The organism is Schaalia sp. lx-100 (assembly GCF_021083625.1).
Classification (GTDB): Bacteria; Actinomycetota; Actinomycetes; order Actinomycetales; family Actinomycetaceae; genus Pauljensenia.
In genome coordinates this window covers 230,686-288,162 of sequence record NZ_JAJNRP010000001.1, presented here as the reverse complement: position 1 = coordinate 288,162, position 57,477 = coordinate 230,686, and the positions used below count along the sequence as shown (strand labels likewise).

Here is a 57,477-nt window from a genome sequence, read left to right as displayed (position 1 = left end):
GGAACGCTCCTTGCGTGTTCTTGATGGTGCTGTTGCTGTTTTTGACGGCAAGGAAGGTGTAGAACCTCAGTCTGAAACCGTGTGGCGTCAGGCTGATAAGTACGATGTTCCGCGTATCTGCTTCATCAACAAGATGGACAAGATGGGCGCGGATTTCTACTTCTCGGTTCAGACCATTAAAGACCGTCTGAATGCTACTCCGATCGTGATGCACCTTCCTATTGGTGCAGAAAACGAATTCGAGGGTACCGTTGACTTGATTACCATGGAATCGGTTCGCTATCCGGCGAAAGATGAAAATGGTCAGCCAACAATGGGTGCTCTCGTTGTGCGTGGTGAAATTCCTGCTGAGCTGCAAGAAAAAGCTGAGGAATACCGCGAAGCGTTGATGGAAGCAGCAGCTGACGCAAATGATGAACTTACCGAAGCCTACTTGGAAAATGGTGAGCTCACATCTGAGCAGATCAAAGCCGGTATCCGTGAATTGACGATCGCTGGTCGTGCTTTCCCCGTGTACTGTGGAACTGCTTTGCGTAACATGGGTGTTCAGCCTGTTCTGGACGCTGTGATCGACTTCTTGCCTTCACCTTTGGATATTCCTCCGGTGAAAGGCTTTAAGCCAGGTGCTGAGGATGAGGAGCCGACTGAAACACGTTTGCCTTCTGATTCTGAGCCTTTTGCTGCTTTGGCATTCAAGATTGCTGCTCACCCCTTCTACGGCAAACTTACCTTCATCCGCGTGTACGCAGGTAAAGTGGAGCAGGGTGCTCAGGTATCGAATTCCACGAAGGGCAAGAAGGAACGTATCGGCAAGATCTTCCAGATGCACTCCAATAAGGAAAATCCTGTCGATGTGGCACATGCTGGTCACATTTACGCGGTTATTGGTCTGAAAGACACCACTACTGGTGATACTTTGAGTGCTCTTGATAAGCAAGTAATTCTGGAATCCATGACATTCCCGAAGCCGGTTATTCACGTGGCTGTAGAGCCAAAGTCGAAGGCTGACCAGGAAAAAATGGGTATTGCTATCCAGAAGCTTGCTGAAGAAGACCCAACATTCACTGTTGAGTTGGATCCAGAAACCGGTCAGACAATTATCGGCGGTATGGGTGAGCTTCACCTTGACATCATCGTTGACCGTATGCGTCGCGAATTCAAGGTTGAGGCGAATGTTGGTAAGCCGATGGTTGCTTACCGTGAAACCATTCGTAAGGCTGTGGAGAAGCACGAATACACGCATAAGAAGCAGACCGGTGGTTCTGGTCAGTTCGCGCGTGTCATTATTGCTCTTGAGCCTATCGAAGCTGATTCAGAGAAGGATTACGAGTTCGTGGATAAGGTCACTGGTGGCCGTGTTCCACGCGAGTACATTCCATCTGTTGATGCTGGTATCCAAGATGCTATGCAGACTGGTGTTTTGGCTGGTTACCCGATGGTGGGTGTCCGCGCGACACTGCTTGATGGTGCTTACCATGACGTTGACTCGTCTGAAATGGCATTCAAGATTGCTGGTACTATGGCAATGAAGGAGGCTGCAAAGAAAGCCTCTGCTGTACTGCTAGAACCAATTATGGACGTCGAGGTGCGTACACCTGAGGAATACATGGGTGACGTGATCGGCGACCTGAATTCTCGTCGTGGTGCCATTCAGTCAATGGATGAGCAGCACGGTGTGCGTGTTGTACGCGCACATGTTCCGCTGTCAGAAATGTTCGGTTATGTCGGTGATCTGCGTTCAAAGACGCAAGGTCGCGCGGTGTATTCGATGCAGTTCGATAGCTACGCCGAGGTCCCGCGTAATGTCGCGGACGAGATCATCGGAAAGTCTCGGGGCGAATGAGTCCCACAGGTGGAATCGCCATGAGGACAACAGAATTTACATGTTGTAATTATGGCGGTTCGCCTCACACAATGATAACCCTGTAGGTCTCATGCCCTGATGGGTGTTAAAGTGACACCTAGCCATAGGCTGAGAAAAATCTACCCGAGTCCAGGAGGACACAAGTGGCGAAGGCCAAGTTCGAGCGCACCAAGCCGCACGTTAACATCGGTACCATTGGTCACGTTGACCACGGCAAGACCACACTGACCGCGGCGATTACCAAGGTCCTGCATGACAAGTACCCAGACCTGAACGAGTTCACCCCGTTCGACCAGGTTGACAACGCTCCCGAAGAACGCGATCGTGGTATCACGATCAACGTTTCTCACGTGGAGTACCAGACCGAGGCGCGTCACTATGCACACGTTGACGCTCCCGGCCACGCTGACTACGTTAAGAACATGATTACCGGTGCCGCTCAGATGGACGGCGCAATCCTCGTGGTTGCTGCTACTGACGGCCCAATGGCTCAGACCCGTGAGCACGTGCTGCTCGCCAAGCAGGTCGGCGTTCCGACAATCTTGATCGCCTTGAACAAGGCTGACATGGTTGACGACGAAGAAATGCTTGAGCTGGTTGAGGAAGAATGCCGCGACCTGCTTGAATCACAGGGCTTTGATCGTGAAGCTCCGATCGTTCAGGTTTCAGCTCTCAAGGCTCTTGAAGGCGATGCCCAGTGGGTTGGCAAGGTTGAAGAACTCATGAACGCTGTGGACACCTTCGTGCCCACCCCTGAGCGTGACATGGACAAGCCATTCCTCATGCCAATCGAAGACGTGTTCACCATTACTGGTCGTGGCACCGTCGTGACCGGTCGTGTGGAGCGCGGTACTCTGCCGATCAACTCTGAAGTTGAAATTCTCGGTATCCGTGATCCGCAAAAGACCACCGTTACCGGTATTGAAATGTTCCACAAGTCCATGGATGAAGCATGGGCTGGCGAGAACTGTGGTCTGTTGCTCCGTGGCACCAAGCGTGATGAAGTTGAGCGTGGCCAGGTTGTGGCCAAGCCTGGCACCATCACCCCGCACACCGAGTTCACCGGCCAGGTTTACATCCTCAAGAAGGAAGAAGGCGGCCGTCACAACCCGTTCTTCACCAACTACCGTCCGCAGTTCTACTTCCGTACCACTGACGTGACTGGCGTTATCACCCTTCCTGAAGGCACCGAAATGGTTATGCCTGGCGACGACACCGAGATCACTGTTCAGCTGATCCAGCCGATCGCTATGGAACCGGGCCTTGGTTTCGCTATCCGTGAGGGTGGCCGTACCGTTGGTTCAGGTCGTGTGACCGCTATCTTGAAGTGAGTAATCTGAGTACTTACTGGAGCTAGTACACCGGTAAGTATGATGTGATACTTTCTTTCGCAAGTGAGGGTCGTTACCGTAAGGTAGCGGCCTTCACTTGTTTTGCTATAAGGGAAGTTTTCTTTTATACGCAAGTTTGTGCGAAAAAGAATGGCACCGACTAATAGAACGAAAAGATAACGAATACGTATAAATATGGTGTCTATGAACTAAATCTCGCTTTGTTTTCTTTTCAAAGGAAACGAAACAATGTACCTTAATAAAGGAATTTTTTTTTTGGGGGGGGGGGGCTACCCTTCTAAACTTTATCTATAGAGAGGTTTCCTCATATGCGAAATCTTCGTCAGGCTGTTGCTGCGGGCACTGCAGCACTTATGGCGTGTAGCGGTCTGCTACTTTTTAGTGTTGCTGCAAATGCTGATGACAATAATGTGATTGCTCCGACGAATGCGGAACCTATTAACCCTGCCGGACGTAATGACATTAAAGACCATAAAGGTATTCTTGCAGGGGATCCTGAAGACAAACTTTTCCCCTCATTGGTCTGCGTGCCAGCTAAAGATACGTATGCGATTGACTATCGTGGCACATTGGATATGAAGTCAGTTATCGACGCATGGAACTCCAAAAAAGAAATAGGACGTCAAGCTTTTGTTAGGCAACTTAGCGGGAGCGGGATTGAAAATTATCTTCCACGGGTTTTTGGTACTTCAGATGTGAACCAGTCTTACAACAAAATTTTCTCTGATCTTCTGGTTCGCGGGGAATTTCATATTTCAATGAAGATTGATCCAGCGGTTGTCTCTGTAAACCAGACTGTTCTGGTGGATACGGCTGCATGGGATGCTGCTTACCGTGCAGCTAATGCAGACACGCAATATCCAAATCATATGGTGATTGATACAGCAAAACCACCAACCTATGCTGAGGATGGTACGCTGACAATTCACTTCAAACTGGCAGACGGGCTTCACGCTGAAGATTTAGATAATGACTACAAGACTTTGAAGACGCTCGCCATTGATACGCCGGCGAATCTTTTCACTGTTTCGAAAGAAAACTTCCGAAACCTTGAAGCTGGTGCGCGTAGCTTTGATCTGACTGTTCCACTGGTTCAGGGCACCTTTGAGAAGCCTACGCTAGATACGAGACGTAATGCTTACTATGCAGTGGCACAGCCTTTTGCTGATGCTGTTATGGCCCCTGAATTCCCTGTGAAGTTCAAACAGGAAAAGTACAACGCTGCGACTATCCGTAGCATCAGCAAGGTACAAGCAATTCACCATTTTGAATCCGATGTCCCAGGTCAAGCTCTGCCGGCTGAAGTGACAGCTTTGCTTCCTGCTCCCTCCGAAGCGCTCTTTTCTATGGCAGCTATGATGCCCTCCGCTGATAATGCGACGACTCCTTACAAACCTGCTGACCCTGCACAAACACGTGTAGAAACAGCTGATGGAGTCTGGAATTTTGCTTCTTGGGGCAAGCTTTCTGAATGGAATTGGAATGACGATACCGCAGTTTCACCTGAGTGTCGTGTAGCGAATGTGACTGGCTATTGGCACTTCAGCGAAAAGCCAAAGTCTGAGGTTCTTGATTTTGAACTGATGTGTCCTGCTGGTGATGAGCTTCCTGCTGATACTGACAAGGTTTCGTATAAGTGGGATGGTGAAGGCAAAGATCGTAAGCTTGTTGCGACAGCTAAGGCTGGTTTTGTTTTCGCTGGTGGCAAGACTGAAATGTCAATGTCTTGCCCCATGCCTGAGAAGGAAATGAAGGAGCCTAAGCCTGAGAAGGAAATGAAGGAGCCTAAGCCTGAGAAGGAAATGAAGGAGCCTAAGCCTGAGAAGGACATGAAGAAACCAGAACCTACCAAGGGTAAGGGTGGCAAGCAACTAGCAACGACCGGTACAACCGCTCTGTTGCTTGGTGGTTCAGCAGCTACTCTCATTACTGCTGGCGCAGGTGTTTTGATTCTTCGCCGTCGTCAAGCCTGATCTCACTCTCATTCTCTCTCGTTGAGAATTTGAGCATCACTGCTCCCCGTTGATATGAACGGGGAGCAGTTTTTATGCCTTACACATCCATGATCCCTCTCCTGCGATAAGCGTTTAAGTATTACAAGGGGAGAAGGCTACTGCTGGAATGCGTGCTGCCTGTTCTCCAAAAAGTTTCCCACCCACGCGGAGAGGTCACTAGTCAGCACACTAGCTGCTGCGTTATAAGTTCCCAGAGCAGCATGGGAAACATCTTTCAAATAGATACAAAACAAGATTTAATGAAACTCACATAAAAATACTTTTCGCTGGAAAACTAGGGTTTTTAAGCGCTTTTTCTATAAAAGCAAGCGAAAGTCTCACGAAGCGAGTGGACGACACGCCCGAGTGCGGGTACCGTAGGTGAGTGTTATAAGACGTGCGTCATGCACAATGCAAAAAGTGCTGTGCATGATGGAATGTTCTTGTCGTTGGATTCACATTCACGAAAGTCTTTTTGACTTGATCTCAGTGGGTGTTATCTGGCAGACTTGAACGGTTGCCCCGCAGCAGCGGGGCTGTCCCATGTCAATACGTGGGGCAGGGCACAATGCCCGTGATCTTTGGACAAGACAACGGTCCACCTCCCACCTGGGAGAACCGTGCGCTAGGACAGTGTCGCTCAGATAGCGACACACCCGAGTGCGGGGACCGGTGACGAATCTGTACGAGAAGAGGTAGGACGGCATGGCGGGACAGAAGATCCGCATCCGGCTGAAGTCGTATGACCATGAGGTTATCGACAGTTCCGCGCGCAAGATCGTGGACACCGTGCAGCGAGCAGGAGCCACCGTTGTAGGCCCAGTACCGCTGCCGACCGAAAAGAACGTGTTTGTCGTCATTCGGTCACCCCACAAGTACAAGGACAGCCGCGAACATTTTGAGATGCGCACACACAAGCGGCTCATTGACATCATCGACCCGACTCCGAAGGCTGTTGACTCGCTTATGCGACTCGACCTGCCCGCGGACGTCAACATTGAGATCAAGCTCTGAGGACATCTGCAATGACAATCAACAAGAAGCAGCACGCTGGCAGGCCAATTACGGCACTGCTAGGCCGTAAGCTCGGCATGACCCAAGTTTGGGATGCCAACGGCCATCTCGTGCCCCTGACTGTCGTGCAGGTCGGCACCAATGTCGTCACTCAGCTTCGCACCGAAGAAACTGACGGCTACACCGCTATTCAGCTTGGCTTTGAAGACATCGACGCGCGCAAAGTAACCAAGCCTTTGGCCGGACACTTTGCCAAAGCAGGCGTTGCTCCTAAGCGTCATCTTGTCGAGGTACGTACCTCTGAAGCTGATTCCTATGAACTCGGCCAAGAACTGAATGCTGACGTTTTTACCCCCGGTACCGCTGTGGACGTTTCCGGTAACACCAAAGGCAAAGGCTTTGCAGGTGTCATGAAGCGCCACGGCTTCGCAGGTGTTTCCGCTTCTCATGGTTCACACCGCAACCACCGTAAGCCCGGCTCCATTGGCGCATGTGCAACACCTGGTCGTATTTTCAAGGGACAGCGCATGGCCGGCCGCATGGGTGGCGTTCGTCGTACCGTCCAGAACCTGAAGATCCAAGCCGTTGACACGGAAAAAGGCTTGCTGCTCATCAGCGGCGCTATTCCTGGCCCTAAGAACGGCGTGGTCCTGGTTCGCTCCTCTGTGAAGGGCGCGTGATTATGTCTGACATCCGTACCATTGATGTTCTTGATGCCAAAGGAAAAAAGACCACAACAGTTGAACTTCCTGCAGAAGTTTTCGACGTGGATACCAACATTCCTTTGATGCACCAAGTAGTCGTCGCACAGCTTGCCGCTGCACGTCAGGGCACCCACGCGACAAAGACACGCGGACAAGTTTCTGGCGGTGGCAAGAAACCATTCCGTCAGAAAGGAACCGGTAACGCGCGTCAAGGCTCTATCCGTGCTCCTCATTTCACCGGTGGTGGTGTTGTCCACGGTCCACAGCCTCGTGACTACTCACAGCGCACCCCTAAGAAAATGAAGGTGGGCGCTCTGCGTTCAGCATTGTCTGATCGTGCACGTGCTGGCCGCATCCACGTGGTGACCGCTCTGGTTGAACTTGAAAAGCCCTCAACCAAAGCAGCAAAAGCTGCCTTGCAAAACATCGTTGAGGATCGTCAAGCTCTTGTGGTCCTCGAACGACACGAAGAAATGACAGCACTGTCCCTTCGTAACCTACCCGAGGTTCATGTCCTATGGGCAGACCAGTTGAACACATACGATGTCCTCGACTCAGATGACATTGTGTTCACAGTCGGCGCTCTGCAGACCTTCCTCGGTACCAAGGAGGAAGCCAAGTGAGCACGATTGAGGCGGGAAAGAACCCCCGCGACATCATCCTCAAACCCGTTGTGACTGAAAAAGCACTGATCCTCGTTGATCAGGGCAAGTACACATTCGAGGTTGACCCCCGCGCTAACAAGACCGAAATTAAGATCGCTATTGAGCAGATCTTCGGTGTCAAAATTGGCGCTATTGCTACCCAGAACCGCAAGGGTAAGGTGTACCGCACCCGCACAGGGACCGGACGCCGTAAGGACGTGAAGCGTGCCATCGTCACCCTGCGTGAAGGCACTATCGACATCTTCGGCGAGCAGGCCTGAGGCGTCAGAGGTAGAGGAACATCATGGGAATCCGTAAATACAAGCCCACGACTCCAGGTCGCCGTGGCGCGAGCGTTTCCGACTTTGTCGAAATCACTCGTTCCACCCCTGAGAAGTCGTTGGTACGCCCCTTGCACAAGACCGGTGGTCGTAACAACAACGGTCGCGTTACTTCTCGTCACCGTGGTGGCGGGCATAAGCGTGCTTACCGTCTGATTGACTTCCGTCGTCACGACAAAGATGGCGTACCCGCCAAGGTCGCTCACATTGAGTACGACCCGAACCGTACTGCTCGCATTGCTCTGCTGCACTATGCAGATGGCGACAAGCGTTATATCTTGTGCCCTGCAAAGCTGAACCAAGGCGATATCGTCGAAGCAGGACCGGCCGCTGACATCAAGCCCGGCAATAACTTGCCACTGCGTAACATCCCACTGGGTACCGTTATTCACGCTGTTGAACTGCAACCAGGTGGCGGCGCAAAGATTGCCCGCTCCGCAGGTTCATCAGTGCAGCTTGTTGCTAAAGAAGGTCGCTTCGCTCAACTGCGTATGCCCTCTGGCGAAATTCGCAACGTCGAAATCACCTGCCGCGCAACGGTTGGCGAAGTCGGCAACGCTGAACAATCCAACATTAACTGGGGCAAAGCTGGACGTATGCGCTGGAAGGGCAAGCGTCCTCATGTCCGCGGTGTTGTGATGAACCCGGTCGATCACCCGCATGGTGGTGGTGAAGGTCGTACTTCAGGTGGTCGTCACCCAGTATCACCATGGGGTAAGCCTGAAGGCCGTACTCGTCGCCCGAATAAAGCGAGCGATCGTCTGATTGTACGTCGTCGTAAGACCGGTAAGAAGCGCTGATAGGGAGCTGGAAACATGCCACGTAGTCTGAAGAAAGGTCCCTTCGTTGACGACCATCTGATGAAGAAGGTTGACGCAGCGATCGAGACTGGTTCAAAGAATGTCATTAAGACGTGGTCACGTCGTTCGGTCATCACCCCAGATTTCTTGGGACTGACCTTTGCCGTCCATGACGGACGCAAACACGTGCCCGTTTTCGTTACCGAGTCGATGGTGGGCCACAAGCTCGGTGAGTTCGCTCCTACGCGTACTTTCCGTAGCCACGACAAGGATGATCGTAAGGGACGTCGGCGCTGAGCCGGCCCGCAGATAAGAAGAGGCAGGAAGCTATGGAAGCCAAGGCGCAGGCGCGTTACGTTCGCGTCACGCCCCAGAAAGCACGCCGCGTCGTGAACGAGGTTCGTGGCAAGCGCGCACTGGAGGCCGCCGACATCCTGCGGTTCGCTCCGCAGGCCGTCGCCACCGATGTTCGCAAGGTACTGCTCTCAGCAGTTGCCAACTCGAAGGTTAAGGCCGAACTGGCCGGTGAAACCTTCAACGAAGCCGATCTATTGGTTCTTGAAGCGTATGTTGATGAAGGTCCGACCATGAAGCGGTTCCGTCCGCGCGCACAGGGTCGAGCAGGCCGCATCCTCAAGCGTTCGAGCCACATCACAATCGTGGTCGGCACGAAAGAAGATAAGCAGAAGGGAGACCAGTAATGGGACAGAAGGTTAACCCCACCGGGTTCCGTCTTGGCATTACTACAGATCACCGGTCCCGCTGGTTCTCTGATTCCTCAGCCAAGGGTCAGCGCTACGCCGACTACGTGGCCGAGGACGTTGCAATCCGCAAGACCTTGTCTGAAACCCTTGAACGCGCTGGTATTGCGAAGGTTGACATTGAACGTACACGTGATCGTGTCCGTGTTGATCTGCACACAGCTCGTCCGGGTATCGTCATTGGTCGCCGTGGAACTGAAGCCGATCGTTTGCGTCAGTCTTTAGAAAAGCTCACAGGCAAGCAAGTTCAGCTCAACATCCTTGAGGTAAAGAACCCTGATTTGGATGCTCAGCTTGTCGCTCAAGGCATTGCTGAACAGCTGACCGCTCGTGTGTCTTTCCGCCGCGCAATGCGTAAAGGTATCCAGTCTGCGCAGCGTGCAGGCGCTAAAGGAATCCGTGTTCAGGTTTCAGGTCGTTTAGGCGGCGCTGAAATGAGCCGTTCAGAGTTCTACCGTGAAGGCCGCGTACCTTTGCACACTCTGCGCGCAAATATTGACTACGGCTTCTACGAAGCTCGCACCACTTTTGGTCGCATCGGCGTAAAAGTGTGGATCTACAAGGGTGACATCACCGAACGCGAATTTGCTCGCCAACAGGCTGAGCAATCCAACCGCGGTGGCCGTCGTAGCGACCGTCGTAACTCGCGTCGCGGTGGACGTTCCCAGCAGGACAATAGCCAAGCACAAGCAGCCCCCGCTGCTACAGCTGCTGGCTCCGAGACCGGAACGGAGGCCTGAGCCAACATGCTCATTCCCCGCCGTACTAAGTGGCGCCGTCAGCACCGTCCGCATCGCACGGGCAACGCGACAGGCGGTACCGAACTGGCATTCGGCCAGTACGGGATCCAGGCGCTTGAAGGTGCATATGTCACCAACCGACAGATTGAAGCCGCTCGTATTGCCATGACACGTCACATCAAGCGTGGTGGCAAGGTGTGGATCAATATTTTCCCTGACCGCCCCTTGACCAAGAAACCTGCTGAAACTCGTATGGGTTCCGGTAAGGGTTCGGTTGAATGGTGGATTGCGCCTGTTAAACCAGGACGTATCATGTTCGAGTTGGGTGGTGTCTCAGAGAGCCTTGCTCGTGAGGCTATGCGACGTGCCCAGCACAAGCTTCCGATGAAGACCCGTTTCGTGGTCCGAGAGGGTGGTGATTTCTGATGGCCGATAAGGGTCTGACCACCGCCGACCTCGATGCCATGGACGATGCCCAGTTATCCAAAGAGCTCGAAAAAGCTAAAGCAGAACTGTTCAACTTACGTTTTGCTCAAGCAGTAGGTTCATTGGAAGACCACGGTCGTATGCGTACCGTGCGCCGTGACATCGCCCGCATCTACACGATCGCGCGTGAGCGGGAGCTCGGCTACCGCACCGCCCCTAGCACTCAGGAGTGAGTAGGATGTCCGAGTCCGCACCTCGTAATCAGCGCAAAGTTCGTCGCGGCTACGTGACCTCAGACAAGATGGATAAAACCGTCGTTGTCGAGATCGAAGACCGCGTCAAGCATGCTCTTTATGGCAAGGTCATGCGCAAGAGCAAGAAGGTCAAGGTTCATGATGAGCATAACGAATGCCAGATTGGGGATCTTGTCCTGATTATGGAGACCCGCCCGTTGTCAGCAACCAAACGCTGGCGCGTTGTGGAAATCCTCGAAAAGGCGAAGTGACATTCGCCCTTTTAGACCGAAATCCGTTCGGCAAGGCTCGGCGGCGAGGGTAACCTCGCCGCAGAGAACCGGCTCGACGACAGGAGTCACAGAAAATGATTCAGCAGGAGTCGCGACTGAAAGTCGCTGATAACACAGGGGCCAAGGAGATCCTGACCATCCGTGTTCTCGGTGGCTCGGGTCGGCGTTACGCGGGTATCGGCGACGTCATCGTCGCTACCGTGAAAGACGCAATCCCTGGCGGCAACGTCAAGAAGGGAGACGTCGTTAAGGCGGTTGTTGTGCGCACGCGCAAAGAAACTCGCCGTCCCGACGGTTCCTACATCCGTTTCGACGAAAATGCGGCAGTCATCCTTAAAAACGATGGCGAACCCCGCGGCACACGTATCTTCGGTCCAGTTGGACGTGAACTACGTGACAAGAAATTCATGAAGATCGTGTCACTCGCACCGGAGGTGATCTGATGGCAGCGAAAATCCGCAAGGGAGACCTCGTAGAGGTTGTACGCGGCCGCACCTCGGATGAGGCAAAGCTCGCTGAGCGCAATGCACGTCGTGAGGCAGAAGGCCTTGAACCACTCAAACCAGGCGATAAAGGTCGTCAGGGTCGAGTAATCAAGGTGTTCCCACGCGAAGAAAAAGTGCTTGTCGAAGGCATTAACCTCAAGACACGCCACGTACGTCAAGGCGCTCAAGGACAAGCTGGCGGCATCGAAACTATCGAAGCCCCCATTTCGCTGTCCAAAATTGCGCTTGTTGACCCAGACACCAAGAAGCGTGTGCGTGTAGGTTTCCGCGAGGACACCATTGAACGCGATGGCCGTGTTCGTACCGTCCGAGTTCGTGTAACTCGTGGTGGTGCTAAGCGTGGCATCGAACAGGGCAAGGAGATCTGAGATGGCACCTCGTCTGAAGGAAAAGTACAACTCGGAAATCCGCGAGGCTTTACGTTCTGAGTTCGGCCATGCGAACGTCATGGAAGTCGGCGGTCTGGTCAAGATCGTCGTCAACATGGGCGTTGGTGAGGCAGCTCGTGATTCAAAAGCTCTTGAGGGAGCCATTCGTGACCTGACCGCGATTACAGGCCAAAAGCCAGTTGTCACCAAGGCGCGTAAGTCAATTGCTCAGTTCAAGCTCCGCGAAGGCCAAGCTATCGGTGCACACGTCACCATGCGTGGCGATCGTATGTGGGAATTCTTGGACCGTCTCCTTTCCACAGCTCTGCCACGTATCCGCGACTTCCGCGGCCTGTCGGCAAAGCAATTCGATGGGAATGGCAATTACACCTTCGGTCTGACCGAACAGTCAATGTTCCATGAGATCGATCAGGATTCCATTGACCGAGTTCGTGGCATGGACATCACCGTTGTCACCTCGGCCAAGACCGATGATGAGGGACGTTCGCTTCTTCGTCACCTCGGCTTCCCTTTCAAGGAGAACTGACCTATGGCTAAGACCTCTCTCAAAGTCAAAGCCGCTCGCACCCCGAAATTCGCGGTGCGCGGCTACACACGGTGCAATCGTTGCGGTCGTCCCCGCTCCGTGTACCGTAAGTTCGGACTGTGCCGCGTGTGCTTGCGTGAACTCGCCCTTCGTGGTGAGCTCCCTGGCGTCACCAAGAGCAGCTGGTAACACTGACGTCGTAGGTCTCTGCTTGAAGTGGAGAAACCGCGACGAGGAAGGGGAATACCCCCATGACAATGACTGATCCAATCGCAGATATGCTGACGCGCCTGCGTAACGCGAATCGGGCTCATCATGATTCCGTTTCAATGCCTTACTCAAAACTGAAGGCAGCTATTGCGAACATCCTCGTGGATGAAGGCTACATTGCCTCCATCGAGGTTGAGGATGCTCGTGTTGGTCAGACCCTGACTCTGAACCTCAAATACAGCTCACGCCGTGAAGCTGCTATTAAAGGTTTACAGCGTGTGTCTAAGCCAGGTTTGCGCGTGTACGTTAAGTCCACCAACCTGCCGAAGGTCCGCGGCGGCCTTGGCGTGGCAATTCTGTCCACGTCATCTGGTCTGCTCACTGACCGTCAAGCAGCTGACAAAGGCGTGGGCGGCGAAGTCCTCGCTTACGTATGGTGATAGGGGAGGCTGAACAATGTCACGTATCGGTAAAAACCCTATCGTCATTCCCGCTGGTGTTGACGTTACTATTAACGGACAGACCGTAACGGTGAAAGGTCCTAAAGGGGAATTGACTCATGTAGTCGCTCACCCCATCACTGTCGTGATGGAAGACGGACACATCCTTGTCACCCGTCCTAACGATGAGCGCCTCTCACGTTCTCTGCACGGCCTGAGCCGCACACTCATTAACAATATGGTCATTGGCGTGACTGAGGGCTACGCAAAGCAGCTCGAAATCACGGGTACCGGTTACCGTGTCGTCGCCAAAGGAAAAGATCTTGAATTTTCCTTGGGTTTCTCACACACTGTCCCGGTCGTGGCCCCCGAAGGTATCGAGTTTATTGTTGACTCTGCCACCAAATTCACGGTGAAAGGCATCGACAAGCAACTCGTTGGTGAAACTGCAGCCCGTATTCGTAAGTTGAAGAAGCCTGAACCCTACAAGGGTAAGGGTATCCACTACGTGGGTGAAGTTATTCGTCGCAAGGTCGGAAAGGCAGGTAAGTAATGTCCTACTCTGTCAAGGGCAAGGGCAAATTTGTTGCCCGCAAGCGCCGCCACCTGCGCCTACGCAAGAAGATCACTGGCACTGCCGAGCGTCCCCGTTTGGTAGTGACTCGTTCCAACCGTCACATGGTGGCTCAAGTTGTCGACGACACCGTCGGACATACTTTAGTTTCCGCTTCGACGATGGAAGCCGACCTCCAAGGTACCGAAGGTACCAAGAAGGACAAGGCCGCCAAGGTTGGCGCACTGATTGCAGAGCGCGCCAAGGCTGCCGGCATTTCCGCTGTCATTTTTGACCGCGGTGGTAATAAGTATCATGGCCGTGTGGCCGCCGTAGCCGAAGCCGCCCGTGAGGGCGGACTCGTGCTGTGACCGAACTCGGAGAAAGAGAGATCATCTGATGGCTGCACAGCAGCGAAGCAGGAACGGTCAGGAAGGCTCTGAACGTTCGGGCGACGGCGAGCGTCGCGAGCGTCGTAACGGCCGCGGTGAAAACCGCGAAGGCCGTCGCGGCGAAAACAAAGACCAGTACATTGAACGCGTTGTCACCATTAACCGAGTCTCCAAAGTTGTGAAGGGCGGTCGTCGCTTCTCATTCACAGCTCTGGTCGTCGTTGGTGATGGTGAAGGAACCGTCGGCGTGGGTTACGGAAAAGCCAAGGAAGTTCCTCAGGCTATTTCCAAAGGCGTTGAGGAAGCAAAGAAGAATTTCTTCCGAGTTCCTATGATTCGCCGTACCATTACCCACCTGGTACAAGGCCGCGATGCGGCCGGTGAAGTTCTCCTGCGCCCAGCAGCTCCCGGTACAGGCGTTATCGCCGGTGGTCCGGTGCGCGCAGTCCTTGAGGCTGCAGGTGTGCATGACGTACTTACCAAGTCACTGGGTTCTGACAATGCAATCAACATTGTTCACGCAACAGTTGCGGCACTCAAGCAGCTTGAACAGCCTGAGGCTGTAGCAGCGCGTCGTGGCTTACCGCTGGAACGTATCGCACCAGAGTCAATGCTCCGTGCGCGCGCTGAAGGCGAAGCCGAAAAACGCGCTCAAGCTGAAAAAGCCGAAGCTGATAAAGCGGCTGCAGGGGTGAGTGAGTGATGGCAAACCTGAAAATTACGCAGGTCAAGTCCACGATCGGCACGAAGCAGAACATGAAAGACACATTGCGTACCCTCGGGCTGCGCAAGATAGGCCAATCGGTCGTACGTGAAGACACAAACGCTGTGCGTGGTGCTGTCCGTACCGTACGCCACTTGGTAACCGTCGAGGAGGTCGACTGACAATGGCTGACTCCACAAAGAAAACCGCGGAAGAAACAGTGAGCATCGTTAAGCTGCATCACTTGCGTCCTGCCCCCGGTGCGAAAACTGCAAAGACCCGTGTCGGTCGCGGTGAAGGCTCCAAGGGTAAAACCGCTGGACGCGGCACAAAGGGTACAAAGGCTCGTTACCAAGTATCAGCCGCATTTGAAGGTGGTCAAACACCTATGCATATGCGTCTGCCGAAGTTACGTGGCTTTAAGAACCCATTCCGTGTGGAATACCAGGTCGTCAACGTTGCTCGTCTGCAGGAATTGTTCCCTGAAGGCGGAACAGTGACTGTTGAAGATCTTGTTGCAAAGCGCGCGGTTCGTGACGGATTACCTGTCAAGGTTCTTGGCACAGGTGAAATCTCCGTGAAACTCGACGTGATCGTGGACTCATGGTCCGCATCCGCCGAAACGAAGATTACAGCTGCCGGTGGTACCTTACAGGCCCGCTGACATGTGTTAGGGGGGTGCTCCGACAAAATAGGTCGGATCACCCCTCTAATTTCTTTTCCACTTACTTAAAAACATATATTTTGCCTATTACGTGTGGGAACAGTATCAATATTGGCTATCAGATTCCATAACTGTTTCTTATCCGGTAATCTGGCTGAGTTGTTTACATAATCCGTAAGGATCCCCAAACCATCAGGAGGAAGCTGTGCTTGGAGCTTTTGCGCAGGCGTTCCGTACTCCCGACCTACGTCGGAAGCTGCTTTTTACCATTTTCATCATGGCAGCTTTTCGTATGGGTTCGTTCATCCCTGCGCCTGGCGTAGACTCAGTTGCTGTTCAAAAATGTTTGGCAGCACAAACAGAGGCATCACTTCTTGACCTGGTGAATCTCTTTTCAGGTGGAGCCCTTCTGCAATTGTCAATCTTTGCTTTGGGTATCATGCCCTACATCACAGCATCGATTATCATTCAATTGCTGCGTGTCGTCGTCCCGCGCTTTGATGACCTCCACAAAGAAGGCCAGACAGGACAAGCGACACTCACTCAGTACACCCGCTACCTGACAATTGGTTTGGGCCTTATCCAATCAGCAACCACAATTTCACTGGCCCGTTCAGGACGCTTATTTTCCACATGTAGTGAAAGCGTGATCGGCGATAACACAGTATGGGGCTTCCTTGTCATGCTGATTACGATGACTGCCGGAACAGGTGTCATCATGTGGTTGGGTGAACTTATCACAGAACGCGGCATCGGCAACGGTATGTCACTGCTGATCTTCACCTCAATCTCAGCTTCCATGCCCTCTCAACTCCTTGCCATCGGACAAGCAGGCAAATGGGGAGCAGTTGGCGTTATCGTCCTTTTGATCCTATTAGTGACAATCGTTGTCGTGTACTTAGAGCAGGCTCAACGTCGTATCCCTGTTCAATACGCGAAACGCATGATCGGTCGCCGCCAATACGGTGGTACCACGACCTACATTCCTTTGAAAATCAACATGTCCGGTGTTATTCCGGTAATTTTCGCCACCTCAATCCTGGCCTTGCCACCCATGTTTGCTCAGTTCGGCGATCAGACAGCTAAATGGGTTCAATGGATTGGAGCAAACTTCACCAGTGGCGCATGGCCCTATTTAACTGCGTATGCTGTGCTGGTTGTTTTCTTTACTTTCTTCTACACGGCGATTACTTTCAACCCTGAAGAAGTTGCCGATAACATGAAACGCTACGGAGGCTTTGTGCCGGGCTATCGTGCAGGCCGTCCTACCGCTGAATTCTTGCGCTACGTTGTTAACCGTTTAACAACTGCCGGCGCCTTATACTTGGTAGTTATCGCACTGCTACCCGCCTTGTTGATTATTCCGCTGAAACTAAGCCAAGGACAAATGCCTTTCGGTGGAACGACGCTCCTTATTGTTGTGGGTGTCGGTTTGCAAACAGTGAAAGAAATCAACACTCAGCTTCAACAGCATCACTATGAAGGTTTCTTACGATGACAGCGATTATTCTCTTAGGTCCTCCTGGAGCAGGTAAAGGAACTCAAGCTCAACGTATTGCTGAAAAACTCGGTATCCCAGCGATCTCAACCGGGGAAATTTTCCGTGCAAATATGGCGAGTGGAACAGAGCTAGGCAAACGCGCTCAAGAGTTCATGGATCGCGGGGAATTCGTACCAGACAGCGTTACCAACCCAATGGTTAAAGCTCGTCTGGCTGCGCCTGACACAGAAAAAGGTTTCCTACTGGACGGATACCCTCGCACAGTGGCTCAAGCCCATGTTTTACGTGACGTGTTAGCAGATCTTGGGCGGAGCCTTGACCTTGTCCTCGCCATTGAAGTTGATGAAGACGAAGTCGTAGCACGTATGCTCAAACGCGCAGAAGAACAACATCGTTCAGACGACACTGAACCAGTGATGCGTCATCGTCTTGAGGTCTACCGCGAGCAAACAGAACCGATTGCCACATACTATGCTGACCAAGATCTGTTAGAAACGATTGACGGATCCGGTTCAATAGATGAAGTATGGGAACGCATCCTTACTGTGCTAGAGGCTGTGGATACTTCCAATCGATAAACGGCCGAGTCAGCACAGGGAGCGTACGTGTCGAAAATTGAAATAAAAACGCGTGAGCAGATTCTCCACATGCGCCGCGCCGGATTAGTAGTAGCTGATATTCACCGTGCCCTACGTGAAGCGACGCGTGAAGGTGTTCGTGCGCGTGAACTCGATGCCGTATGCGCTGATGTGATCGCGCGTGCTGGAGCACACTCGAACTTCCTCAACTATTACGGATATCCAGCAACAGTATGCATTTCAATTAACGATGTGGTTGTTCACGGTATTCCAGGTAACCAAATACTCCATGACGGCGACATCGTGACATTTGACTGCGGCGCATGGATAAGCGCACAAGGCAAACAATGGCATGGTGATGCCGCTTTCAGCATGATAGTAGGGGACCCATGGGTGAGCGACGAAGAATTTGCTGCAAACCGTGGTGCAGGTGCCCTAGGTCCGATCGTTACTGCCAGTACGCATGAAGGAAACGCGCTTCTTCAACGTCGCCGGCAACTTGATGCTCTTACACGAGAATCCCTGTGGGCGGCACTTGCCTCGCTTGCAACCTCACGACGCTTATCCTGCGTAGGAGCAGCTGTAGAAAACGTTGTTGCTGACCGCGCAGAAGAATTCGGATGGGAAGCTGGCATTATTGAAGAATTTACCGGCCATGGCATCGGGACTGCAATGCATCAAGCACCTGAAGTCCTGAATTATCGTGCCCGAGGGATCTCACCAAAACTGCAACCAGGTATGGTGCTTGCCGTTGAACCCATGCTCACAACAGGTTCCATCGACACAATTACAGAATCTGATGAATGGACAGTGCGCAGCATTGACGGTTCTGATGCCGCCCAATGGGAACACACTGTAGCAATTCTTGATGATGGAATTTCAATACTTACTGCCACAGATTCAGGCGTTGCAGGTCTAGCTCCCTACGGTATTGAACCTGTGATACTTGACGCCTGATAGCGTAAATACTGAAAATAACAGCAGAAGGTGAGCGACCTGACAGTGTTGTTAGTGGCGTAAACCCAAAGAAATCGCGTAGTATGGCAAATTGGGTGTGTCGCATGTGTACGTCCGTACCCTGCATACGCCTACTGAGTCGCTCATGCGGCTGAGTACTCCTAGAAGCGTAGAGGTGAATCCGAGTCATATGGCAAATAATGACGGCGTGATTGAGGTTGAAGGCACAGTTGTCGAAGCTCTGCCTAACGCGATGTTTCGCGTCGAACTCACAAATGGTCATATTGTTCTCAGCCACATTTCTGGCAAGATGCGGAAAAACTACATCCGCATTCTCCCTGAGGACCGGGTTGTTGTTCAGTTGAGCCCGTACGACCTTACGCGAGGTCGTATCACCTACCGCTACAAGTAATAACACCGACACTAACCGTCTTTTGACGGTGGAGGTACACACCATGAAGGTCAAGCCGAGTGTCAAGAAGATCTGTGACAAATGCAAGGTGATTCGTCGCCACGGCAACGTCATGGTCATCTGTGACAATCCTCGACACAAGCAGCGTCAAGGCTGAATCTTTGACTGCTTGAACAACTGGGCGATATGCCCGACAGCGTTCCTCTGTACGCTCAAGAGCGACCCTCGGTTCGGAGGCTGAGGCCGGACACTACATCCGGAAAGGGGAACGACGACCTCCGAAGAACAACTGGAGCAAAAGATGGCACGTATTGCCGGCGTAGACCTGCCCCGTGAAAAGCGGATGGAGATTGCGCTTACGTACATTTATGGCGTTGGACGTACCCGCGCCAAGGAAACCCTTGAAGCAACCGGCGTGAGCCCTGATCTGCGCGTGAAAGACGCCTCAGAGGACGAGCTGGTTAAACTTCGTGAATACATTGAGAACAATTTCAAGGTTGAAGGTGACCTGCGTCGTGAGGTTCAGGCCGATATTCGCCGTAAGATTGAAATTGGCTCTTATCAGGGCCTTCGTCACCGTCGTGGCCTGCCGGTCCACGGTCAGCGTACCAAGACCAATGCTCGTACCCGTAAGGGTCCGAAGCGCACCGTTGCAGGTAAGAAGAAAGCCAAGTAATAGGCACTGCTCATCCCTCATCTAGGAATGAGATGAGCGCTAGAGACACGACTTCGAAGGAAATCACAGATGGCTGGAAAGACCACCCGTACAGGTGCAGGCCGTAAGCCTCGCCGTAAACTCTCCAAGAACGTGACACATGGACACGCGTACATCAAGTCCACGTTCAACAACACAATCGTTTCGATCACCGACCCTACAGGCGCCGTTATTTCTTGGGCCTCCTCAGGTCAAGTGGGTTTCAAAGGCTCACGTAAGTCCACTCCATTCGCTGCTCAGCTCGCTGCTGAAGCCGCTGCGCGTCGTGCTCAAGAACACGGCATGAAGAAAGTGGATGTATTCGTTAAAGGCCCCGGCTCTGGCCGTGAAACCGCGATACGTTCGCTTCAAGCAGCAGGCCTAGAAGTTGGTTCTATTCAGGACGTGACACCTCAGGCTCATAACGGCGCTCGTCCTCCCAAGCGCCGCCGCGTGTGATACTCAGAGGGACTTTCAGCAAATCAGTTGTCACCGACAATTGAGGAGATGAATGCCCCCACGTCTGGATTCTTCCGCGAAAGAAAATCCATACTCCCTTGACCGCAATTGCGGACCCCAATCTGATGTCATATGGCGGGCATCGGTTAGAAAGGACAAGACGTGCTCATTGCAGAGCGACCCATCCTCACAGAGGAAAAGGTCAGCGATTTCCGCTCACGCTTCACTTTGGAACCCCTTGAACCGGGTTTCGGCTACACACTGGGTAATTCCCTGCGTCGCACACTTTTATCATCCATCCCCGGCGCTGCTGTGACCTCCATCCGTATCGATGGTGTGCCACACGAATTTCGCACCGTTGAAGGCGTAAAAGAAGACGTTGCTGAAATTATCCTGAACATCAAGCAGATCGTTCTGTCATCAGAAAACGACGAACCTGTTGTGATGTATCTACGCAAAGCAGGGCCAGGCGAGGTCGTAGCTGGAGATATTACTCCGCCCGCTGGCGTGGAGATTCATAATCCTGAGCTGCACTTAGCAACCCTCAACGATAAAGGTAAGCTGGAAATTGAACTGACAGTGGAACGTGGCCGCGGCTATGTTTCTGCTGCTCAGAACAAAGACCCGCAGGCCGAGATTTCGCGTATTCCGATTGATTCAATCTACTCACCGGTTGTGAAAGTAACCTACAAGGTTGAAGCAACTCGTGTGGAACAGCGTACCGACTTTGATCGCCTCATCATTGATGTTGAAACAAAGCCGGCTATTGCCCCTCGCGATGCACTTGCCTCTGCCGGTAAAACACTGGTTGAGCTTTTCGGCCTCATGCGCGAACTGAACGAAGAAGCAGAAGGCATTGAAGTCGGTCCTTCGATGACAGACACGACACTTGCTGCTGATCTCGCATTACCTATCGAAAACCTCAACTTGCAGTCACGCTCGTACAACGCTTTACGTCGTCGTGGAATCCTCACCGTCGGTGAATTGGTTGCGCACTCTGAGGCCGACCTCCTCGACATTCGTAACTTCGGTACGAAATCTATTGAAGAAATCAAGGAAGCCCTCGCCACCTTGGGCATGACCTTGAAAGATTCGATCATGCCGCAAATTGGCGACGTGGAATCGGGTTCAATCTTCAGTGACGACCAGTCCATCTGACAAATGTGCGTCCGATGGGCGCCTGAAACCGTAGGAGATACCTATGCCTACCCCTAAAAAGGGTGCGCGTCTGGGCGGCAGCCCAGCGCATCAAAAGCTCATTCTGTCTAACCTAGCGATTCAGCTCATCGAGCACCGTCAGCTAGTGACGACAGAGGCAAAAGCCAAGCTGCTGCGTCCGTACGTGGAAAAGCTCGTGACAAAGGCAAAGCGTGGCGATATGCATGCTCGCCGTACAGTTGCCAGCAAAATCCCAAATAAGGATGCTGTGTACACCTTATTTGACGTGATTGTTCCAGCAATTGATGCAGAACGTACAGGTGGTTACACTCGCTTAACACGCGTGGGCAACCGCAAGGGCGACAACGCTCCCATGATGCAGATTGCTTTCGTCATGGAACGACTCGAAAAGAAGGCTGTTGTATCCAGCGCTGAAAAGGCTGCTGCAGCCGCCGCAAAGGAAACTCCCGCCGAAGTAACCGAGGTGGAAGAAACCGAAGCAACCGAGGCGACTGAAACTGTCGAAACAGTGGAAGAAAAAGACGCTGAGTGAAATCACATGTGGTGAGCATATGAGCTGACCACCGTGAACCTGGATCCCCGAAGCCACTGGGCTTCGGGGACTTCCTTTTCCCACATGCGAGAATACAGGCCAAGGTACAGCAATACCGTATTTCAATGAGACAATCGTGTAAAAGCGGGAAAGACGTAGGCTTAACCCATGACAGCAAACGAAAGCATCACATTAGCGATTGATTGTGGCGGCGGTGGAATCAAAGCATCAGTTGTTAACGAACGCGGAACCATGCTGGCCGCTCCTCGACGAACTCCGACACCGTACCCTTTACCTCCAGAATTACTGGTAGATATCGTTGTCGAGCACGCGCAGAACCTACCAGCAGCAACCCGAATCACCATGGGGATGCCGGGAATGATTCGACATGGCGTTGTTGTCGCAACCCCTCATTACATTACAAAAGACGGGCCGCGCTCACGTGTCATACCAGAACTCGTTACGCGCTGGAAACACTTTGATATGCGCCACGCAATCACACAAGCTACACACCTGCCAACCCGAGTCCTCAATGACGCAGAAGTCGCTGGAGCAGGTGTTATTACAGGCACGGGCCTAGAAATGATTCTGACCTTAGGCACAGGACTTGGAAACGCAGTTTTTGACAGCGGTTCTTTAGCGCCGCACGTGGAAATCTCTCAAGGCTTTGTGCGTTGGGGCCTGACATATGATGATTATGTCGGTGAACATGAGCGTTTACGTTTAGGGGACGCGCACTGGTCACGCAGAATCCGCCGCATAGTCGATGGATTACGAGCCATGTATATGTGGGATCGTTTATATATCGGCGGCGGTAACTCGAAACGCATAAGCTCAGCTCAACTGAGCCGCATGGGAAATGACATCATTATCGTCCCCAACGATGCCGGAATTATCGGCGGAGTACGCGCATGGGATTTATAAATTTCTGTAAGACAATGGTAGGTACAAAAAGTATGTACGCCAAGGAAATCCCTCAGATAAGAATGATGCGACGAAGAAAAGCTGATGACGCGACTGCGCCTCAATAATCACCGACACGCTGAGCATACAGGGGAGAAACAATGAACAGCATGATGGCGCAGGGCAACGCTGAGCCGCACTCTGCAACCCAGACCCTCAGAATACGTATGGATTTATCCTATGACGGTACCTACTTTCATGGTTGGGCAGCCCAACCAGAATTACGCACCGTTCAAGGTGAAATTGAAAAAGCGCTGTCAACTATTGTGAGAGCCGTTGTGAATGTGACTGTTGCCGGTCGTACGGATGCCGGAGTTCACGCCGCACACCAAGTCATACATGCAGATATTCCCTACCAAGCATGGGAAAAGCTAAGCCGAAAGAAAAAAATACGTGAGGAAAATGAATCTGACACGGAAAATAGGTGCCACTCATTCAAACGACGGATGAATGCGTTACTTGCTCAGGCCTATAGTGAGTGGGCGCGCCAACACGGACTGGTCGTACCAAAAAATCTGTCAGATGTGGTGATCTTTGCTGTTGCTGCTGTTCATGAGGACTTTGATGCGCGATTTGCAGCATCAGGTCGCGTATATGCGTATCGTGTGGCACCCGGCACTGAAAAGAATCCTTTGAAACGATGGAATGTTTTATGGCACTCGGAAGAACTTGACGTGACTGCCATGCATCAGGCAGCCCAGCAACTACTGGGCGAGCACGATTTCCTGTCATATTGTCGGCCACGTGAAGGAGCCACAACAATTCGTACACTGCGTCGTTTAGACGTGGAACAGTCACCGGATCGCAGCGTGATTTTCCATGTCGAAGCTGATGCTTTTTGCCATTCAATGGTGCGCTCCTTAGTGGGGGCGCTATTGGAAGTAGGTGCAGGTCGGCGCTCGCCGACGTGGCCTCGTGAATTATTGGATGCACGTTCACGTCAGACGGCAGCCCCGATTGCACCGGCCCACGGTCTGACATTGGAACGTGTCGACTATCCACCTCAGGAAAAATGGGCAGCTCGTGTCTACGCTGCTCGTCATAGGCGTGATGGAGTATCAGCAGGGGAATGTGGATGTCTGTGATCCCGACAGTATGTAAAAACAAAAGCAATGACAGGATGAATACGTGCTCGCATGTGCGAAAGCGATAAAGTTACGCGGCAGAAAATGAGGAAAATAACTTATTCGGCATGAGCTTTCCCCTTCTTTTCCTTTTGAAAGCGCAGATATTTTGCCTGTGATGAAAGCGTAAAAGAACTGAGGAATTCAACACAATAGACATATTGCTTTGACCCTGAAGGGTAAAAGCGAATAGGATGGATGGCGCTGTGCGTTAGATACATTCGGGTGTATTCCCACTCGCTTGAATGTGAAGAACTAACGCCTCGCGCGAATCGTTTCGTGAGGGAAACTTTTACAGACACGTGAAAGTGAACCTCCATCGAGTAAAGAATTGAAGGTTAACGCCCGTGCGCACCTATTCACCCAAGCCGGGAGACGCAGATAAGAAGTGGTACGTCATTGACGCCACTGATGTCGTCCTCGGTCGTCTGGCGGCTCAAGTTGCCGCGATTCTTCGTGGGAAGCATAAGCCGACGTTCGCCCCTCATATGGATATGGGCGATTACGTCATCATCATTAATGCGGACAAGGTTGCCCTTACCGGCAAGAAACTTGAACAGAAGATGGCCTACCATCATTCGGGTCGTCCCGGTGGCTTACGCGCCACCCCATACCGTGAACTCATGGCAGAACGTCCTGAGCGCGCGGTAGAAAAAGCTGTTCGCGGTATGCTTCCCCACACCAGCCTCGGTCGTGAGCAGTTCAAGAAACTGCACGTGTATGCCGGAGCTGAGCATCCCCATGCCGGTCAAATGCCGGTTTCCTACGAGATCACCCAGGTCGCCCAGTGAGCGCATTGCGCAACTGAGCACACCGAACTTCACTGAGGAGAACCGTGGCAGAGACCACCGAGATTGTCGAGCTCGATGAGGAAACAGTTCCTAGCTCGTACACAACAGAAACTGAAACTGCTCCTGCGGGTGCAGGTCAATCCATCACCGCTCCCGGTGCTGGCCTTGGCCGTCGTAAAGAGGCCGTTGCTCGCGTTCGCTTGGTGCCCGGCACCGGCGAATGGAAGATTAACGGTCGCACTCTTGAGGACTACTTCCCAAACAAGCTACATCAGCAGCTTGTGAAGTCACCTTTTGTCCTGTTGGACATTGATGGCCGTTTCGATGTCATTGCACGTATCAACGGCGGTGGCATTTCCGGTCAGGCAGGTGCTTTGCGTCTAGGCATTTCTCGCGCATTGAACGAGATTGACCGTGAAGCAAATCGTCCTGCTCTTAAGAAGGCTGGCTTCCTGACACGCGATGCCCGCGCTATCGAGCGTAAGAAGGCAGGCCTCAAGAAGGCACGCAAGGCACCGCAGTACTCCAAGCGCTGATCTGCGTTACTTTACGTTTTTGCTTTCGCAAAGACACACATATTCAGGTTCGTTCTCGCAGCAGAGAGCGAACCTGAATATTTTTATCTGAGGCAACACAACTGACACACGAACTGGCTTATGCGCTCGTTCTGCGACAACAGGTTTATGTCATGCAACTGTTACGCGCGCCATTTTCATGCGCAAAACAAACGACACAAGCATGAGTTCCCCTCAGGAATCCACGAAACCGCCTAGGCTAAATCTGTACATAAAAAATAATCAAGGAGAACTCGTGTCGCGTATTTTCGGAACTGACGGTGTACGTGGTTTAGCTAACGTAGATATTACTGCTTCATTAGCACTGGAACTTGGTGAAGCTGCTGCCCGCCTCATCGGAACCGGAACACGTCCGGATGGAACTAAACCACGCGCAGTTATCGGCCGCGATACCCGCATATCGGGAGAGTTTTTAGATCACGCCCTAGCGGCGGGGCTTGCCAGCGCAGGAATGGATGTTGTACGTGTAGGTGTCGTATCAACCCCGACAGTCGCTCACTTAACTGCAAGTCATGACGACGTTGATCTGGGCGTTATGATTTCGGCATCTCATAACCCTATGCCAGATAACGGTATTAAATTCTTTGCCCACGGAGGCTACAAACTCGCTGACTCAGTTGAAGACCGCGTGCAAGAGCTCCTCGGAACTCAATGGGAACGACCAACCGGTGATGGTGTAGGCGAAGTCGAATATGAGGATGATTGGGCTGTTGATTCCTACATTGACCACCTTGTTGCGGCTGTTGGCACAAACCTACGTGGCCTGCGCATTGCGGTTGATTGCGCAAATGGTGGTGCCTCAGAGCTAGGCCCACGTGCTTTACGTGAAGCAGGAGCAGACGTTGTTGTACTCAACGCCTCTCCGGATGGTCGCAACATTAACCACAAATCAGGATCAACGCATCCCGAACAACTCCAAGCAGTCACCGTAGCCTCAGAAGCCGACTTTGGTGTTGCCTACGATGGGGACGCGGATCGTTGTCTGGCCGTTGACCGCCACGGAAACCTCATTGATGGTGACAAAATTATGGGCGCTTTGGCCCTGAACCTACGAGACAACGGGAAACTTGCCCAGGACACGCTTGTTGTCACAGTGATGTCAAATCTTGGTTTGATCCTTGCAATGCGTGAAGCAGGAATCCATACAGTTCAGACATCTGTGGGAGATCGCTACGTGTTAGAAGCCATGCTCGCAGGTGGATATAACTTAGGTGGCGAACAATCAGGGCACATTATTGCCTCAGACCATGCGACAACAGGTGATGGCATTTTGTCGTCATTACTGCTGGCACGTATGGTGAAAGAAAATGATGGTGACCTTGCTCAACTCACTTCTTTCATTCAACGTTTACCGCAGACCCTGATTAACGTTGCAGGTGTTGACCGTTCACGAGCAACAACCGATCCGGCTGTGCAACAAGCTGTTATGGAAGCAGAAAAAGTGCTGGGTGACACAGGGCGCGTACTTTTACGCCCCTCAGGAACAGAACCGCTGGTACGTGTCATGGTGGAAGCTCATACTCAAGAACAAGCAGATCGTGTAGCGGTTTCTTTAGCAGATGTTGTCAAAGAAAATCTTGCTTTATCGTGAAACTGATGCTTAGCTATCCCGTGCCTATTTTTGAGCTGGTAGCACGGGAAGCGGTGAGCTTCATGCTTTATTCTTTGCGTAGTCGTAAGTTTTCTACGCGATGATCGGATCCTTTAGTGAAGATCATGGTGGCTCGTTCGCGTGTAGGTAAAATGTTTTCCTGCAAATTTGGCAGGTTAATCGTACGCCAGATCATTTGAGCGGTTGTGCGAGATTCTTCGTCGGATAGATGAGCGTAGTTACGGAAAAAAGAATCTTCCTGCATGAAAGCAGTTTTCCTTAGTGCCAAGAAACGATCAATATACCAGTGCTCGATATGCGTTTCGTCTGCATCAACGTAAATGGAAAAATCAAAGTAGTCAGAAACTGCGACACTCTGCCTGCCTGTATGTATGCGCGGCGGTTGTAAAACATTTACTCCTTCAACAATGAGGATATCCGGTTGGTCAATAACAGCATATTGACCGGGGAGAACGTCATAGACAATGTGGGAATACATGGGGGCAAGTACGCGAGGAACTCCCGCCTTAACTGCTGACAGGAAATCAATGAGGGCCACCCGATCATAGGATTCAGGGAATCCCTTACGGGTGAGAATACCCCGTGCTTCCAGTTCTTTATTTGGCAGTAAAAAGCCATCAGTGGTGACTAAATCAACGCGCGGCGTATGTGGCCAGCGTTGAAGCAGTAACTGCAAAAGTCGTGCAACTGTTGATTTTCCTACGGCAACTGAGCCAGCAACTCCGATGACAAATGGGGTAGGGCGTGAATGTTTTTCTCCCAGAAAACGGTGGCGTTCTTTGGCGATGCGACGACGGCCATCAACATATAACTGAAGGAGGGCAGATAAAGGCCGGTAGATTTCATCTATTTCGCGCATGTCGATGGGGTCACCAAGTGAGGCAATGCGGTTGACATCTGCTTCAGTGAGGGGTAACGGAGTGCGAGCTGCTAAACGATCCCAGTCTTGTCTGGAAAAAAACGTGTACGGTGAGTTCTGATCCTCTGATACATCGCTCATAAAAGTTATCCTTATGAAGAAAAAGGCAGAAAAGCCACACACGCACATGATAGCGCGAAGAAAACATCCTACTGTGATTTTTTCTGTTTGCTGTGCGTGTAGGAGTGGTTTTATTCGGGTGTACCGAAAAATAGATATGTGAATTTTTGAATAAAATATCACCTACATGTGCGCAAAGACAAGCGAAAATGGCAAAGTAATTCGCATTGGAAAAAGTGAGCAAGGGGAGTCAAGGTGGTGCGTATCACCACCTTCATGATCGTGCTCTATGATCCAATGGACATATGTGTGGAATTGTTGGATATATTGCCCGCCAGTATTCGCAGCGCCCTCGTGAGGTCGTCATATCAGGACTTGAACGCTTAGAATATCGCGGATACGACTCCGCAGGAATAGCCCTGGCACACCTAAAGAAAATTGATGTCGTTAAAACTTTAGGCAAATTAGTTCACCTGAATGAGGCTCTTGAAGCAGCACAGCCTGAACCCTCCTGCGCAGCTATCGGCCATACACGATGGGCCACACACGGCCGCCCGACAGTAGTTAATGCTCACCCACACCTTTCCTTTGACGGGCGTTTTGCGCTCGTTCATAACGGCATAATCGAAAACGCTGAGCACCTGCGTGCAGGACTTCGTGAACACGGTATCGAATGTCAATCCGATACGGACACTGAAGTTGTCGTCCACCTGCTCCAACAGGCATATGAAGATCCACAACTTCCAGCATCGGTCGCAGAAAACCTTGATACCTCAGGTAACAACACCGAGGCGATTTCACGTCTGGTGAATGCTATGCATCATGTGACAGCTCAACTCGAAGGCACATTCACTTTACTTCTGCTCAGCGAATACGCCCCTGATGTCATCGTGGCCGCCCGCCGATCCTCACCTTTGGTTATCGGATTAGGTGAAAACGAAAACTTTCTTGGCTCTGACCCGCTTGCATTTGTGGAATATACCTCACGTGTCCTTGACGTCGGACAAGACCATATCGCTGTTGTCAGCGCAGAAAAAGTCACAGTCATTGACCCTGCTGGCACAATCGTTACCACCCCTAAAATATATGAAGCTAACTTCGCAGCTGATCGCGCCTCAAAAGACGGCTGGCCCACATTCATGGAAAAAGAAATCCATGAACAGCCTCGCGGTGTGGCAGACACACTAGCTGACCGTTTCGACGCGCACGGGCACTTAACACTTGACGAAATACGTATCCCCGAATACGTACTCCGCGGAATCGACAAAATGATTATTGTCGGATGTGGGACTGCCTCCTATGCTGGACAGGTCGCGCGTTACGCCATTGAACACTGGTGCCGTATCCCTGTGGAAGTTGAACTCGCTCACGAATTTCGATACCGCGATCCCGTTGTGACGGAAAAAACCCTAGTTGTCGCCATTTCGCAATCAGGTGAAACGATGGACACAATTATGGCGGTGCGTCACGCACGTGAACAAGGTGCCCGTGTAGTAGCCATTATCAACACGCCAGGATCAACGATTTCACGTGAATCAGATGCTGTCCTACTGACCCATGCTGGTCCTGAAATCGCGGTCGCCTCAACAAAAGCATTTACAGCGCAAGTAGCAGCCTGCTTACTTTTTGGCTTGTACCTTTCACAGGTGCGTGGCAATAAGTACGTCGATGAAATTCATGATTACATGGACAAACTTGCCCTCGTGCCACAGCAGATCCAATGGGTACTTGACCATGCGGAAACAGTACGTCAAACTGCTCGCACCATGAAAGACGTATCATCGGTCATTTACCTTGGCCGTCACGTGGGTTTCCCAGTAGCCCTTGAAGGTGCGCTGAAACTCAAAGAAATCTGCTACATGCATGCTGAAGGATTCGCGGCAGGAGAACTTAAACATGGTCCGATCGCCCTGATCGATGAGGGGCAACTGGTCATTATTATTGTGCCAACTCCTCGTCGACCTCAGCTACACAACAAAGTCGTCTCAAATATTCAAGAGGTCCGGGCACGCGGGGCGCGTACCATCGTCATTGCGGAAGAAGGTGACACATCGGTCGATGCTTTCGCAGATGTTGTATTCCACGTCCCGCAGACACCTACTCTGTATGCGCCGCTTCTGACTGTGATTCCACTGCAAATTTTCGCATGTGAACTGGCAGCAGTAAAAGGACGTGATGTTGATAAGCCACGTAACCTCGCGAAGTCTGTCACCGTTGAATAACAAGCCCTGCGAGTAGTCTCAAAAGACTTATAAGGATTTATGAGGCCAAGGCTGCCTGCATGCGCGGAAGAATTCCCTGTCATGAGAGGCAGTCTACGCCTAGATTTCACCTGCGTTTTGACATGTTATTCCAAGGTGAATTAGTCAACACCTGCGTGTAATAGCCGACATACGCTGTTCAATAGGAATCCATGCCAAGTATTCTGTGTCGGTGCTCGACATTCTTTTCGCACTCATCCCCAGCGTGATTTTCGGCAGCATGAGTTTGCTGCTCATGCTTTTTGGCGGTACAGACCGCCAAAAAATTACCGGCCTATACACCGGTGGTTTCCTTACCGCTGCAACGGTCACTCCATTCTTAGAAGTGCACTGGGACGTGAAAACATGGGTGGTTTCTTTTATTTCCGGTGCACTACTCGGATGGGGTTTATACGACCAGACAGTATGTTTGCGAGTCATTGGCGTGTCACGTACCATGCCGATTTCCACGGGACTTCAACTCGCTTTTATGTCCTTAGGTGGTGTCCTCCTTTTTGGCGAACTACAAGCACCGGGGGCTTTACCTGTGGGAATACTTGCAATCGTTTTGCTGATCGCCGGAGTATGGCTTACTTCGTTACATGAAAAAACCTCTGCGCAGTCCTCTCCAGAGCAAAATATTGATTGGCCCCGAGGAATACGCCTACTAACAACCTCAACGATCGGCTTAGTTGCTTTTCTTCTGCTCGCCCAATGGTTCGGCATTGACGGGCAAAGCATTATGCTTCCACAATCGTTCGGGTGCTTGGTGACGGGATACCTTTTATCCTCACCCATGCGAGAACGGCTGCACGGGCGGCCTCGTAAAAATGAGAATTCACGTTGGGCCCCAGCTACTTTCCGTCAAATGCTGACAGGAATCTTATGGGCTTCGGCTGTCCTCATACAGCAAATATCCACAGCTCGTAATGGTGTAGCAGTTGGTTTTACTCTTTCTCAATTAGGCGTCATTATTTCAACCCTCGGCGGTATCGTCCTGCTCGGAGAACATCGCACTCGCCGTGAAGCTATCTGGACAGGTGCCGGTGTCATACTTGTTGTCCTCGGCGCTGTATGCGCAGGACTTGCTCAAGCAATGGACACCTAGGTGATGCGCCCTCTCGCACGTGAAACAGGCCTTTAATCCGTGGCGCGTACAAAACGTCAGGCGATGAATAATAGGTGTATGACACGTGCTTACTATTACACCGCTGCTCAAATAGCTAAAACTGAAGCTATCGTTTGCGACCAAGCACGTGCCCTCAACGATCCTGACCGCTATATGCGACGTGCTGCTCGCGCAGTTGCCTCAGCAGTTCATCGTTATCATGAAGCCCATCCTGATCGGAATACGACGAAAGAAACAGGCCGCCCAACATCCACTGCGAACACTGATGAAGAACTAGGCGCCGACACGCAGGTGGATATATGCGCGCTTATCGGAGGCGGTAATAACGGGGGAGACGCCCTATACGCATGTGCATATCTTGCTGAGCAAGGCTATCGAGTGACAGCAATTGAATTTACGGGGCACTCGCATCAGCGGGCACGAAAACACGCAGAATCTGTGGGAGTTACACTTATTCCGGCAAATATGAATGAATGGCAGTTTCCTCAAAAAGAAATATCTGATAATACAACAAAAGAAACAGATGATTTTCGTAAGGAACACACGCATATAAGCCACTGCACGGTCCGCAAGGTATTTCCCGATCATATTCAGGTGGCTTTACGTGCAAGCATATGGATTGATGGAATCCTTGGAGCAGGCCTAAGAGGACCTATCCGCAAACCGTTAGCCTACGCAATATCTGCTATGCGAATATATGCCACGCAGCATCGGCCACATATAGTAGCTGTGGATACACCCTCAGGACTTTATAGCGGATACCAAATAGAGCATGATCCTATCCTGCCAGCCAATCACACGATCGCAATGATTGGTGCTCGCCAAGAAATTATCGAACCCCCAACATGCTACTATGCGGGAAGTCTTGAAATTGCTAATCTTGGTATAAAAGAACCCGAAGAAAAATGCGGAGAAATTATCGGTCCCTTCCACGCATACCACGCACTGCGTATCCCCAGATATGACGACCATAAATACACGCGCGGAGTCGTTTCACTGATCGCCGGTTCAAACTCCTACCCAGGTGCAGGAATCCTTGCGGTCAGCGGGGCCATCGCAATGGGCGCGGGTATGGTACGACTTGATTCAACAGAACGAGTACAAAACCTGACGCTTCAACGCTTCCCAGGAATTGTTGTGACACCGGGGAAAACGCACGCACTCGTTGTAGGCCCGGGGATAGAGGACCTGAAAGCTGAAACAGCGGAAAAAATACCTCAAGCCACCCTAAACGGTATCAGTATCGTCATAGACGCAGGCGCTTTAGACTATGTGCCAACCCTCAATGAACATGTGCAAAAGAAAACGCAGGAAAAACTGTGGGTGCTGACACCACACGCAGGAGAAGCAGCACGACTGCTACGTGCCTACGGGTATCAATGGACCAGTACCGATGTCACACATTCACCCGTTAAAGCAGCACAATATTTATCTGAATGTACGCAAGCAGCTGTCGTAATGAAAGGGGCCGCCACCGTTATTGTTATCCCCGGTAACAGGCCCGCAATTGTTCCTCAAGGAACAGGATGGATGGCATGTGCGGGCAGCGGTGATGTACTGGCTGGAATGATTGGCGCTGCTCTTGCCGCTGCATCAAGCCATCAGGATATGCCGCACTCTTTGCCTGTGCCGTTGCAGCATACGCCTGCTGTGCCAGGAAAAAACAGATGGACACAGGAACACGCACATGCCGTATATGGTGCAGTGTGGCTACATATGCAATCTGGCCGACGCATATCTGAAAGGCTAGGTAAATACGGTGGCCCAATACGTCCAGAACAGATTGCTGAATACGTCCCTGAACTGCTGGGAGAAATACTCGGCATGACAATTCCTTAAAAAGAAACGTCACGACTTTTCATAATAACGTGCTTCCTGTTTGCAGCTACTTCACCCATAAAGGAAAGGAAAACACGGCGGCATTTTTTGAAAAAGGCGCGAAATAGTGGCAAAACACGAGCATATACGCAGAAAGTGGAATACTAGAACAGTGATTTCCTCATTCTTTGAGCAGCAAGAATCTGACCAGCAAGAAACTGGAAGTACTCGCACAGAATTACACCCAGCCAGCGTCAGTGTCGACCTTGCAGCTATTCGTCACAATGTGCGCGCGCTACAACGCCTAGCCCCGCAGTCACAATTCATGGCTATCGTGAAAGGTAATGCCTACGGTCATGGCCTTATTCCGGTGGCCGTGGCCGCTTTAGAAGCTGGAGCGTCATGGTTTGGAGTGGCTCAAGTAAGTGAAGCACTGGAATTACGACGCGGATTGGATGAACTGGGGATTTCACGCGACAAAGCTCGGATTTTGACATGGATTGCCCCACCTGCAACAGATTGGGTACCGCTCATTACATCCGATATTGACCTCGCAGTATCGTGGACATGGGTTTTAGAAGAAATTGTTGAAGCAGCAATACGATGCGCGACTCCTGCTCGTATTCACGTCAAGATTGACACAGGAATGTCACGTGCAGGCTCCACAATTGAAGATCTTCTCCTGCTGGCTCAATCTGTACATGAATCTCTCCACAAAGGTCACGTGGAACTCATCGGAGCATGGACTCACCTTTCACGTGCAGATGATATGAGTGAGGCAGGTCGTGCCTCCACAGCGGAACATATGAAAATTTTTGCTGAAGGCCTGAGCATCCTCGAAAAAGAAGGACTCCACCCACAGATACGTCATGCAGCAGCTACTGCTGGTATTTTGTGGCATCCCGAGACTCACCTCGACATGGTACGTGCAGGAATAGGCATATACGGTTTAAGTCCTGACCCTGATGTTGCCTCCTCACACGAACTTGGTTTACACCCGGCAATGCGTATCAGCGCTCCGCTTACCTCGGTTAAAAAAGTGGCATACGACCGCCCTATTTCTTACGGTGGTACTGCGCGCACCCAAACGGATCGATGGCTCGGTTTAGTGCCGATAGGATACGCAGATGGGGTGCTTCGAGCCTCATCCCCAGGGGCTTACGTGATTGTGCGCACGGACCGCGGCCCCGTGCGAGCACCTGTCGTGGGACGTATTTGCATGGACCAGTTCATTATTGATCTTGGGCCGGTTACTGCTGATACCTTACCGCCTGCTCAGGTAGGGAATACGGCAATTGTGATTGGTGATGCAACCCGTGGAGAACCAAGCGCTGATGAATGGGCGCAGGCAGCTTCCACCATCAATTATGAGGTGGTTACTCGTGTTGGTGAACGACTGCGACGGCATTGGACCGATAGTGAACAAACCTGCGAGAACGCCCAATACGATCTTGTGTGAGAAGGAAAAATAATGGAGAAATTCGTTTGTCATACGCATAACGCCGACATGACACGCGCATTAGGCCAAGCGCTCGGTGAGTGTGTACGTGCAGGTGATTTGATTATGCTGCGAGGTGGCCTAGGCGCAGGTAAAACCACATTCACTCAAGGAATCGGCCACGGTATGAATATACGTGGACAGGTTGCTTCTCCCACTTTCATTGTTGCCCGACTGCACCCTCCTTTAGGGGAAGGGCCTGCTTTGATTCACGCAGACGCGTACCGTATTCGTGATCTTGACGATCTTGAAACTTTAGATCTTGATTCCACACTTGATGAATCTGTCACTGTTGTGGAATGGGGTGAAGGGAAAACTGAAGCTTTATCCTCTGAACGTTTAGAAATAGATGTTGAACGCGCAACAGGTGGATATGTGCAATGTGATGACCACAATGTGATTGATTTAGAAACGATGGATGATGGGCAGCGTCGCATTGTTTTTACCGCTCATGGGACTCGTTGGGATGGTATTTTTGAGGCTCTACGTGCCCGAGCAGATTTTCTTTACCAACAAGGAATGTCAGGATCCGCGAGTTAAGAACTTGTGATCTGTCATTGCCTTTACTTTCGTGCATAGTGCCGCGCTATGGTTTTTCGTTTTGAGCCTTGACGGTAGCGACACTGCCTGCACAGTGTATATTTCACTCAGACTTTGACTATTTAAGAGGAATCAATCGTGTTATATCTGTGCCTTGACACTTCTTCTGTGACATCAGTAGCTGTTGTTCGTGATGGTCAGACTGTTGCTCGTGCGCGTTCGCAGTCGGCACGTCATCACGTGGAAACAATTATCCCGATGATTCATTCTGTTGTGGAAGAAGCTGGTATTCCTTCCCTTCATGCGGGGACAGGGGACTGCGGTATTGAGGCTGTGCTTGTAGGTACAGGGCCAGCGCCTTTTACTGGTTTACGTGCCGGTTTGGTCAGTGCGCGTGTTTTAGCTTACTCACTGAAAGTGCCGGTGTACGGTGTCCCTTCGCTTGATGTGATGGCCCGTGCCGCTTTGGATCTTTTACCTCAGAACGAAACAGTGGTGGCTATTTCTGATGCTCGTCGTCGTGAATTGTACTGGGGTATGTATCGAGCTGATGGGCCAGATGACGTGTTCTGTGAAGGCAATATAGAGGTGGGATCAGCTCAGATGCTTGTATCTCAACTTCATGAACCTTCTGCTCTACTGGTATGTGAAGGGGAAGTTCCCGCTCACTCGGCAGATGCGCTCCTCGGGATTGCGCGGGGTCCTCTTGCTCCGATTGATCCGGCGGTTATGGTCCGTATTGTGCGTTCTCGTTTGGCTCAAGGTGATATGGAACGTGTGGGGACTGAGCCATTGTATTTACGTCGTCCAGATATTCATGGGCAGGCAGCTGAGCGCATGTAGATACGTGCGCAGGTACTGCAATTGCTCGGAATAAAGGAAAAATAATGCCGATAAATGGCGATCATGCGCGGCTAAATCAAATGGTAACTCCATCCTATGAGTATCACAGGTTAGGGGTAGCTGATTGTGAAACTGTTTATGCCTGTGAATGTGAGGTTTTTGCTGAGGATCCATGGACTTACTCAATGATTGAGCAGGAGTTATCTTCACCGCACCGCTATTATGTTGGGGCTTTTTTAGGGAGCGTATTAGCAGGTTGGGCGGGGATATCCATTGGTATTGATGCGGATGTGATGACGATTGGTGTGCGAGAACAATTTCGAGGGACTGGTGTGGGTCACGCCTTAATGTCTGATGTACTTGCTGTTGCACTGGATGAAGGAGCACAGCGAATCTTTTTGGAAGTACGTGAATCTAATGTGGGCGCTATCCACATGTATGAGCGTCATGGATTTTTCCCTATAGGACGTGTGAAAAATTATTTTCGTTATCCTCGGGAGGACGCCCTCACTATGCGTAAAGATGCGCTGTCGGGGAGTAAACCTGCCTCAAACGTGTGAATACTGCGCGTATGGTAGGGGAAAAGCAACATTTTTTATATGCGAGGAAAATGCGACGAAACGTGGAAAACGTGACTAAGACAAGGAAAACTTTTGTTAGGTAAAGTTGCTTGCGAAGTCTTCAGGCTAGATAAGCAAAAACAATGTTAGTTAATACCTTTCGTTAATGATGACGAAATTGAAAATGCGAAGAAAAACACTAGAAAAAGTCGTGTTACGAAAATGGCGGAATAAAGCCGAAAAAATACTATTTTTTTGACACCGTGTGCGAAACAGGTCCCGAGTCCCAGCAGGGATGAGTACGGAGCCTTTAGGGTGGATACATGGCCACACAAACTGTCGCAACGAAGAAACGTCGCGCATGGACAACCACGGTGTTTGTTAAGCAACTCATGGCTGTCTCAGGACTTGTCTTCGTCTTTTTCTTGCTTTTCCACTCGTATGGAAACCTTAAGATGTTCCTCGGTCAAGAGGCATACGATCATTATGCTGAATGGCTGAAGCACGACGCGCTGTACCCAATCTTCCCGCACGGAGGTTTTATTTGGGTATTCCGCGCAGCAATGATGCTGATGCTCGTTATTCACGTCGCTGCTGCTGCGATTACATGGAAACGTTCACGTCGAGCTCGTCGTACTCCGTACCGCGTAAAGAAAAATGCCGCTGATGCCTATGCAGCACGTACGATGCGTGTCACAGCAGTTTTGCTGCTAGGGCTCATCATTTTCCATATTCTTCACTTCACCACAGGGACAATTCGCACGGGATTCACCGCCGATTCCACACCGTATGAGCGTATGGTTGCGGCATTCCAGAATCCTTTCATGGTGATCGTGTACCTCGTTTTTGTGGCAGCGGCATGTCTGCACGTCGCTCACGGTTTCTGGTCGGCATTCCAATCCCTTGGATGGGTTCGTTCAGGAACACGTAAATTTATGGTCGTTGTCTCTGGCCTCATCGGTGTTCTCATCTTCGCGATGTTTGCTTTACCGCCGTTAGCCATCGCCGTCGGCTTCATACGCTGAGAAAGGGTGATCGTATATGACTGACACCTTAATCAAGGGCTTCTACCGTGAAGGCGAGCCCGCCGTCGATCATAAAGCGCCGCTGGATGTTCCATTGTCACAGTGCTGGGAACAACGTAAATTCTCTGCGGCCCTCGTTAATCCCGCTAACCGCCGTAAGCTGCGTGTCATCATTGTTGGCTCAGGCTTAGCTGGAGGCGCTGCTGCGGCCTCCTTAGGTGAAATGGGATACAACGTTGACGTATTCTTCTATCAGGATTCTGCTCGCCGCGCACACTCAATTGCTGCGCAGGGCGGTATCAATGCAGCCAAGAATTACCGCAACGACAACGACTCCGTGTACCGCCTGTTCTACGACACCGTAAAGGGCGGTGACTACCGTGCACGTGAAACAAATGTGTACCGTTTAGCTGAAGTAAGTGCGAACATCATTGACCAATGTGTTGCTCAAGGTGTTCCATTTGCCCGTGAATACGGTGGCTTATTAGATAACCGTTCATTTGGTGGCGTTCAGGTTTCACGTACTTTTTACGCGCGCGGCCAGACAGGGCAACAACTCCTCATCGGTGCTTATCAAGCACTTGAACGTCAAGTTGCCGCTGGAACAGTGACAGAACATTCCCGTCACGAAATGGTTGAACTCATTGTTTCTGATGGGCGCGCCCGAGGAATCGTTGCTCGCAACATGACCACAGGCGAACTGGAAACCTATGTGGCTGACGCGGTTGTGCTGGCCTCAGGCGGTTACGGCAACGTGTTCTTCCTGTCCACCAACGCAATGGGATGTAACGCGACAGCAATTTGGCGTGCACACCGTAAGGGCGCATGGTTCGGTAACCCCTGCTTCACGCAGATTCACCCGACCTGTATTCCACAGCACGGCGATCAGCAGTCAAAGCTCACTTTGATGTCGGAATCCCTGCGTAACGACGGTCGTATTTGGGTGCCCAAGAAGGCTGAGGATTGCGAAAAAGATCCACGTGATATTCCAGAAGAAGATCGCGATTACTACCTTGAGCGCATCTATCCGGCTTTCGGTAACCTCGTTCCTCGTGATATCGCTTCACGTCAAGCAAAGAATATGTGCGACGAAGGCCGAGGCGTTGGTCCGAAGATTGACGGCGTTGCTCGCGGCGTGTACCTCGACTTTGCTGAAGCAATTGGTCGTATGGGACGTGACGCTGTTTCTGCGAAGTACGGCAACCTCTTTGACATGTATGAACGCATTACAGGTGATAACCCGTATGAGACGCCTATGCGTATCTACCCTGCGGTTCACTACACAATGGGTGGCTTGTGGGTTGACTACGATCTTGAATCTAACCTACCTGGCCTGTATGTGACAGGTGAAGCAAACTTCTCAGATCACGGTGCCAACCGTTTAGGTGCTTCTGCGCTGATGCAAGGTCTGTCAGATGGCTACTTCGTTTTGCCTAACACCATCAATGACTATCTGGCTCACGCATTTTCTTTGCCTCGTTTGGATAACAATTCGGAAGATGTCCTCGCAGCAAAAGCTGAGGCTCAGGCCCGTATTGACCGTTTGATGGCTGTTGATGGTAACCGTTCAGTGGACTCATTCCACAAGGAACTGGGAAACATCATGTGGGAATACTGCGGTATGGAACGTACCGAAGAAGGCCTGAAGAAAGCCATTGGCCTGATTCGTCAGCTCCGTGAAGAATTCTGGGTAAATGTTCGCGTACCGGGTAAATCGGTCGGTGAACTCAACCAATCCCTAGAAAAAGCAGGCCGTGTTGCTGACTTCATGGAATTAGGCGAATTAATGTGTATTGATGCCTTGCACCGTGAAGAATCCTGCGGTGGGCACTTCCGCGCCGAGTCGCAAACTCCTGAAGGGGAGGCCCTGCGTCACGACGACAAGTTCCTGTACGTCGCAGCATGGGAGTGGACTGGTGAAAGCCAACCTCCTGTTTTGCACAAGGAAGACCTGGTTTACAACAACATCGAGCTGAAGCAGCGGAGTTACAAGTGAACTTGACACTGAAGATTTGGCGTCAGAGCGGTCCAGAAGATCCCGGCGCTATGCACGAATATCAGATCCGCGGGATTTCTGAGGAATCATCGTTCCTTGAAATGCTTGACGTATTAAACGAAGAGCTTTTCGCTCGCGGCGAAGAACCAATCGCCTTTGATTCAGACTGCCGTGAAGGTATCTGTGGTCAATGTGGTCTGGTCATTGACGGTATCGCTCACGGTCCTGAGGTGACAACAACCTGTCAGCTACACATGCGTACATTCAACGATGGAGATGTCATCACCATCGAACCATGGCGAGCTGAAGGTTTCCCAATCATTAAGGACCTTGTGGTAAACCGCAGCGCCCTGGATCGCATCATTCAGGCTGGCGGCTACATTTCCGTCAACACAGGTGCAGCTCCAGATGCCCATGCCACACCTGTTCCAAAACAGGACGCAGACCGTGCATTCGAGGCCGCAGCGTGTATTGGCTGTGGCGCATGTGTTGCTGCATGTCCGAATGCTTCCGCCATGCTGTTCACTTCGGCAAAAGTCACACACCTGCAGCTCTTGCCGCAAGGCAAGCCAGAAAACCTCAAGCGCGTGGTTGCTATGCTGAACCAGCACGATGAGGAAGGTTTCGGTTCCTGCACGAATATTGGTGAGTGCGCGGCCGTATGTCCTAAGCAAATCCCATTGGATGTGATTGCGACATTGAACCGCCAGCTCGGTAAGGCAACATTCGCAGGCATGTGATCTGCTGATGGCAGGTGCCATACACCATTTTCATATAGTGCCCGTCCTTGTACATAGGGGCGGGCACTATGCTGTACATGCCCTGATGAATCTTTCTCTTGAGTATTATTCACAACTTTTCTGTGTGGAACTGCTGGCCCACTTCCATAGGGGTTAAAATTTCCCCTGTGAGTTCAGAGAAAGAAAAAGCACAGCCACTGGTTCTTGGAATTGAATCGACATGCGATGAAACAGGAGTGGCTCTGGTGCGGGGATGTGAACTACTGGCTGACCGCACAGCAACATCAATGGATGAATATGCACGTTATGGCGGTATCATCCCTGAAATTGCTTCACGTGCGCACTTGGAATCAATCCTGCCGACCTTAGAATCAGCATTGAAGGAATCCGAGGTATCACTGGCCGATGTGGATGCTATTGCTGTGGCAGCAGGACCAGGTTTAGTGGGCTCCTTAACAGTAGGTATTTGTGCTGCTAAAAGTCTGGCTTTTGCTCTGAATAAACCCATTTACGGTGTGAACCATGTTCTTGGGCACCTTGCTGTTGACAAATTAGTTGATGGGCCTTTACCTGAAAAATTTATTGGTCTGGTAGTTTCTGGTGGGCACTCGAATCTTCTGCTTGTTCGTGATATTGCCACTGATGTGCAAGAACTCGGCGGCACTTTAGATGATGCTGCTGGTGAAGCATTCGATAAAGTAGGGCGTTTGTTGGGCTTACCGTATCCAGGAGGTCCGCATGTGGATCGCCTTTCACGCGAAGGCAATGTTTCTGCACTACGTTTTCCACGTGGTTTAGCTGCAGGAAAAGATAAAGAACGCCATAAATATGATTTCAGTTTTTCTGGCTTAAAAACTGCTGTCGCTCGTTATGTTGAGGGTGCGACAGCGGCAGGAGAACACGTAAATACGGCTGATGTATGCGCCGCGTTTTCTGAAGCAGTAAATGATTCATTAACAGCAAAAGCTGTGCGTGCAGCTATTGACCATGAATGCTCCACAATTGTCGTGGGCGGTGGTTTTAGTGCAAATTCGCGTTTACGTGAACTTCTTTTGGAACGTGCTCAGGCCGCAGGAATTGAAGTACGTATGCCTCCGTTACGTTTTTGTACAGATAACGGCGCACAGATTGCTGCTATGGGATCGGAACTACTGCGGGCAGGAGTACGTCCTTCACCTGCTGATTTTTCACCAGATTCAGCAATGGTCCTCACACAGGCATCACAGTAAAAACCAGTGCTGTCACTGGGGGAATATTTTCAGCAAACGCGGCGACCAATGATTGCGCGATGTTGTCCTTGGATGCGCGTGGCAATGACAACAGCGGGCGTACTTCCAGTGAGTTTGAGCTGTCGACGTAAGACCTCAGGTGAAATATCGGCTCCGCGTTTCTTGATTTCAACGTAGCCAGCATCTAAATGACGCAGTGCTGCAGAAATCTGTTTAGGGCGGAGCGCGGTGACGTCGTGTACCTCGAAAGCTGAATAAAACGGGCTGGGTGTATATGTATCGCCTGTAAGGTAAGCGATACGTGAATCAATGAGGTGCAGGTTGTATTGATCTGCGATAGCGGAAATAGTGCCGCTGCGGATTATCGCATCATCGGGTTCCATGATGAACCGGCTAAGCGGTCCAACAGGTGCAGGAGTGATCGGATCGCATGGGGTATGAGCATGAGGATCTGTGACAATGTGTATGGTCTGCTCTCGGATAATTTGCGCACTGCGACCAGGGCCTTCTATTGCAAGAGGAGGTGACCATAGAGCTGCCTCAACAAGCTGACCGTCTACGCTTGTCCACTGGACATGAAAATCTGCGGGAAGTACCTCATATGCGATTCCGGGGGCTACTTTGACACCAAGAGCCGGAATGTACTGAGTCCACGAGAGCACCGTAGATAAAGGAGGGGCCCAGTGTTCAGGATCCTGAATACGAGTATTGCCTTTGTGTAGGCCGCTTCGACGTGCAGGATCAGCAAAGATAGCGTTTACGCCACGAGCGATAAGATCACTCATCTCCAGTTGTAAAACATCGCCACATAGCACTTCAGACTCAGGGAAATCTCGTAGATTTGCTGCTGCGGCTGCCGCTGAGTCCTCATCAATATCAAGGCTGAATGTGCGGATTCCAAGGCCGGCTGCCGTTAAAGATTCAGTGCCGATACCGCAGCCTAAATCGGCAAGATAAGTGACTCCGGCACGGTGAAAACGTTGCGCGTGAGTTGTAGCAACAGATAAACGTGAGGCTTGTTCGAGTCCTTCGCGGGTGAAAACCATATGACGAGCTAAAGAACCAAATTTTCTTTCTGCCGCTTCGCGTAGGTCAAGTTGCTGGAGGATAGCGGAAGCGACGTGAGGTGTTACACCTTGGGAACGTAAAGCGGTGCTTAAAGAAAGTGAGTCAAGGGTGCGTCGTTCGGGGCGTTTTTCCCATGCTTGCAGTATTTCCCAGGCAGGGGAGTCCAAGATGAGGCGAAGCGACGTATCCATGCTGTTATTGTCCCATGATCCTTTGGAAGGCGGATACTGGGAGAAATGAGGCAATTGAGTGCAAATACACCCAAATTACAGTGTTTCTGGTAAATATTGATGAAATAGCCTTGACAGGTGGGGAAAAGAAATACAAGGCGATATGAGTGAATCGGCGTATGAAGAATGTGGGCAGCATACTTTACGTAAAAAATCATCTGGAAACATGAAATGTTGATATAGACGATATATTTACCACTGAAATTGGCACTCGGCTTGCTTGAGTGCCAATGCGGTTCTAAGCTGGGACCTGAACGCGACATGATCGCGGAAGGCTCTGGGTCTGACCCCCGCGACGGCAGACAGAGAGCAGTAATGTCTTTCCGTTGTAAGAAGGAGTGACGACAATGTCGATCACCATTAAGCCCCTTGAAGACCGTATTGTTATTCGTCAGCTTGAAGCTGAACGCACCACCGCTTCAGGTTTAGTTTTGCCTGACACAGCCAAGGAAAAGCCGCAGGAAGGTGAAGTTATCGCTGTTGGTCCCGGCCGCGTTGACGATAACGGAAACCGTGTTCCTGTAGATGTCAAGATTGGTGACACTGTTATTTATAGCCGTTACGGTGGCACAGAAGTCAAGTACGAAGGGGAGGAATACCAGATCCTTTCCGCTCGTGACGTACTCGCAATCGTCGAGCGCTGAGCTTATCCATCACGGTGTACTCATACGTACACCGAAAGGACCCAGAAGGCCTACCTGTTTATTGACAGGTGGGCCTCCTATTTTCCTACTCGCAGATAACGCCGTAACGCATATATGCCCACTGCTAAGATGACGACAATACCAACAGGAAGCCACCAGGGAATGAGGGAGAAAACCTCGATCGTACGGCTTTCAAGATCTGCGAGAGCAGAAGAACTAAAGAAATGCTGAAAAGGAAGCCATAAACCGCCCCAGATCAGCGATACGCCTAAAAACAAGAAAAATAGGCCGGAGATAATATGTGTCCACGTTGTCCAACGTCCCAAAAGTTTTACAGGACGAGGATGCAGCAAAGGGCGCATCCACTTTTCACACGAGCGCCACACGATCGCAAGAAGCAGCAGCGGAAGGCACATGCCGCTCCCGTAAAGAAACATGAGCCACAGTGCTGATAGGAGCGAGCCTCCTAAGCCTGCGCCCAAAAGAACAGCTCCAAGAATAGGGCCAGCGCAGCCTACACCTGCTACACCGTAAGTAATACCCAGCAAGTACACTGCCAGAGGGTTTGCTGAATCATCTGTGGAACGGAGTCTATGGCTTCTAGAAGTAAAAACGGCAGAAGTCGGCGTAAAAAGTTTGCCTGTTCTGGCTGAAATAGACTTTTCATCCAGTTGGACTGAAGCAGGCGACACCGACAATGAATGAGCACCAGATGTAGAAAAGCGAGGTAAACCTCGATGGTATTTCATCCAAAGTGAGCGAAAAAACCTGACAGGTGAATGAAATTCAACAGAGAAAATCTGCAAAAAAGCAAGGACGATAATGAGCCCAGCAGCTGCAACCACAATTTGATGACTGTGAGCGTGAAATGCTGAGCCAACGGAACCAGAAAGAACAGCTAAAGGCAACAAAGCAGTTAAAAGACCCGCCCAGAAAATAGCGGTACGAAGCAGCAGGGTAGTACGAGAAGTAAAAGCGTAAGCAAAAAACGCAGGAAGGACCATCACAGAGCAGGGTGCGAAAAGTGTGAGGATTCCTCCGCAAAAAGCCGCCCATGCGGGAAGTGTCACCATAACGAGAGCATCCTTAGCGAGCAGCTTGCTTCGCGTACTCAGTGATCGTATTCCGAATGTAGGCTATATCGCGGTAGCCGCTGATAACAGAGTCACCAATGAAAGCGAAAGGCGTTCCTTTCACGCCGATGGAGTACGCGTGTTCACGGCTTTTTTGCACTGCCTGCACAGTAGCTTGACTGGTCATTTCAGCTGTGAATGCTTCAATATCAGGAACCCCTGCTGCGCGAGCAAAGTCGATGAGTTTACTTTCAGTATATTCAGGGTGCTCAGATGGTCCTGCAGCCGCATAAACAGCGTCATGGAATTCCCAGAAACGACCTTGTGAAGCTGCGGCGCGACCAGCCTGTGCTGCAAGAGGTGAGGTTTGTGTGACCTGCGCCAGATCACGCCATTCGACACGAAGTGTTCCATTGTCGATAAGGTCATTGAGCTGAGGCTGTATTTCTTTAGCAAAAAGCGTGCAATAGGGGCAGCCGAAATCCGAATATAAGACAAGGACAACGGGAGCATCAACAGAGCCTTTAGCCTGACCGTCTGTGGGATCACGGTGAGGTTCTGCTCGGATAATTGCCAGAGCTTCAGAATCGGTATGTGCGGGTGCGACTTCCTCATGTGATGTCTGCGCTTGTGTTTGCGTGGACTGAGGTTTTTGCGCAGTGGGGGAGCCCGCTTCACTTTGCGTCATTTCGACGGCAGATTGTGGCGGCTGGGCTAGCGAGCGGTCACGAACCAATATTACCGTTACCACGATTAAAAGAGTGGCAACAATGAGCAAAAGCAAAGCCATGATAAGGACAAGTGGGTTACGCTCAGAACGAGGTGAGGCAGTGGAAACTGTAGGGGAGTTGGGAAGTGTCATAACCTTGCTTTCGTAATGAGAAAAAGAAAATCTTCACCTATATATCAAAAAATAGTATGAAAATAGAGGGCCGACATCTTTTGTATGAAAGTATCTGTAGATATAGGGGATATCCCTCATTGATGCCTTAATCCCTATGATGAGTGCCCAAGGATAATAAAAGCGTCATCACTGCTGTGACGACGCAATTGGTGGACGGTTTTTAGGAGGCGCGACGTCGAGCAGTGCCTCGAACAGCTTCTCGACGTTCTTCTTCGGTCATGCCACCCCAAATGCCATAAGGCTCTTGTGCTGCAAGGGCATATTGGCGGCATTGTTCAAGAACAGGGCATGTGGCGCATATGGCCTTCGCTGCTTCAGCACGACGGCGGCGAGTGGAGCCTCGTTCGCCTTCAGGATGGAAAAACATTTCCGTATCTAGGTCGCGGCAGGCCCCTTGGTACTGCCACTCCCAAACCTCCATCATAGGGCCGGGTAGTCGCGAGACATCAGTCATGGGTCCTCATTTCCTACAAGTGAACAATTGATGATGAAGAATGTTCCTTCATCTTGCTATCCACCATTCTACGTAACTGTGCATATGTTGTTCAAGACCGTGTCATAAATTCTCCTGAAACTCTCAGGAAAAGAGAGAAAGCTGAGAAAACACTGAAAGAAAATATCTATGAAAGTTACAGTTCAATAAAGAAAAAGACTCCACAAAGCACTGAAACTGGGCGAAAAGAAGAAAAACACATCTTCCGGTGGCGCAAAAAGGCTGAGGGTACGACAATCGAAGAAAAGCAATGCACAAGTAATGCGCGCACGAAGAACAGAAAGTGCGTCATTTTTGCGCATATCAGCACGCAGTGAAAAGGAGCAAATATGCCTAAGGCACAGCTCGTGGCCGCAGAATTACCACAAGCGCCACTTACTGTAGCCGCTGTGTCGGTACGCCTAGGAATATCTCCCTCCACATTACGCACATGGGAACGCAGATATGGGATTGGAAACGAAGAACGCCAATCCGGAACTCGACGACGCTACCTTCCAGATGATTTTGCGCGCCTTGCTCACATGGTCGAATTAATTCACGCAGGAGTTCCTACGGCTGAAGCCGCAGCTATTGTACGAGGCGAAACCCCCGCGAAAACACGTGAAAACACGCGTGAACTTCCCGTGCCATCACATTGCGACGACATACTTGCCGCTGCACAAGGAGGGCGCGCAGAAACCCTTATACGCCTACTAGAAAATGCGATAGCAACCCACGGCCTCGTCTACACATGGACACATTTACTTGAACCGGCACTTGAATCCATCAGAGCCTCCACCGAAGGCGAAAAACCAGGATACGCACCCTCGGCCCTCTTGACACTTGCAGTTCTCCAAGTCCTCACCGAAATATCAGACCAACGCCCCACCACCTCAACAGACCAAGAAAACACAGTAGGAATCCTTATCCTCACAGATGAAGAACACTCCTTGGCAGCTCATGTCATGGGAGTAGCTTTACAATGGCGAGAACACCCCACGGCAATTATGTCCACAGGAAATCACGGCGGGACAGAAGTATGCGACCGAATAGCAACATACATGCAAAACCATGATGTGCGTATCGCTGTCGTCACAGGACGCGGGACAGCATGTGAAAAACTTGTCACAACCCTCATACATGACCACAGCACCGACGTCATCCTCGTAGGTGCGGATACACCACCAATTCTGAATCCGAAAGTTCTACGTGTACGCACTATCGCTGCAGCCGTTGAAGAAACTCTTGCACGTATCTAAAACAGGCCACGGTCATCACTTTTCCGGATACCACATCCACTGTCCGATAATCGGTCACGAAAGCACAGGAACGCACATCCTATGGTCGAAAGCCCCCATTTCCCTTTGCTTTCAATGGTAACGTGGCACCTATAATCTTGCGTCCCCGCAAAGGAACATATACCCACACATCAACATAATGGAGGAATCATGGAAAGCCCGTGGGAAGAACCAATCCTACAATCCAGCTTCACCAAAGAATTCCTTGTTCTTACACGTTTTGCCTGCGCCTCCCTGCGTCCCAGCGGATTTGGATACTTAATGGGGGACGGCACAGTGAACAAAAAACGTCCCGTTGAACTGTGGATTACAGCCCGTATGACCCATGTATTTGCCCTCGCATCCCTATGCGGTATCGCGGGTATGTCAGAATTTGCTGAACACGGGATCCGTTCCTTAACCACTGCTTTTCGCGATCATGAAAACGGTGGCTGGTTCAGCGCAGTAGAACACGGTATCGACGAAAACGGTCACGGCCACTGCGTTGGAGACGGTCGTAAAGAAGCCTATGCTCACGCATTCGTTATCCTCGCAGCTTCAAGTGCCCTCACAGCAGGTATAGAGGGCGCACGCCAACTCCTTGAGGACGCGCTCGCCGATCAAGATACCCACTGGTGGGAACCAGAACACGGGCGTGTATGCGAATCATGGGATAAGGAATATACGCAGAAAGAAGCCTACCGTGGCCTCAACTCCAACATGCACACGGTGGAAGCATATCTGGCGGCTTATCATGCGACAGGGGAACGCTTGTGGCTAGACCGTGCGCGCGCAATCACCCGCTGGGCCGCTGATCTATGTGCGCAGTGGGGCGCCCGTTTACCTGAACACTTTGATAGTAAATGGGCAGTGCAGACAGATTTCAATAAAGAAAATCCTCATGATCCTTTCCGCCCCTACGGTGTTACACCGGGACACGCATGTGAATGGGCTCGCCTGATGCTGCATGTGCGTGGTGCTTTGAGGGAAAATGGTGACGAAATTCCAGACTGGACACTAGAAGCTCCTCATGCACTTTTTAGTCGTGCTGCTGAGGAAGGATGGGATAGCAAGCATGGTGGCTTTGTGTATACCACCGACTTTGACGGTCAGCCAGTTGTCACAGAACGTATGCACTGGGTTTTATGTGAAGCATTAAGTGCAGCAATGGTATTGGGACGCGAACTTCACGTCGTGGGGCGAACGCAAGACGCTGAGGAAGTATCTGACTTTTTTGCTTCATGGCTTGCATGGGCCGATCAGTACCTACGTGAAGACATTGGCAGATGGGTACATGAAGTGAATGAAAACGGTGACGTGTCAACGACAACGTGGGACGGTAAACCTGACGTATATCATGTAGCGCAGATGCTTCTTTTACCGCTGTTACCGCCAGCAGCTAGTTTCGCAGAATCAGCGCGACGGGCACGTGAGAGCCACTCGTTTCTATAAGGAAAACTTTTTCGAGGATCCTCACCTACAGGATTGACCTGAGTGATGCGGCCAACACAGGTGCCGTCTTTTATTTGTTTGATAAAAGCCCATTATTTCACCTGCAGGGCATAGGCCTGATATGAAGACTCATATATACAATACAGAGGTCCTACGTCATATTTTTCACAGGGTTCAACGATAAAATATGTAGGCTTGGCCTCTACACTTGTTCTATGGGTGGACTTACGACACATGCACAGGATCCTTTTGCTTTAACAGGTCTGACTTACGACGACGTTCTTTTGCTACCGGAATTAACGGATGTTGTTCCCTCAACTGTGGATACAACCTCATATCTCACAAAAAATATTCAACTACGTATTCCGTTGCTGTCAGCGGCAATGGATACGGTTACCGAAGCGCGTATGGCAATTGCTATGGCACGTCAAGGTGGCATTGGAATTTTGCACCGAAACCTTTCCATCGATGAGCAAGCACAGCAAGTGCGCCAAGTGAAACGCTCAGAATCAGGCATGGTGGAAGATCCTGTGACCGTCAGGCCCGATGCCACAATCGAGGAACTTGATCGTTTATGTGGACAGTACAGGGTTTCTGGTCTGCCGGTTGTTGGCGAAAATGGTGAACTCTTAGGTATTATCACCAATCGTGATCTGCGTTTTGTCCCCCCACAGGATTGGTCGCATTTACATGTATCTGATTGCATGACACCGCGTGAACGTTTAGTGACAGGACATGTAGGTATTTCACGCGAGGACGCGAAAGCTCTTTTGGCACAGCACCGAGTCGAAAAACTACCGATCATTGATGACAACGGTTGTTTAACGGGCCTGATTACAGTTAAAGACTTCGTAAAGACAGAGCAGTATCCTAATGCCACCAAAGATGCTCGCGGTCGTTTAGTTGTTGGCGCCGCAGTGGGCTACTGGGGAGACACGTGGGAACGCGCCAGCGCACTTGCTGAGGCAGGTGTTGACGTCCTTGTGGTTGATACTGCAAACGGTGGCGCTGCTTTGGCTCTTGACATGATTCGCCGCATTAAAGCAGATTCTGCTTTTGAAGGGGTGCAAATCATTGGTGGAAATGTGGCAACTACCGAGGGTGCTCAAGCTCTGATTGATGCCGGTGTGGATGCTGTGAAAGTGGGGGTTGGTCCTGGATCTATTTGCACGACTCGTGTTGTTGCAGGTGTGGGTGTTCCTCAAATCACTGCTATTCATTTAGCTGCGAAGGCTTGTGGGCCAGCGGGCGTGCCATTAATTGCTGATGGCGGACTGCAATATTCAGGCGATATTGGTAAGGCATTGGTTGCTGGCGCGGATACAGTGATGCTGGGCTCCTTGCTTGCTGGTTGTGAGGAATCACCCGGTGAACTGGTATTTACCAATGGTAAGCAATTTAAGCGTTACCGTGGAATGGGTTCGCTGGGGGCAATGAGTTCACGTGGACGTAAATCGTATTCAAAGGACCGTTATTTCCAAGCAGATGTATCAAGTGATGACAAAATCATTCCTGAAGGCATTGAAGGACAGGTTCCTTATACAGGTGCTTTAGCTTCAGTGGTTTACCAACTGGTAGGCGGTTTGCATCAGACAATGTTCTATTTGGGCGCTTCAACTATTGCCGACCTGAAAAAGAATGGTCGTTTTGTCAGGATCACATCAGCAGGTCTGCGTGAATCACACCCGCATGATGTTCAAATGACAACGGAAGCACCAAATTATCACAGCCTGAAGTGACAGTGCTTGACGTGGCAATTCTGTAAGCGGCGGAGGGAAAATATTATTCCCTTCGCCGCTTGATATTTGCTACCTGTTTTGAAACAGGGGAGGGGATTTGTCGTGACACCTGTGGAACTCATACAGTAGGAGAAAGCCAGAGACTGAAATGGAGGCTCCTGATGTTGATTTTGATTGACGACGCTGACCCAAAGGCTATTGAAGATACATTGTCATTTTTACCAGTTGACGGTGTGACAACAAATCCAGCGATTTTGGCACGTTATGGGGCGGATCCTCTGGCCACATTGAAACGAATTAAGGAAATCCTGCCTTTTGGCTCACAAATGCATGCGCAATTAGTATCGACAACAACTGAGGGCATGTTGGCTGAAGCAGCCGCTTTACGTGAAACTTTAGGTGAACATATTTTCGTGAAAGTGCCTGTGACACGCGAAGGCTATGCAGCAATGCCCTTATTGAAGCAGCGAGGTTTTTACATTACTGCGACAGGTATTCACTCAGCTATGCAAGGTTTCATGGCAGCAAAAGCAGGATGCCGTTATATCGCTCCTTACGTGAACCGTATGGATAACTATGGTATTTCAGGTGTCCGTGTGGCAGCTGATATGCACAGGATGCTTCGTGCTCAGGGGATTCAATCAGATGTGCTTGCCGCGTCTTTCAAGAACTCAGAGCAAGTCCTTGAACTTGTCCGTGACGGCATTGGGGCAATCACAGCCGCCCCTGATGTACTTGCACACCTTGTCAGTAATCCGGCAACCGATATGGCAATTCATGAGCAAAATGCCGATTTTGCTGGACTTGTCGGTGGGCCGATGACTTGGGCTGACCTGGTTGCTGCCACAGGTGAAAAGTAGAATTTCACCTCACGAATTTCACCTGAGCTACCAGTAGGCATGATGTGTGCTGGTACCTGATCGCAGAGCGCGCACGACTAGGCTTATGAGCATGAGGACTACTCAAGAGGCCATGCGCGAGAGATAACAACCTCCTTACCTACACTGCGTCGCATATATTCCTCACGGTCAGCTGCCCATTGTGCATGTTCACGTTTTTGCCATTCGTGAAGCTCCATACACGTCATAGCCCCAAAGGTGTCGGAGTGCTTTCGCGCAATCCCTCCAAGGACATCAAGAGTCATTTGCACATCCACTTCCGCAGTATGGGCATTTTCTTCAGCAACCACACCATATACAGGTGCCATCAGCACCAGTGTTTTCTTTCCTTTGCGATATTTACCAACAACACGGTCAATAACAAGCGGATCAATAACCGGTGAAGGTAAACGACCAAGACGTTCTTCTAAAGTAGGTAAACCATGGCGACGAAGCTCAGCTTCCATCAGAGAAATATCGTAGGGAGCATTGAAAACAACCACAGGAAAACCTCGTTTCCAATGGTCAGTTAAAGTCGAAGCCACATCATCAAGTACCTGAGTAATCGGCTGCCCATTTTCACGCGCATATTCTGTGGTGATCCCATGAACAGCACTCGCTTTTTCAGGTATTTCCACACCAGGATCAGCTAGCCATGTGCGCATCAGATCAGCTTCACGAGGGTGAGCGCCTGCACGTCTCAAAACAAGGGCAGCAGTAACTAAACGATCTTCGTGAACATGCACTCCCGTTGTTTCCGTGTCAAAACCTAACCACGGAACATCTGTCCATATCATCTCTTTTTCACTCATACTTCCAGTGTCCCCTATAACTCCCACATCTGCGTACACTTCAACACCAAAAGTGCAACGCAGCGCTCAATACATGCTGCCTTTGTGCTGAGAAATCCCGTGCGCATACACCCGTATAGAAATATGAGACAAGTAATTTCTATGAGGTGGAAATATACATAAGCATATTGACTGAAAGAAAAAGACTGTTCCCGATAGTATGAGTACGTGAGTCATGAAATTGAAATTGGTCGAGGCAAACGTGGACGACGCGCCTACACGCTAGACGACATCGCTTTAGTGCCTGCACGACGTACCCGCGATCCAGAAGACGTCAACGTGGGCTGGCAAATTGATGCCTACCATGTTGATATTCCAATTATGGCTGCCCCCATGGACTCAGTGATGAGCCCTCAGACAGCTATCGAATGTGGACGCTTGGGCGGTATCGGCGTTCTGGATTTGGATGGTCTATGGACCCGTTATGAGGATCCAGAACCACTACTTGAAGAAGTTTCGCATCTTGACGGGGAAGAATCTATTCCTTTTTTACAGAAAGCCTACTCTGAGCCAATTCAACCTGAACTCATTACAGCTCGACTCCAACAGATTCGTGAGGCCGGTGTTGTCGTCGCGGGCCGCCTATCACCACAAAGAACACAAAAATACTGGCGATATGTTGTCGATGCGGGTGTGGATTTATTCGTTATTCGTGGCACCACTGTATCGGCTGAACACGTATCTTCACGCGCAGAACCACTCAACCTCAAACGTTTTATCTACGAACTTGATGTGCCTGTGATTGTGGGAGGCGTATCAACCACAACTGCAGCTTTACATCTGATGCGGACAGGAGCAGCAGGAATCCTCGTCGGTTTCGGAGGCGGCGCAGCCCATTCAACTCGACAGTCTTTGGGCGTACATGCGCCAATGGCGACGGCACTGGCTGATGTTGCTGCTGCCCGTCGAGATTACATGGATGAATCTGGGGGACGTTATGTGCATGTCATTGCGGATGGAGGTATTGGACGTTCAGGTGACCTGTCACGTGCCATTGCCTGTGGTGCTGATGCCGTTATGTTAGGTGCAGCACTTGCGCGTGCTGAGGAAGCTCCCGGTCGCGGATGGCATTGGGGAAGCGAAGCAACACACCCTGAAATGCCACGAGGACAGCGCGTACATGTGGGAACAAGCGGAACAATGAAACAGATCCTCTACGGCCCCTCAACACGGGCAGATGGCTCATTAAACTTTGTTGGCGCATTGAAACGAACAATGGCTTCAACAGGTTACAGCGAAGTGAAAGACCTGCAGCGTGTTGAAGTGGTTGTCAGCCCTTACCGCCCGCTATGAACTCTACTGATACTCATGCGTCGCTTTTTACGCTAGATGAGGTGCAGACACGCTTATATGCGATACGCCTATAAGCGTCAATTGGGTGTAAAAAGTGCTGCTTTCCCACGGATAAAACATGAGAAAGCAGCACCTGTACGTTTTAGATGAGGCCCAACTTAAGGAGGAAAGTGCTCACACGGTCCTTTCAGACATCAGAAAAGCCTCACGTCCTTATTCATTTGTTGAACTGGGAAGGCCAATAATGTCAGTGAACTACCGTGAAGCAGAACAACATGAGGGCCACCAGAATCTATAAACCAGGACGTTTACCAATGGTCAGAGTAACTTCCTGAGTACCAGCAAAGAAATCATTCCCCTTATCATCAACAACAATGAAAGCAGGGAAATCTTCTACCTCAATCTTCCACACAGCTTCCATGCCAAGCTCAGGGTACTCAAGTAATTCAACTTTCTTGATGCAATGCGCAGCTAATTCTGCTGCGGGACCACCGATAGAGCCCAGATAGAAACCCCCGTGCTTGTGACAGGCCTGAGTTACCTGATCGGAACGGTTTCCTTTAGCTACCATAATCATTGAGCCACCCAGAGACTGAAAACGATCCACATAAGAATCCATACGTCCCGCAGTCGTTGGGCCGAAAGAACCTGAAGGCATACCTTCCGGTGTTTTCGCAGGTCCGGCATAGTACACAGGATGATCTAGCATGTACTGCGGCATAGGCTCGCCATTATCCAGACGCTCACGAATTTTCGCATGGGCAATATCACGAGCAACAATCATCGTGCCTGACAAAGCCAAACGAGTCTTAACGGGATACTGAGAAAGCTGAGCTAGGACTTCAGCCATTGGACGGTTCAAATCAACGTGAATAGCGCCCTCACCATCAGAACCAAGTTCTTCATCAGTTGTCGCAGGTAAGAAACGTCCCGGATTAAAATCAAGCTGCTCCAAAAACACACCTTCTGGGGTGATTTTTGCTTTCGCTTGACGGTCAGCGGAACAGGACACAGCAATGGCAACAGGTAGAGAAGCCCCGTGGCGTGGAAGCCGAATGACACGCACATCATGGCAGAAGTATTTACCGCCAAACTGCGCTCCAATTCCCATCTGCTGAGTCAGCTCAAAAACAGCTTTTTCCATTTCGACATCACGGAAGCCATTACCGCACTCAGACCCGTGGGTGGGTAAAGAATCTAAATAGTGCGCAGAAGCATACTTTGCTGTTTTGAGGCAGTATTCAGCGCTCGTACCACCAATAACGATAGCAAGGTGATAGGGCGGGCATGCTGCTGTTCCTAATGAACGTATTTTTTCTTCGAGGAACTGCATCATGTGCTCGGGATCCAAAATGGCTTTCGTCATTTGGTAAAGGTAGGACTTATTTGCAGAACCTCCGCCTTTAGCCATGAAAAGGAAATGGTAATCACATTCATGCCCCCGGTGAGTGTCAGCGTAGAGTTCGACTTGTGCGGGCAGGTTGCAGCCGGTGTTCTTTTCGTCGTACATGGTTAAAGGCGCATTTTGTGAATAGCGCAGATTAAGCTCGGTGTAAGCGTCATATACGCCGTGCGAAAGGGCGCGTTCGTCGTTTCCTTCTGTGATGATTCGTTGGCCGCGCTCGCCTTTGATGATGGCTGTGCCGGTGTCTTGACACATGGGGAGCACGCCCGCCGAAGCAACATTCGCATTTTTTAAGAGATCGAGTGCGACGAAGCGGTCATTTGCTGAAGCCTCGGGATCTTCCAAAATTTTTGCTAGCTGTTCGAGGTGTTCTGTTCGCAGGAAATAAGAAATGTCATGGTAGGCCTCGCGAGCTAGTGTTTGGAGGGCTTCGGGGGCGATTTTCAGGTAAGGGACACCCTCTGGTCCTTCTACGGTTTGTACGCCCTCAGTGGTAATGAGGCGGTATGTGGTGGTGTCTTCTCCGAGGGGAAGTAAGTCTTCGTAGAAGAACTCAGTCATGGTAACTCCTTGTTGCTGGTGATACATGGGTTGTACACACCGTATGACGTAACTGGGGTAGGAGTGGGGACCCCTGTCCTCATTTGATACTTCCGCAGGAAAAAGGAAGCGAGGTGGGAGTGTTTTTCTTTGAGAATACTGGGATTTTCACGTGTGATGATAGGGAGAAAATTGGGAGGATATGAGGAAATACAAGTGTGTCATCGCGTGATATGTGACCCTCAGGCTCCGAATTAGTGATGAGGTGATTTTGCGTATATTCCGTAATTACATTCCACAGTTCTTTCTTATTTCGGTGACAATAGAGAGGACAAAGCTAGAACCCAATGATGTGGAGGACTTATGAGTGAATACCGTATCGAACATGACACTATGGGTGAAGTACGTGTCCCTATAGAAGCTCTCTACCGCGCTCAAACACAACGGGCAGTGGAAAACTTCCCCATTTCTGGTCAGCAATTAGCGCCACACCACATTGCCGCACTTGGACAAATTAAACGTGCGGCTGCCCTGGCTAATGCTGAACTTGGTGTTATCAGTCAAGACATCTGCGATGCCATTGTTTCTGCTGCTGAAAAAGTAATCGCCGGTGAAGTCAATGACCATTTCCCGATTGATATTTTCCAAACAGGTTCAGGCACCTCATCAAATATGAACACAAATGAGGTTATTGCCACCATAGCAACACGTGAATCAGGGCACGAAATACATCCGAATGACCACGTGAATGCCTCACAATCATCCAATGACGTATTCCCTAGCTCTATTCACATAGCTGCATACCAAGCTACCCTGGAAGTGCTTATTCCTGGGTTACGGACTCTGCATGATTCGTTGGAACAAAAAGCCACAGAATTTGCTGATGTCGTTAAATCTGGTCGTACGCACTTAATGGATGCAACGCCAATCACCCTTGGTCAAGAATTTTCTGGCTATGCGACACAGATTTCTAAAGGGATTGGTCGTATCGAGGCTGCCCTACCCAATCTTGCTGAATTGCCTTTGGGTGGAACTGCTGTAGGAACCGGAATCAATACGCCGACAGGGTTTTCTGCCCGAGTCATTGAGCTGATCGCTGAAAATACAGGTTTACCTTTACGTGAAGCTGAAAATCACTTTGAAGCACAAGCTGCTCAGGATTCTCTGGTGGAATTGTCAGGTGCCATGCGTACAGTGGCTGTTTCCTTGGTGAAAATTGCTAATGACCTGCGCTGGATGGGTTCTGGCCCGCGTACAGGTATTGGTGAAATTTTCTTGCCAGATTTGCAGCCGGGCTCATCAATCATGCCGGGTAAGGTGAATCCTGTTTTGCCAGAAGCAACTGTGCAAGTATGCGCACAAGTGATCGGTAATGATGCGGCTGTGGCCTTTGCTGGAGCGCAAGGCAACTTTGATTTGCTGGTGATGCTGCCGGTGATGGCTTCCAACATTTTAGAATCAGCATCAATTTTAGGGAATGTGTCGCAGGTTCTCGCGGCGCGTTGCATTGACGGTATTCAGGCAAATGAAGAACGATGCTTGCGTTTAGCGCAGTCTTCACCTTCTATTGTGACGCCTCTGAACCGTTTGATCGGTTATGAATCAGCTGCAAAGATCGCAAAACATTCAGTGAAACATGATTTAACTGTGCGTGAGGCGGCTATTGATTTGGGATTTGTTGAACGAGGTGAAATAACAGAAGAACAGCTTGATGCTGCTCTTGATGTGCGTACAATGACCGGTCAGTGACACTACGGATGATACGCATAAAGCCTTGATGCTACATAATTTTATTGAGTGGCTTTATCGTATCTGACGAGGTGAAATAACTCTACGGGTCTTGGTGACATATTGCTACCAAGGCCCGTATTGTATTTTGTGTCCTCTGATTATTTTCATTACGGCACGTACCTGTCAGAGATTTTTGGTATTGCTTTATACAAGCCAAGAGCAACTTGAGAGTCACGCAATGAAAGAAAAGAATAAAATACCGTGTAAATTTTACCTAGCGCACAGGTGAAGTCAGGAGCATGTATATATGGAATTCTTCGGCATTTCAGGAACAGAAGCTCTTGTGCTTGCATGTGTCGGATTAATTATCCTAGGGCCAAAAACAATGGTGAATGTT

64 protein-coding genes (2 of these 64 cut by a window edge) are annotated in these 57,477 nt (G+C 50.7%); 57 read left to right on the top strand and 7 right to left on the bottom strand.

What is annotated here, in order from left to right:
• The 38 genes from fusA to glmM form a co-directional block, all read left to right on the top strand.
• Positions 1-1,843, top strand: the 3' portion of a protein-coding gene (gene fusA / locus LRP54_RS01215; protein WP_231205512.1) for an elongation factor G. The gene continues 281 nt to the left of window position 1, outside the view; 1,843 of the gene's 2,124 nt are visible here — the last part of the coding sequence; the start codon falls outside the window, past its left edge; its stop codon occupies positions 1,841-1,843.
• 164 nt (positions 1,844-2,007) lie between these two features.
• Entirely contained in the window at positions 2,008-3,195 is a 1,188-nt protein-coding gene (gene tuf, locus LRP54_RS01210; protein WP_231205511.1) for an elongation factor Tu, read from the top strand.
• 329 nt (positions 3,196-3,524) lie between these two features.
• Positions 3,525-5,189 (top strand): SHIRT domain-containing protein, encoded by a 1,665-nt coding sequence (locus LRP54_RS01205; protein ID WP_231234658.1) that lies wholly within the window; start codon positions 3,525-3,527, stop codon positions 5,187-5,189.
• Between the two features lie 726 nt (positions 5,190-5,915).
• Complete coding sequence (gene rpsJ, locus LRP54_RS01200; protein WP_003790631.1) at positions 5,916-6,224, top strand: 30S ribosomal protein S10; 309 nt, start codon at positions 5,916-5,918, stop codon at positions 6,222-6,224.
• Positions 6,225-6,235: 11 nt separating this feature from the next.
• Positions 6,236-6,904: a 50S ribosomal protein L3 gene (gene rplC, locus LRP54_RS01195; protein WP_231205509.1), complete on the top strand. Its 669-nt coding sequence runs from the start codon at positions 6,236-6,238 to the stop codon at positions 6,902-6,904.
• A gap of 2 nt (positions 6,905-6,906) precedes the next feature.
• Positions 6,907-7,551, top strand: coding sequence for a 50S ribosomal protein L4 (rplD, locus tag LRP54_RS01190; RefSeq protein ID WP_231205508.1), 645 nt, complete (start codon positions 6,907-6,909; stop codon positions 7,549-7,551).
• A complete protein-coding gene (rplW, locus tag LRP54_RS01185) occupies positions 7,548-7,853 on the top strand; it encodes a 50S ribosomal protein L23 (RefSeq protein WP_231205507.1) in 306 nt (101 codons plus the stop codon). Before rplD ends, rplW begins: the two co-directional genes overlap by 4 nt.
• Positions 7,854-7,876: 23 nt before the next feature.
• Entirely contained in the window at positions 7,877-8,713 is an 837-nt protein-coding gene (rplB, locus tag LRP54_RS01180; protein WP_231205506.1) for a 50S ribosomal protein L2, read from the top strand.
• A gap of 15 nt (positions 8,714-8,728) precedes the next feature.
• Positions 8,729-9,010, top strand: coding sequence for a 30S ribosomal protein S19 (gene rpsS, locus LRP54_RS01175; RefSeq protein WP_026460016.1), 282 nt, complete (start codon positions 8,729-8,731; stop codon positions 9,008-9,010).
• Positions 9,011-9,042: 32 nt separating this feature from the next.
• Positions 9,043-9,414 (top strand): 50S ribosomal protein L22, encoded by a 372-nt coding sequence (rplV, locus tag LRP54_RS01170; RefSeq protein ID WP_231205505.1) that lies wholly within the window; start codon positions 9,043-9,045, stop codon positions 9,412-9,414.
• Positions 9,414-10,214: a 30S ribosomal protein S3 gene (gene rpsC / locus LRP54_RS01165; protein ID WP_231205504.1), complete on the top strand. Its 801-nt coding sequence runs from the start codon at positions 9,414-9,416 to the stop codon at positions 10,212-10,214. The genes rplV and rpsC overlap by 1 nt, the downstream gene beginning before the upstream one ends.
• 6 nt (positions 10,215-10,220) lie before the next feature.
• Complete coding sequence (gene rplP, locus LRP54_RS01160; RefSeq protein ID WP_231205503.1) at positions 10,221-10,640, top strand: 50S ribosomal protein L16; 420 nt, start codon at positions 10,221-10,223, stop codon at positions 10,638-10,640.
• On the top strand, positions 10,640-10,873 hold the full coding sequence (rpmC, locus tag LRP54_RS01155) for a 50S ribosomal protein L29 (RefSeq protein ID WP_231205502.1): 234 nt from the start codon (positions 10,640-10,642) through the stop codon (positions 10,871-10,873). The genes rplP and rpmC overlap by 1 nt, the downstream gene beginning before the upstream one ends.
• A 5-nt stretch (positions 10,874-10,878) precedes the next feature.
• The gene (rpsQ, locus tag LRP54_RS01150) at positions 10,879-11,145 is read left to right on the top strand and encodes a 30S ribosomal protein S17 (protein ID WP_231205501.1); all 267 of its coding nucleotides are present in this window, start codon (positions 10,879-10,881) and stop codon (positions 11,143-11,145) included.
• A gap of 95 nt (positions 11,146-11,240) precedes the next feature.
• Positions 11,241-11,609 carry a 50S ribosomal protein L14 gene (gene rplN / locus LRP54_RS01145; RefSeq protein ID WP_231205500.1) on the top strand — a complete coding sequence of 123 codons (369 nt, stop codon included), beginning with the start codon at positions 11,241-11,243 and terminating at the stop codon, positions 11,607-11,609.
• Entirely contained in the window at positions 11,609-12,040 is a 432-nt protein-coding gene (rplX, locus tag LRP54_RS01140; RefSeq protein ID WP_231205499.1) for a 50S ribosomal protein L24, read from the top strand. The genes rplN and rplX overlap by 1 nt, the downstream gene beginning before the upstream one ends.
• Before the next feature lies 1 nt (position 12,041).
• Positions 12,042-12,587, top strand: a complete 546-nt coding sequence (gene rplE / locus LRP54_RS01135; protein WP_231205498.1) for a 50S ribosomal protein L5 — start codon at positions 12,042-12,044, stop codon at positions 12,585-12,587.
• 3 nt (positions 12,588-12,590) lie between these two features.
• The gene (locus tag LRP54_RS01130) at positions 12,591-12,776 is read left to right on the top strand and encodes a type Z 30S ribosomal protein S14 (protein ID WP_231205497.1); all 186 of its coding nucleotides are present in this window, start codon (positions 12,591-12,593) and stop codon (positions 12,774-12,776) included.
• Positions 12,777-12,838: 62 nt separating this feature from the next.
• Positions 12,839-13,237, top strand: a complete 399-nt coding sequence (rpsH, locus tag LRP54_RS01125; protein WP_231205496.1) for a 30S ribosomal protein S8 — start codon at positions 12,839-12,841, stop codon at positions 13,235-13,237.
• 16 nt (positions 13,238-13,253) lie between these two features.
• The gene (gene rplF, locus LRP54_RS01120) at positions 13,254-13,790 is read left to right on the top strand and encodes a 50S ribosomal protein L6 (RefSeq protein WP_231205495.1); all 537 of its coding nucleotides are present in this window, start codon (positions 13,254-13,256) and stop codon (positions 13,788-13,790) included.
• Positions 13,790-14,161 carry a 50S ribosomal protein L18 gene (rplR, locus tag LRP54_RS01115; protein WP_231205494.1) on the top strand — a complete coding sequence of 124 codons (372 nt, stop codon included), beginning with the start codon at positions 13,790-13,792 and terminating at the stop codon, positions 14,159-14,161. Before rplF ends, rplR begins: the two co-directional genes overlap by 1 nt.
• A gap of 28 nt (positions 14,162-14,189) precedes the next feature.
• Complete coding sequence (gene rpsE / locus LRP54_RS01110; protein ID WP_231205493.1) at positions 14,190-14,885, top strand: 30S ribosomal protein S5; 696 nt, start codon at positions 14,190-14,192, stop codon at positions 14,883-14,885.
• A complete protein-coding gene (gene rpmD / locus LRP54_RS01105; protein WP_231205492.1) occupies positions 14,885-15,067 on the top strand; it encodes a 50S ribosomal protein L30 in 183 nt (60 codons plus the stop codon). The genes rpsE and rpmD overlap by 1 nt, the downstream gene beginning before the upstream one ends.
• Positions 15,068-15,069: 2 nt before the next feature.
• Positions 15,070-15,549, top strand: a complete 480-nt coding sequence (rplO, locus tag LRP54_RS01100; RefSeq protein ID WP_231205491.1) for a 50S ribosomal protein L15 — start codon at positions 15,070-15,072, stop codon at positions 15,547-15,549.
• Between the two features lie 205 nt (positions 15,550-15,754).
• Entirely contained in the window at positions 15,755-17,047 is a 1,293-nt protein-coding gene (secY, locus tag LRP54_RS01095) for a preprotein translocase subunit SecY (RefSeq protein WP_231205490.1), read from the top strand.
• Complete coding sequence (locus LRP54_RS01090; RefSeq protein WP_231205489.1) at positions 17,044-17,628, top strand: adenylate kinase; 585 nt, start codon at positions 17,044-17,046, stop codon at positions 17,626-17,628. The genes secY and LRP54_RS01090 overlap by 4 nt, the downstream gene beginning before the upstream one ends.
• Positions 17,629-17,655: 27 nt before the next feature.
• Positions 17,656-18,585 carry a type I methionyl aminopeptidase gene (locus LRP54_RS01085; RefSeq protein WP_231234657.1) on the top strand — a complete coding sequence of 310 codons (930 nt, stop codon included), beginning with the start codon at positions 17,656-17,658 and terminating at the stop codon, positions 18,583-18,585.
• A 190-nt stretch (positions 18,586-18,775) separates the two neighbouring features.
• A complete protein-coding gene (infA, locus tag LRP54_RS01080; protein ID WP_231205487.1) occupies positions 18,776-18,997 on the top strand; it encodes a translation initiation factor IF-1 in 222 nt (73 codons plus the stop codon).
• A 43-nt stretch (positions 18,998-19,040) separates the two neighbouring features.
• A complete protein-coding gene (gene rpmJ / locus LRP54_RS01075; protein ID WP_003790577.1) occupies positions 19,041-19,154 on the top strand; it encodes a 50S ribosomal protein L36 in 114 nt (37 codons plus the stop codon).
• A 144-nt stretch (positions 19,155-19,298) separates the two neighbouring features.
• Complete coding sequence (gene rpsM / locus LRP54_RS01070; RefSeq protein WP_231205486.1) at positions 19,299-19,673, top strand: 30S ribosomal protein S13; 375 nt, start codon at positions 19,299-19,301, stop codon at positions 19,671-19,673.
• 69 nt (positions 19,674-19,742) lie between these two features.
• Positions 19,743-20,150, top strand: coding sequence for a 30S ribosomal protein S11 (rpsK, locus tag LRP54_RS01065; protein WP_026460037.1), 408 nt, complete (start codon positions 19,743-19,745; stop codon positions 20,148-20,150).
• A 162-nt stretch (positions 20,151-20,312) separates the two neighbouring features.
• Positions 20,313-21,308 carry a DNA-directed RNA polymerase subunit alpha gene (locus LRP54_RS01060; RefSeq protein ID WP_231205485.1) on the top strand — a complete coding sequence of 332 codons (996 nt, stop codon included), beginning with the start codon at positions 20,313-20,315 and terminating at the stop codon, positions 21,306-21,308.
• Positions 21,309-21,351: 43 nt separating this feature from the next.
• Positions 21,352-21,861, top strand: coding sequence for a 50S ribosomal protein L17 (rplQ, locus tag LRP54_RS01055; protein WP_231234656.1), 510 nt, complete (start codon positions 21,352-21,354; stop codon positions 21,859-21,861).
• Between the two features lie 168 nt (positions 21,862-22,029).
• The gene (locus LRP54_RS01050) at positions 22,030-22,785 is read left to right on the top strand and encodes an ROK family protein (protein ID WP_231205483.1); all 756 of its coding nucleotides are present in this window, start codon (positions 22,030-22,032) and stop codon (positions 22,783-22,785) included.
• 140 nt (positions 22,786-22,925) lie between these two features.
• Positions 22,926-23,909 (top strand): tRNA pseudouridine(38-40) synthase TruA, encoded by a 984-nt coding sequence (truA, locus tag LRP54_RS01045; RefSeq protein WP_231234655.1) that lies wholly within the window; start codon positions 22,926-22,928, stop codon positions 23,907-23,909.
• Between the two features lie 386 nt (positions 23,910-24,295).
• The gene (rplM, locus tag LRP54_RS01040) at positions 24,296-24,739 is read left to right on the top strand and encodes a 50S ribosomal protein L13 (protein WP_231205481.1); all 444 of its coding nucleotides are present in this window, start codon (positions 24,296-24,298) and stop codon (positions 24,737-24,739) included.
• Between the two features lie 44 nt (positions 24,740-24,783).
• On the top strand, positions 24,784-25,275 hold the full coding sequence (rpsI, locus tag LRP54_RS01035) for a 30S ribosomal protein S9 (protein WP_231205480.1): 492 nt from the start codon (positions 24,784-24,786) through the stop codon (positions 25,273-25,275).
• Between the two features lie 274 nt (positions 25,276-25,549).
• A complete protein-coding gene (gene glmM / locus LRP54_RS01030; protein WP_231234654.1) occupies positions 25,550-26,905 on the top strand; it encodes a phosphoglucosamine mutase in 1,356 nt (451 codons plus the stop codon).
• 67 nt (positions 26,906-26,972) lie between these two features.
• Here the strand turns inward: glmM and coaA are convergent, their stop codons facing one another.
• Complete coding sequence (gene coaA / locus LRP54_RS01025) at positions 26,973-27,926, bottom strand: type I pantothenate kinase (RefSeq protein ID WP_231234653.1); 954 nt, start codon at positions 27,924-27,926, stop codon at positions 26,973-26,975.
• Between the two features lie 284 nt (positions 27,927-28,210).
• On the opposite strand from coaA, the gene glmS reads away from it, so the two are divergent.
• From glmS to tsaD, 11 genes are all read left to right on the top strand, one after another.
• A complete protein-coding gene (gene glmS, locus LRP54_RS01020; RefSeq protein ID WP_231234652.1) occupies positions 28,211-30,127 on the top strand; it encodes a glutamine--fructose-6-phosphate transaminase (isomerizing) in 1,917 nt (638 codons plus the stop codon).
• Positions 30,128-30,338: 211 nt separating this feature from the next.
• The gene (locus tag LRP54_RS01015; RefSeq protein ID WP_231205476.1) at positions 30,339-31,253 is read left to right on the top strand and encodes a GRP family sugar transporter; all 915 of its coding nucleotides are present in this window, start codon (positions 30,339-30,341) and stop codon (positions 31,251-31,253) included.
• A gap of 78 nt (positions 31,254-31,331) precedes the next feature.
• Positions 31,332-33,113 (top strand): bifunctional ADP-dependent NAD(P)H-hydrate dehydratase/NAD(P)H-hydrate epimerase, encoded by a 1,782-nt coding sequence (locus tag LRP54_RS01010; RefSeq protein ID WP_231205475.1) that lies wholly within the window; start codon positions 31,332-31,334, stop codon positions 33,111-33,113.
• Positions 33,114-33,264: 151 nt separating this feature from the next.
• On the top strand, positions 33,265-34,551 hold the full coding sequence (gene alr, locus LRP54_RS01005) for an alanine racemase (RefSeq protein WP_331274741.1): 1,287 nt from the start codon (positions 33,265-33,267) through the stop codon (positions 34,549-34,551).
• Positions 34,552-34,563: 12 nt separating this feature from the next.
• Positions 34,564-35,130, top strand: coding sequence for a tRNA (adenosine(37)-N6)-threonylcarbamoyltransferase complex ATPase subunit type 1 TsaE (gene tsaE / locus LRP54_RS01000; RefSeq protein WP_231234651.1), 567 nt, complete (start codon positions 34,564-34,566; stop codon positions 35,128-35,130).
• Positions 35,131-35,268: 138 nt separating this feature from the next.
• The gene (tsaB, locus tag LRP54_RS00995) at positions 35,269-35,973 is read left to right on the top strand and encodes a tRNA (adenosine(37)-N6)-threonylcarbamoyltransferase complex dimerization subunit type 1 TsaB (RefSeq protein WP_231205473.1); all 705 of its coding nucleotides are present in this window, start codon (positions 35,269-35,271) and stop codon (positions 35,971-35,973) included.
• A 44-nt stretch (positions 35,974-36,017) separates the two neighbouring features.
• Complete coding sequence (gene rimI / locus LRP54_RS00990) at positions 36,018-36,533, top strand: ribosomal protein S18-alanine N-acetyltransferase (RefSeq protein WP_231234650.1); 516 nt, start codon at positions 36,018-36,020, stop codon at positions 36,531-36,533.
• A gap of 323 nt (positions 36,534-36,856) precedes the next feature.
• Positions 36,857-37,558 carry a succinate dehydrogenase cytochrome b subunit gene (locus tag LRP54_RS00985; RefSeq protein WP_231205471.1) on the top strand — a complete coding sequence of 234 codons (702 nt, stop codon included), beginning with the start codon at positions 36,857-36,859 and terminating at the stop codon, positions 37,556-37,558.
• Between the two features lie 16 nt (positions 37,559-37,574).
• Entirely contained in the window at positions 37,575-39,554 is a 1,980-nt protein-coding gene (locus LRP54_RS00980) for a fumarate reductase/succinate dehydrogenase flavoprotein subunit (RefSeq protein WP_231205470.1), read from the top strand.
• Entirely contained in the window at positions 39,551-40,294 is a 744-nt protein-coding gene (locus tag LRP54_RS00975) for a succinate dehydrogenase/fumarate reductase iron-sulfur subunit (protein ID WP_231205469.1), read from the top strand. Before LRP54_RS00980 ends, LRP54_RS00975 begins: the two co-directional genes overlap by 4 nt.
• Positions 40,295-40,461: 167 nt before the next feature.
• Positions 40,462-41,523: a tRNA (adenosine(37)-N6)-threonylcarbamoyltransferase complex transferase subunit TsaD gene (gene tsaD, locus LRP54_RS00970; RefSeq protein ID WP_231205468.1), complete on the top strand. Its 1,062-nt coding sequence runs from the start codon at positions 40,462-40,464 to the stop codon at positions 41,521-41,523.
• A 29-nt stretch (positions 41,524-41,552) separates the two neighbouring features.
• Here tsaD and LRP54_RS00965 read toward each other — a convergent pair whose 3' ends face one another.
• On the bottom strand, positions 41,553-42,782 hold the full coding sequence (locus tag LRP54_RS00965) for a THUMP-like domain-containing protein (RefSeq protein WP_231205467.1): 1,230 nt from the start codon (positions 42,780-42,782) through the stop codon (positions 41,553-41,555).
• A gap of 386 nt (positions 42,783-43,168) precedes the next feature.
• On the opposite strand from LRP54_RS00965, the gene groES reads away from it, so the two are divergent.
• Positions 43,169-43,465, top strand: coding sequence for a co-chaperone GroES (groES, locus tag LRP54_RS00960; RefSeq protein ID WP_231205466.1), 297 nt, complete (start codon positions 43,169-43,171; stop codon positions 43,463-43,465).
• 77 nt (positions 43,466-43,542) lie between these two features.
• On the opposite strand, the gene LRP54_RS00955 is transcribed toward groES, so the two are convergent.
• From LRP54_RS00955 to LRP54_RS00945, 3 genes are all read right to left on the bottom strand, one after another.
• Positions 43,543-44,538, bottom strand: coding sequence for a cytochrome c biogenesis CcdA family protein (locus tag LRP54_RS00955; RefSeq protein WP_231234649.1), 996 nt, complete (start codon positions 44,536-44,538; stop codon positions 43,543-43,545).
• 13 nt (positions 44,539-44,551) lie between these two features.
• Positions 44,552-45,400 (bottom strand): DsbA family protein, encoded by an 849-nt coding sequence (locus tag LRP54_RS00950; RefSeq protein WP_231234648.1) that lies wholly within the window; start codon positions 45,398-45,400, stop codon positions 44,552-44,554.
• A gap of 202 nt (positions 45,401-45,602) precedes the next feature.
• Positions 45,603-45,896, bottom strand: a complete 294-nt coding sequence (locus LRP54_RS00945; protein WP_231205463.1) for a WhiB family transcriptional regulator — start codon at positions 45,894-45,896, stop codon at positions 45,603-45,605.
• A gap of 368 nt (positions 45,897-46,264) precedes the next feature.
• Here LRP54_RS00945 and LRP54_RS00940 point away from each other — a divergent pair, with 368 nt between their 5' ends.
• From LRP54_RS00940 to LRP54_RS00925, 4 genes are all read left to right on the top strand, one after another.
• Positions 46,265-47,173 (top strand): MerR family transcriptional regulator, encoded by a 909-nt coding sequence (locus tag LRP54_RS00940; RefSeq protein ID WP_231234647.1) that lies wholly within the window; start codon positions 46,265-46,267, stop codon positions 47,171-47,173.
• A gap of 189 nt (positions 47,174-47,362) precedes the next feature.
• A complete protein-coding gene (locus LRP54_RS00935; protein ID WP_231234646.1) occupies positions 47,363-48,643 on the top strand; it encodes an AGE family epimerase/isomerase in 1,281 nt (426 codons plus the stop codon).
• A gap of 215 nt (positions 48,644-48,858) precedes the next feature.
• The gene (guaB, locus tag LRP54_RS00930; protein ID WP_231205460.1) at positions 48,859-50,382 is read left to right on the top strand and encodes an IMP dehydrogenase; all 1,524 of its coding nucleotides are present in this window, start codon (positions 48,859-48,861) and stop codon (positions 50,380-50,382) included.
• Positions 50,383-50,543: 161 nt separating this feature from the next.
• Positions 50,544-51,242, top strand: coding sequence for a transaldolase family protein (locus tag LRP54_RS00925; protein WP_231205459.1), 699 nt, complete (start codon positions 50,544-50,546; stop codon positions 51,240-51,242).
• Between the two features lie 98 nt (positions 51,243-51,340).
• Here the strand turns inward: LRP54_RS00925 and LRP54_RS00920 are convergent, their stop codons facing one another.
• Complete coding sequence (locus LRP54_RS00920) at positions 51,341-52,057, bottom strand: exonuclease domain-containing protein (RefSeq protein ID WP_231234686.1); 717 nt, start codon at positions 52,055-52,057, stop codon at positions 51,341-51,343.
• Positions 52,058-52,279: 222 nt separating this feature from the next.
• Here LRP54_RS00920 and LRP54_RS00915 point away from each other — a divergent pair, with 222 nt between their 5' ends.
• A complete protein-coding gene (locus tag LRP54_RS00915; protein WP_231205458.1) occupies positions 52,280-53,404 on the top strand; it encodes a GuaB3 family IMP dehydrogenase-related protein in 1,125 nt (374 codons plus the stop codon).
• Between the two features lie 292 nt (positions 53,405-53,696).
• On the opposite strand, the gene LRP54_RS00910 is transcribed toward LRP54_RS00915, so the two are convergent.
• On the bottom strand, positions 53,697-55,370 hold the full coding sequence (locus tag LRP54_RS00910) for a fumarate hydratase (protein WP_231234645.1): 1,674 nt from the start codon (positions 55,368-55,370) through the stop codon (positions 53,697-53,699).
• A 342-nt stretch (positions 55,371-55,712) separates the two neighbouring features.
• Here LRP54_RS00910 and LRP54_RS00905 point away from each other — a divergent pair, with 342 nt between their 5' ends.
• Complete coding sequence (locus LRP54_RS00905; RefSeq protein ID WP_231234644.1) at positions 55,713-57,098, top strand: class II fumarate hydratase; 1,386 nt, start codon at positions 55,713-55,715, stop codon at positions 57,096-57,098.
• Positions 57,099-57,387: 289 nt separating this feature from the next.
• Positions 57,388-57,477: the 5' portion of a Sec-independent protein translocase subunit TatA/TatB gene (locus tag LRP54_RS00900; RefSeq protein ID WP_231234643.1), read on the top strand. The gene runs 183 nt beyond the window's last position; only the first 90 of its 273 coding nucleotides appear in the window; its start codon is at positions 57,388-57,390; the stop codon falls past the right edge of the window.

Bases quoted from the DNA above. Each gene is read 5' to 3' on its own strand.
- rpsH (WP_231205496.1), top strand. From the start codon at position 12,839: ATGACAATGACTGATCCAATCGCAGATATGCTGACGCGCCTGCGTAAC.
- LRP54_RS00920 (WP_231234686.1), bottom strand. From the start codon at position 52,057: ATGATATGGACAGATGTTCCGTGGTTAGGTTTTGACACGGAAACAACG.
- rpsE (WP_231205493.1), top strand. From the start codon at position 14,190: ATGGCTGCACAGCAGCGAAGCAGGAACGGTCAGGAAGGCTCTGAACGT.
- LRP54_RS00985 (WP_231205471.1), top strand. From the start codon at position 36,857: ATGGCCACACAAACTGTCGCAACGAAGAAACGTCGCGCATGGACAACC.
- tsaE (WP_231234651.1), top strand. From the start codon at position 34,564: ATGGAGAAATTCGTTTGTCATACGCATAACGCCGACATGACACGCGCA.
- rpmJ (WP_003790577.1), top strand. From the start codon at position 19,041: ATGAAGGTCAAGCCGAGTGTCAAGAAGATCTGTGACAAATGCAAGGTG.
- groES (WP_231205466.1), top strand. From the start codon at position 43,169: ATGTCGATCACCATTAAGCCCCTTGAAGACCGTATTGTTATTCGTCAG.
- rplF (WP_231205495.1), top strand. From the start codon at position 13,254: ATGTCACGTATCGGTAAAAACCCTATCGTCATTCCCGCTGGTGTTGAC.
- rimI (WP_231234650.1), top strand. From the start codon at position 36,018: ATGCCGATAAATGGCGATCATGCGCGGCTAAATCAAATGGTAACTCCA.
- rplB (WP_231205506.1), top strand. From the start codon at position 7,877: ATGGGAATCCGTAAATACAAGCCCACGACTCCAGGTCGCCGTGGCGCG.
- LRP54_RS01205 (WP_231234658.1), top strand. From the start codon at position 3,525: ATGCGAAATCTTCGTCAGGCTGTTGCTGCGGGCACTGCAGCACTTATG.
- rpmD (WP_231205492.1), top strand. From the start codon at position 14,885: ATGGCAAACCTGAAAATTACGCAGGTCAAGTCCACGATCGGCACGAAG.
- LRP54_RS00925 (WP_231205459.1), top strand. From the start codon at position 50,544: ATGTTGATTTTGATTGACGACGCTGACCCAAAGGCTATTGAAGATACA.
- LRP54_RS01050 (WP_231205483.1), top strand. From the start codon at position 22,030: ATGACAGCAAACGAAAGCATCACATTAGCGATTGATTGTGGCGGCGGT.
- LRP54_RS01010 (WP_231205475.1), top strand. From the start codon at position 31,332: ATGACACGTGCTTACTATTACACCGCTGCTCAAATAGCTAAAACTGAA.
- rplD (WP_231205508.1), top strand. From the start codon at position 6,907: ATGTCTGACATCCGTACCATTGATGTTCTTGATGCCAAAGGAAAAAAG.
- LRP54_RS00965 (WP_231205467.1), bottom strand. From the start codon at position 42,782: ATGGATACGTCGCTTCGCCTCATCTTGGACTCCCCTGCCTGGGAAATA.
- LRP54_RS00955 (WP_231234649.1), bottom strand. From the start codon at position 44,538: ATGGTGACACTTCCCGCATGGGCGGCTTTTTGCGGAGGAATCCTCACA.
- rplR (WP_231205494.1), top strand. From the start codon at position 13,790: ATGTCCTACTCTGTCAAGGGCAAGGGCAAATTTGTTGCCCGCAAGCGC.
- rplN (WP_231205500.1), top strand. From the start codon at position 11,241: ATGATTCAGCAGGAGTCGCGACTGAAAGTCGCTGATAACACAGGGGCC.
- rplC (WP_231205509.1), top strand. From the start codon at position 6,236: ATGACAATCAACAAGAAGCAGCACGCTGGCAGGCCAATTACGGCACTG.
- infA (WP_231205487.1), top strand. From the start codon at position 18,776: ATGGCAAATAATGACGGCGTGATTGAGGTTGAAGGCACAGTTGTCGAA.
- rplQ (WP_231234656.1), top strand. From the start codon at position 21,352: ATGCCTACCCCTAAAAAGGGTGCGCGTCTGGGCGGCAGCCCAGCGCAT.
- rpsJ (WP_003790631.1), top strand. From the start codon at position 5,916: ATGGCGGGACAGAAGATCCGCATCCGGCTGAAGTCGTATGACCATGAG.
- rplV (WP_231205505.1), top strand. From the start codon at position 9,043: ATGGAAGCCAAGGCGCAGGCGCGTTACGTTCGCGTCACGCCCCAGAAA.
- LRP54_RS00935 (WP_231234646.1), top strand. From the start codon at position 47,363: ATGGAAAGCCCGTGGGAAGAACCAATCCTACAATCCAGCTTCACCAAA.
- truA (WP_231234655.1), top strand. From the start codon at position 22,926: ATGAACAGCATGATGGCGCAGGGCAACGCTGAGCCGCACTCTGCAACC.
- rpsM (WP_231205486.1), top strand. From the start codon at position 19,299: ATGGCACGTATTGCCGGCGTAGACCTGCCCCGTGAAAAGCGGATGGAG.
- guaB (WP_231205460.1), top strand. From the start codon at position 48,859: ATGGGTGGACTTACGACACATGCACAGGATCCTTTTGCTTTAACAGGT.
- rplX (WP_231205499.1), top strand. From the start codon at position 11,609: ATGGCAGCGAAAATCCGCAAGGGAGACCTCGTAGAGGTTGTACGCGGC.
- LRP54_RS00980 (WP_231205470.1), top strand. From the start codon at position 37,575: ATGACTGACACCTTAATCAAGGGCTTCTACCGTGAAGGCGAGCCCGCC.
- glmS (WP_231234652.1), top strand. From the start codon at position 28,211: ATGTGTGGAATTGTTGGATATATTGCCCGCCAGTATTCGCAGCGCCCT.
- LRP54_RS01090 (WP_231205489.1), top strand. From the start codon at position 17,044: ATGACAGCGATTATTCTCTTAGGTCCTCCTGGAGCAGGTAAAGGAACT.
- rplP (WP_231205503.1), top strand. From the start codon at position 10,221: ATGCTCATTCCCCGCCGTACTAAGTGGCGCCGTCAGCACCGTCCGCAT.
- LRP54_RS00945 (WP_231205463.1), bottom strand. From the start codon at position 45,896: ATGACTGATGTCTCGCGACTACCCGGCCCTATGATGGAGGTTTGGGAG.
- rplO (WP_231205491.1), top strand. From the start codon at position 15,070: ATGGCTGACTCCACAAAGAAAACCGCGGAAGAAACAGTGAGCATCGTT.
- rpsC (WP_231205504.1), top strand. From the start codon at position 9,414: ATGGGACAGAAGGTTAACCCCACCGGGTTCCGTCTTGGCATTACTACA.
- LRP54_RS00940 (WP_231234647.1), top strand. From the start codon at position 46,265: ATGCCTAAGGCACAGCTCGTGGCCGCAGAATTACCACAAGCGCCACTT.
- LRP54_RS00950 (WP_231234648.1), bottom strand. From the start codon at position 45,400: ATGACACTTCCCAACTCCCCTACAGTTTCCACTGCCTCACCTCGTTCT.
- rpsQ (WP_231205501.1), top strand. From the start codon at position 10,879: ATGTCCGAGTCCGCACCTCGTAATCAGCGCAAAGTTCGTCGCGGCTAC.
- LRP54_RS01130 (WP_231205497.1), top strand. From the start codon at position 12,591: ATGGCTAAGACCTCTCTCAAAGTCAAAGCCGCTCGCACCCCGAAATTC.
- rplE (WP_231205498.1), top strand. From the start codon at position 12,042: ATGGCACCTCGTCTGAAGGAAAAGTACAACTCGGAAATCCGCGAGGCT.
- rpmC (WP_231205502.1), top strand. From the start codon at position 10,640: ATGGCCGATAAGGGTCTGACCACCGCCGACCTCGATGCCATGGACGAT.
- rpsK (WP_026460037.1), top strand. From the start codon at position 19,743: ATGGCTGGAAAGACCACCCGTACAGGTGCAGGCCGTAAGCCTCGCCGT.
- rpsS (WP_026460016.1), top strand. From the start codon at position 8,729: ATGCCACGTAGTCTGAAGAAAGGTCCCTTCGTTGACGACCATCTGATG.
- coaA (WP_231234653.1), bottom strand. From the start codon at position 27,926: ATGAGCGATGTATCAGAGGATCAGAACTCACCGTACACGTTTTTTTCC.
- LRP54_RS00910 (WP_231234645.1), bottom strand. From the start codon at position 55,370: ATGACTGAGTTCTTCTACGAAGACTTACTTCCCCTCGGAGAAGACACC.
- LRP54_RS00905 (WP_231234644.1), top strand. From the start codon at position 55,713: ATGAGTGAATACCGTATCGAACATGACACTATGGGTGAAGTACGTGTC.